Source organism: Levilactobacillus brevis, assembly GCA_021383565.1.
GTDB lineage: Bacteria > Bacillota > Bacilli > Lactobacillales > Lactobacillaceae > Levilactobacillus > Levilactobacillus brevis_B.
Genome location: CP079699.1, coordinates 1268775 through 1326445 on the forward strand (window position 1 = coordinate 1268775; position 57671 = coordinate 1326445).

Genomic DNA, 57671 nt, shown 5'->3' on the forward strand with positions numbered 1-57671 from the left:
TAACGCCGCGATCTGGTCGATGGGCGCGTCCTGCTGGGCCAAGAAGTCCTGCCGGCGCCCGGAGATTAACCAATCTCCCAAGCCTAAAACGGCGTCGGTTAGCTGCGTGTAGAAGGTCCGTTGAACCTGCCGAGCTTGGAATTCGCGCCGCCCGTTGACCGTCACGGACAATAGCGGCATCAGAACTACGATGACACCCAGCAGAACCAGCATGAGTAGCCCGAAGGCCCAGTTAAAGTAGCCAATGCCGATCACCACAAACAGGTAGAGTAACCAGCCAATGACCAGCGGAAAGACCGTTCGTAGATAGAGGTTTTCGATGTGGTCGATATCCTCGGCTAAGATGCTGAGAACATCCCCCGTCTGGTGCGTCTGGCGAATCGCCACCGCCTGCTTCTCGACGGCCTCGTACAGTCGCTTCCGAAAGTCCGAGACAATCCGTAAGACCCAGTTGTGGCTGGTCAGACGTTCCGCATAGCGAAAGGCTGGCCGCCCAATCCCGAAGGCCCGTGCCAATACGATGGGCACGTAGATCATCAGAATGTTGTAGGGATGCGTGGCCGCCCGACTAATCAGGTAACCGGAGTTAAACATCAGCGCCCCGCCACAGAAGAACGTCATGAATCCCAGAAACAGGACCAGTGCCAGTAGTTTCTTGTAGCGACGCAAATACGGCATGACCCAATGATCGTGCTTAAATGTTGCGAAGAATCCCTTCATTTGACCGTCGCTCCTTCCATTTCAGACCGTAACCGAACGTAAGCGCCGCCCTGTTGTTGAAGTTCGGCGGGCGTCCCCTGTTGGACAATCTCGCCGTGATCCATCACCAGAATGTAGTCCATCTCGTTCATCCAGTGTAACCGGTGTGTCGCAAAGAAGACCAGATGGTGGTCAAAGACCGGTAGCATCGTCTGCTTCAGCTCTACTTCGGTCTCGATGTCCAGATGCGCCGTGGGTTCATCGAATAAGAGAATCCGCCGCGAGTCATCCAGGAAGGCCCGCGCCAGCGCAATTCGTTGGGCCTGACCACCACTGACACCACGGGCCCCCTCGCCAATCGGCGTCTGCAGGCCATCCGGTAGCGTGGCAATCCAGTCGGTTAAGCCCGCCTTGGCCGCGGCGGCCGTAACCGCCTCGTCGCTAGCCGTGGGGGCGTAGAAGGCCAAGTTATCGCGTAGACTCGCGTGGAACAGGTATGGCGCCTGAGGAATGTAGACGAAGCTCCGCTGCCAAGCCCGCTGGTCCAGATGGGGCACGGCGGTATCCCGCACCATGATCTGACCGGTGTCGGGGCTCAGAAAGCCCCCTAGCGTGTTAATCAGCGTGGACTTCCCGGAACCCGAGGCCCCGATGATGCCCACCTTCTGAAAGCCCTGAACGGTGAAGTTGATGTCCTTTAACGTGGGCTTCTGCGCGTCACCATAGCTCACGTTGACGTGTTCCAGCTTAATTGCGTCGTGATCCTGCCAGACTGGGTCACGCATCTCGAGCAGATCCCGGTCGCTTGGTGTCGGCCGTTGTAAGATGTCCAGCACCGCCGTTAAGGCGTTCTTCCCGTTCAGCGTGGCGTGGTAGTCGTTGGCAAAGTTACGAATCGGCGCAAAATAATCCGGTGCCAGCGTCAGGATAATCAGCGCCGGTAACAGCTGAATCGTATTGTCCATCAACCCGAAGCCCAGGAAGACGGCGATAATCGCGATCGACAAGGTGGTGAAGAAGTCCAGCGCAAAGGTTGAGGTCATGGCAATCGTTAGCGTCGACATGGTCTTCTTGCGGTAGTCTTCACTCACCTGGTAGACATTGTTGGCGTAGGTCTTGTTCAATCCCAGCTGCTTCAACGTTGGCAGCCCCCGCAGTGTGTCCACGAAGTGATTGGACAACCGCTGATAGCCGGCGTACTGCCGATCGGCTTTGGCTTGGGCGGCCAGGCCCAGAATAATCATGAAGAAGATAATCAACGGATAGATGGCCAGGAGAAACAGGGCCTCCTTCCACTGAATCAGGGCTATGTAAATCAGGACAATCCACGGCGTCAGCGACAGGTCCAAGACCTTGCCGATGATTAGCATCAGATACGTCTGAATCTTATCGATCCCTTCCAGTCCCATGGTGACCACGTTCCCGGTCCCCTTCTGAGCGACGACGCTGGGCCCGAGGTCAAAGAGCTTGGCCATGAATTGCTTCCGTAGCGTCTTGGTCGTGGTCTCCACGAACGGATACAGGAGCCAGTTCTTCGATAAGGTCAGGAGATGCCGCGCCAGAAAGGTCACCGCAAATAAGGCCAGTGGCACGACGATCGTCCGCACTGATTTCAGCTGCCACAAGTTAACGATCGCAACCGATAGGTACTTCGCCTGAAAGATAATCATAAAGGCTTGGATAAACGTCAAGACCGCCATGATTGCCGCGGCCGGCTTGACGCCAGGAAATTTAAACACACGTTTATCAATCAAAGTAACGCCCCCTCTAAACAAGTAAGTCTTACTGCTATGATACAGCTTTCAGTGGTAATTTTCGAGCGCTTACATTCGCGATTCCGCGGGTGTTTTCCCGCTTACATCGCGGTTAATAAAAAGGATGCCGCCCGAAGACGACATCCCCGAAATCTAATTTTAATGGCTACGCGCTTTGCTTAGGTGATGCCAAGCGCTTGTAGAAGACCCAGTAGCTCCAGATGAAGTAGATCAACACGATTGGTAGGATGCTAAACGTGAGAATCGTCATCAGATGGAGCGTGTATGGCGAGTTCGACGAGTTCTTAATCAGTAGCGAGTTGGCCGGATTGTTGGCAATCATGACCCGTGGGAACAAACCGTTGAAGATTAGGACCACCACGCTAATGAGTGATAGACCACTGCCGACAAAGGAGAGCCATTCATGATTCCCCAGTACGCCCCAGTAAGCCAGGACGGTGAAGATGACCAGCGCCACGACAATCGCCGTGGTGGTCATTGGCTTCTTGTCGAAGAAGTCCGTGGAGAAGAACAGGAGTACCGCGAAGACCACTTCACCGGCGAAGAGCACCGGATAGAGAATCTTGTTCCAGGCCAAGGCCCGGTCGCGTAGGCTACCAGACGTCTTCAGCCGGATGAAGTTCAGCCCGTGAACCAGGCAGAGGACCGTGACAGCCACCCCACCGACGATGGAGAAGAGGTTGACGTAATCGCCGAAGTGGGCGGTCATGTCGCCGTTCTTGTCAATCGGCATCCCGGCAATCATGGCCGTGAACAACATCCCAAAGAGGAAGGCGGCACAGAAACTCCCGATGGTTGCGGCCCATTCCCAGAAGTTCCGCCAGGTATCCGTTTTCATATTTGCGCGAAATTCGAAGGATACACCCCGGAAAATCAGGGCGGCTAGAATCAGGAATAAGACCAAGTAGAAACCGGAGAATAAGGTGGCGTACCACATTGGGAAGGACGCGAACATCGCCCCACCGGCCGTGATCAGCCAGACTTCGTTACCGTCCCAGTGCGGGCCAATGGTCTTGATAACCACGTCCCGTTCATCACTGGTCTTGGCGAAACTCTTCACCAACATCCCGACACCGAAGTCGAACCCTTCAAGGAAGAAGAAACCACTGAACAACACACCAATCAGAATAAACCACAGAAATTGTAGGCTAGTCATGATTGAACGCCCCCTTCGAGTAAGGATCTAACTCTTTCGTATCACCAGCTGAGTAGCCATCCGTGTTCTCGGCGTCCGGACCAGCCTTTAACGTCCGGTGGCAGAGAATAATCATCACGAGCCCCATGATGGCAAACATGGCGAAGTAAACGATGTTGGTCGTCAGTAACGAGGCTACGGAAACATTTGGCGAAACGGCGTCGGCGATCGTCAGGAGACCGTAGACAATCCAAGGGTACCGCCCAAACTCAGTGACGAACCAGCCGGCCGTGTTGACCACGAATGGTAGCCACAGGCATAGCCCTAAGATGTACAGGAACCACCGTTGCTTCATAATCAGTTGTGACCGTTTACGGTTGAAGATTAAGCCCACGATAGCGAGTAAGGCGAACAGGGCCCCAGCACCTGCCATGATCCGGAAGCTCCAGAACAACGTCTTGGTTGGGACGTAGTAGTTCATGTCACTACCGAACTTCTTATCGTACTTCGCGTGCATGTCCTTGTTGACTTGATTCATGCCTTTAACCGTCCCGGTCGTCTTGTGATAGCTCAATAAGTTCAAAACGTACGGCACGTCGACGGACCAAGTCGTTTTGTGTTGCTTGGTATCGAAGCCGGAAACAGCTGCCCATTCACCCTTGTTGGTCGAGTTCTTGTAGAGCCCTTCCATGGCGGCGAACTTCATGGGTTGATTGTTGATCAGGTAACGGGTCTGTAAGTCCCCACTGGCGATGGAGCCCAGGGAGAAGATTAACCCGATGACCAGCGCAACATTCAAGGACTTGCGGTAGAAGCCCACGTGGTCCTTCTTCAGTAACCGCCAAGCAGAGCACCCGGCGATCACGAAGGCAGCGGTTACAAAAGCCCCGAAGATAACGTGTGGAAATTCATTCCACAGCTGCGGGTTACCGACCACCTTACCGAAGCTGACCATTTGAACGTGGCCCGTCTTCTGGTTGATGATGTACCCTAAAGGATTCTGCATGAAACTGTTGGCTGCCAAAATCCACAATGCGGATAGTGAAGACCCGAACATAACCAGCCAAATAAAGAGCGTGTGGACCCACTTGTTGAAGCGATCCCACGTGAACATCCACATCCCGATAAACGTGGATTCCAAGAAGAATGCGGCCAAGGCTTCGATGGCTAATGGTGCCCCGAAGATGTCCCCCATGAACCGCGAGTATTCGGACCAGTTCATCCCGAATTGGAATTCCTGAATAATACCGGTAACCACACCGACGGCGAAGCTGTACAGGAACATTTTGCCCCAGAACTGCGCCATCTTTTTGTAATCCTCATCACCTTTGATGGCGTACATGGTTTCCATGACGGCCACCACGAAGGCTAACCCGATTGAAAATGGAACGAAGAAGAAGTGAAAGACAGTGGTCATTCCAAATTGGAACCGCGCTAGGCCTAGGATATCCAGACCAAGATTTAGCATTTTTCTAACCTCCCCAAACGTTATTAGTGTAAATAAATAATTGCTGTCTTGAACTTATTATATCTAGTGATAAGTGAATTTTCAATGGTTGACTACCAATATCGCCAAAGTTAATGGAATATATTCGAAATTCGTGCGATCATTGTTCGTTGACTTTCGTAACACTTCTGAAAAAGTGTGTCAGACTGGTGAAAAATAATGCATGCGCTTTCAAATTAAACGCTAAAATTGCGTGGAGTCGTGCTAAAATAAAGATAAGTAATTGGTATGAGGAGGTTTTCAGCATGACAGAACGCGTACTTGCCCTACAACCCTTGACGACGGACCAACGCACCCGACTGGAACAAACCGGTGTGGAGATCGTGGATTCGACGGACTGGGAGAGTAAGGCCCCAATCACCATCATCTTCGGCTGGGATAAAGAGGTGGGCCCAGCGGCCTTGATGGCGCCGAACAATCAGGTGAAATGGATTCAAACGGTCAGCGCCGGGATTGACTACCTGCCGCTAGACTGGATTAAGGCCCACAACGTCCGGGTCACCAATGCCAGTGGCGTCTACTCACCGGCGATTGCGGAATCAACGATTGGCTACCTGCTGTACTTTATCCGTGGTTTTAACGAGGCCGTGAAGAACCAGGCCGGCCACTTCTGGCAGGTCCCGCAACGTGACGACTTGAGCTTGTTGGCGAGTCAAAAGGTCGTTATCTACGGCACCGGCAGTATCGGCCAGACGATTGCCAAGCTGTTAAATGGCTTCGGTAACCAGCCGTACGGTGTGAACCGCTCCGGTCATCCGGTAGATGGCTTCAAGGATACGGTCAGTCTCACCGACGACAGTACCCTCTTGAAAGACGCGGATGCGGTGATTAACGCCATGCCCGCAACCAGTGCGACCGTCCACTACTTCGATGACGCCTTCTTCAAGCAATTGGATGGGCTCAATATCTTCATCAATGTCGGTCGCGGCAAGTCGGTCGACCAGCAGGCGTTGATGAACGCCCTACTCTATCAAAACGTGTTGCACGCGGCACTGGACGTTTTCGAAGAAGAACCGCTGGATAAGAACTCGCGGCTGTGGGATTATCCCAACGTCTTGGTCACGCCCCACCAGACTGGCTTTGCGAAGGAAAATACTAAGCCGGTGTTAGATATCTTTGCGAAGAACCTGACGAGTTGGGTTGCCGACGAGAGTTTGCCGGTTAATTTGACGGATGTGGCGTTGGGGTACTAGGTATTAACGTTATATCTTTAGAAAGAACTCGCTACGGCGGGTTCTTTCTGTGTTAACACCAAATGAGGCTTTGCAGGTCGATTAAACCGTAAAGTTTCGTACCAAAATCTAAAGGTGAGATGACCCAACTTGTATAACAAAATAATTTCAAGCGTCTCCGAATATATCAAATCTATCAATTATTTGATTGATTACAGCGAAAAATATTACGCGGAAAATAACGATGATGAGGAGAATAATCGTAAATCCAAAAATGTAGCAGTATATTTTCGAGGACAAAGTAAGGAATACGGCAACACACTGCCCAGCCTACTTCAGAAACAGGAGTTTTACGAAAACGAAACCACTTTATTCAATGACTTTCTAGCAAGAGATCCCGAGCTTTTCGATGTCACACAGAATAATTTTGACCGGCTAGCACTGATGCAACACCATCAGTTACCAACTAGATTGCTAGATTTAACTACAAATCCTTTAGTTGCATTATACTTTGCGGTTGAAAAACACGATGACTCTGATGGTGAAGTATATTTATTTACTAACAGCTTCAAGATAGCAGAGCTTTCAAAAGCATTTCAAAAATCTACTTCCGGGCCATTTAACAAACGACTCTCTAACGAAATAATATACAATTATGGGCGGGGTAAATCCAAAATATCTAAAACACCGTTTAGTGATGAAATTGAGGTTGAAGCATCATTAACTCGGTTAAATAAAACAGACCGTTTAGCATTTATTACTGGGCTCGACAGTTTCTTTAAGTGCTTATCTTCAAAACACACTGTACTTAATAAGCCACTTTGGCCAATGATCTATAAAGGGGTTCCTATTAAGAAAACGGCTCATCCTTCTGGCGTACTAAACGATATAGCAAATAATTACTGTACTTTGATGAAAAGCGCTTGCTCAGAACGACTTTATCATGAGATACGAAAAGATATAGGCGACTTCACTTCAAAAATCAACCCATTAGAAATGTTACTGCCAAAAATTGTATCTCCAAGAATAATTGATGAACGCATCAGAAATCAACGGGGATTATTTATGTTTATTCCATTTATACCTGCACAACATTATAACTTTAAAACTGTGCAAGACGAATCTCAAAATCGAATTAATATCTTACGCGTAACCAACGACCAAGGTGGCCTCGTAAAGTTGAATATCCCTGCTGATCACAAATGTGCAATTCGTAAGGAACTCGCGAGAATTGGTATTACCCGAAATTTCATTTATCCAGAACATAAGTCAGTTGCTCTCGAAATTAAAAACAAGTTCACAGATAACCACTATCAAAAATAGTTATTGATATACACTAACCACATAGGATTAAATTCGACCGGCGCAAAAGAGAAAAAAATGTTCTATTGCAGGCTATACTCCGGAAGTGTTAAATTTTTTGTGTAATAGAAGACCTCTCCCATTAGTTAGCTATTCATGCACTGCATCTAATGTGTACTAAATTTGTTTGAATCCTCGCTGCGTTCGCTCAAAATTTCGGCTATTATAGTCACGAATGACTGTGCCCAAAACCCGTTCTAGCGTCGATTCATTGGAAAATTGTTTTTTCTTTTTGGTCTGACACTTAGTTTTTTTGTTGAACATCTCAATGAGATTGGTGCTATAGATACTGCTATGAACCACTGTCGGAAACGTAAAACCGATCAAAATTGACGATTGCCCTTTAGCTTATTTATCATCCGAAGATAAGACTTTTTACCACTTGCCTATTAAGTCGATCAACTTTTGTTTCGCATCAACCTTTTGGGAAGATTACCCGGACGTCCTGATTCCTTGCACCAAACCGGATTCGCGAAGGAAAACACCAAGCCCGTGCTGGACACCTTTGAGAAGAACTTGACCGGTTGGGTGGCCGATGGCAGTCTATCGGTTAATTTGACGGATGGGGCGTTGAGGTACTAAGTAACTTGTGAACAAGAAAAGATGTACTAGCTCAAAAAGAGCCGGTGCATCTTTTACTTTTGTAACTCTCTGAAATCTCGGAACAGCGAATATAAAAACGCCTCCGCAAGAACGAAAGCGTTACTAGTTTTCATTTAAAATAGTTAGTGAATTTGCGTAGTCATACGAAATCAGCTCGGCATTCTCATTATCAATCCAAGCCTCTTCCTTATGGGAGAAAGCAGCGATTGACTTGGCAGTCATACCTTTAAAGCGTTCCAACGTGGCATGCATAACTGCTAATTCTTCTTTTGAAAACAATGTCGCATTGAAGTCTGCGTTGGGCGCATAGTAACTCCAATCATATTGACCTGCACTAATTTCCTTCTCAACGATAAGATTAGCGCTCTCCATGGATCCATACAACAAACTATATTGATCCGGAACAGGGCCATGAGGGAGCCGCGCATAAGAAACCCCGCTTATTGAAACCGTGTTACGGGCAAAATGGGTAAAATCCGCGTAAAACAACAGTTTATTGAGTTTGGTTTTCGTCAGTTCTGGCACATTAATCACGAAGTATAAAACCATATTGGAAAACTTTTTTAAATCAAAGGCATTATATCCCGAAAATTCAGAGTAATTAATATCCGTAAACAATGCATTAATTCCCTTTTCAATGAATTTCTTCGATTGTTCTACTCCGGAAGTGCCAACGTTTTCTTCAAATGCCGCCTTACCACGCTCAGTCATTGCTTCCTTAGAGGTATCATACAACGGTTGCGCCACATCGGGATCTGTCTCTAAGGCCAGCAATATCTTGTTATTCGCTACTGAAGGCAATGAGCCCGTTTCATAAGTGGCAATGGTCGTCGCACTCCATCCTAATAGGGTAGCGAAGTCCCTTTGACTTAAACCAAACGAATGACGCACCCTTTTAATGCGTTCAGGAGAAATGATGCCGTGCTTCCCCCGGTATTCATCGAATGCACTTAAAATTGCTTGATTATCAAGCTTTTCATCGAATACTTGTTCACCACTGTCTACGTCAAAGCGGGCACTCGTCACAACATCTACCTTTTCTCCTCGGATAGTGTAGGTCTCATCTACCGACTTTACTTCTGTTTTCATTAGTATCGCCCCCCCCTTTAGTCGTAAATTGTTTCATGAAATGAAATGACCTTGGCATGTCCATTCATGAGTTTTAATTTTATGTATAAGCGCTTTTCAGTTTCACCATTTTTGTAGAAAACCCACAGGTATTCACCGGGTCTATCTCTATCTCGTTCTGGTCCCTTAACGTAATCACCAGGCGTAAGTTTCATGAGTACAATTTTAATTGATTCGGGCGTCATTTCGGTTACCTGAGCGTATGCCACTCTACGTTGGACAATTTCCCAGTTGCCGTGACTAAGGGCTTTTTTAAAGTCTTGCAAGAATCGTCGAATTGTCGCTTCGCTAGCTGAACCCATGGCTATCCTCCACATTTATGTCTACGGTTATCATATCATTGCTACAAATTTGTAGCAAGAATTACGAATCAACAAAATGTTTAAGTTTGGTTTCACGCAATAAACTGCGGTATACGGTCAATACTGGAACTAGCGATTCAATTCCAGTAAAGTTCATCTAAGCTGTTATCCATTTTTTAATCGGCTAAATTTTATTTTACGTGATCACAATGTTCTCTTCCATTTCGCTTCCCTAGCGTGTGATACCGCACCCATAAACACAATTATATTTCCATCTTTTTGCGGCTTTACAAAATTAATACAAAAAATCTACATCCCCGCTACATTCGTCTGATAATCTAATGGATGTCATAAAAAATTACTGATCCAATTAGGAGGAGTATCATCCATGCATCGATCAACTATTGTCAAATCACTAAGCCTCGCCGGCGTCATTCTCTCGCTCATGAGCGTCGGAGTTCCTAGCGCCAGTGCCGCTACCACCGCCCAAACCCCATTGACCACTGAAACGCGTGCCACGGGAAACCGGACGACCACTAGCCAGACCGACTTAGCCACAGCGGACCCCATCATTCAATCTCGCTTGAGCAAGGACGAAATGGCCGAACAGGTTGCCCTGTACGGCGACGTCAAGGATACCTTGGTCAAGTTGGCCGGAACCAAGAACACGCGCGATATCGGCGGCTATAAGACTGCCAATGGTAAATTCCAAATTCGCCCGAACCGCCTGCTACGGTCCGACAACCTGAACAAAGTGACCAACAAGGACAAACATATTCTCGCGGCCGACTATCACGTGACCTCCATCGTCGACTTCCGAACTGATGGCCAGATCAATAGTCTGCCCGACCAACATATCCCCGGGGTGGACAATACGAGCATCTCCATTCTGGGCGTCAAAGCCTTCTCAGATAGTGTCGCGCTGAACGAAGAATTTGCCGGTGATGGCGGCTTCTACGTTCAGCAGCTGGAGTTCGGCCAGTCGGCGGTTCAAGGTTACAGCCGCTTCCTGAATATGCTGCTACATAACAATTACGCCACCCTCTACCACTGCTCATCGGGTAAAGACCGCACGGGAATCGCCACGGTGCTGATCATGTCGATTCTGGGGATGGACGAGAAGACCATCACCAATGACTTCATGCAATCTTACCAAACGGGTCGAACGGTCAAGCCAGCATGGCTCAAGGAATACTTCCGCGAAATTAAGACTCGCTACGTGACAATGGACCGCTACATCGCAAACGTTCTCCACTTCTCGCGGGCCCAAAAAGAAAAATTGCGGTCCATGTACTTAGTGTCAACGGATGGCACCAACACCGCCTACCAAGAGGGCGACAAGGTTATGCCAGATCCAGTCCCAGCACCGGTCAAACCAGCACCGACGCCAGCACCAAGTCAACCGGCACCAAAACCGAACCCGGAGCCGGCTAAACCAACGCCAGCCCCCGCTCCAACTCCGGCGCCAACGCAACCGGCGCCGGCTCCAGTACCGAGTCCGCAACCCGCTCAACCAATGCCGGCACCTACACCGGCCCCAACGCCAATCACGCCGACACCTTTCCTGACGCCAGCGTTGACCGCTGCGGCTAAACCAACGTCCGTAAGCAAGCCGCATAAGCACAAGCAGGTTAAGAAGACCAAAGCCAAGATTGTCTCCAGTAAGAAGCTGAGCACCAAGTATACTTACCGGCTGAAAGCCCGTAAGCAGTTATTCAAAGACGCCCACCTGCAAAAATCGCTGGGCAAGACCACTAAGAAGCACCAGCGGACAACTTGGAAGTTAACGAACGTTGAACGCATCAAGATCAAGGGTAAGACCCACACTTACTACAAGGTTAAGGACCATGCCGGACATAAGGGCTGGATTCTGAAGGCTCATGTGGTTAAGGTTAAGTTGCACCAGATGAGTCATCGAGGTTAATTACGAGTTAGATTTATATTTTTAGTAACAGGGTGCTAATGGACTTCTCCATTAGCACCCTGTTATTCATGTGCGTCCAATTCTAATGCTGACAGCTATTAAAAGTCTACCCTGAGAGTTCACGTCAAATACTTATTTCAGACCTATCTTTTTAAATGGATAACTTCGATGTAAAAAGAACGATCGAACCACTGGGGTTTTTACAACTAAAAAGGTTGCTATTACAGGAATTAAGATTCGATAAACATTTATCATAGCTATCTGAAGCATCCCATTCCGTAATACTTGTTGATGGATTAACATATCGGGTATCCTTGAATAATTCAGATCAACTATATGAAAGCACAAAATAATTATAGAATTTCGACCAATAAAAGCTAAACCGTTTGAAATCCAGTTACCACGATCCAAAAATTGAGCTATTTTGAACACAACTAACGAGGCACCAACCGCACCTACTATTGCTAACAATGTATCTGGAAATGAAACTGAAACCAGAAGAAAAGTCTGTCCAAATGCATCCAGAACCCACACAAAGATTCCTAATGTAATTGCCATTGAACTGATATTCTTTAAATAATCTTCTTCCTTAAAGAGATAACCTATATACAAAAAAATCAATGAAAACAAGGCCGCATTTATTGAAAAAGGCAGCAACCAGTAAGAAGAAACCAACTTACCAATTAAAGCCAACACTAATAATAGAAATATACGATTAGCGCTTTTATACGTAGAATGTTCTGTCTTAGTTATAACCAGGTTGAAAATTTGTACAGCAATTGCCATTGCTGGTAAAAACCAAATGGCACCTATTGGAGCAACGTTTAAAGAAATTGGCATCGTAGGCTTAAGTCCTACACCATATAGCGATGCAACAAAAGTATCACGAAAACTTGATAAGTAAGGCTTCAGAAAGAATATCGATAACCTATTAGTAATCAGCTCTAACACTATCATCAATCCACATGTTGTTAAGTAAGGTAATATAAGGTTCCAAAGCGCTCCCTTAGCCTCTCTCGAGTAGCTTTTTTTTCTAAACAGATACCCACTAAGTATGAAAAAAATAGGCATATGAAATGCATATATCATACGCCCAAATAATTCAATGAACCCTTTAACTGACGCCGTTCCAGTGAACATCCCTTGCCCCATATCAACATATAATGAATGTCCAACAATAACACTTAGCATTGCCAATGCCCTTGCAATGTCTATCCATTGAATTCTTACTTTTCCCATTTTAATTCTATCCCTTCTTAAGTTCCCGAAATGGAGGTATACCAAGGTACGACACTCATACTGGTAAAAGCGATAAAACTTCATACTCATATGCTAAAAAATCATTTATACACATAAAATACTTAAAGAACACTCTCATAAATAACGATTGCCTCAGTTAACAGTTAAACCGTCAGTCCCTAGATTCAAGGCCAAAAAATTCAAATCAATTGACTTCAGTCCCAACCAAGCCATTCTTATAACCCATACAAAAAGCTAAGGGTAAGACTCCTTCAAATAAGAAGCTGCACACCAAGTATACCTACCGCCCGAAGTAAAACAAACAGCAATCTCAAGGGCACACACTCCCCCTTAAGCCATGCCAGCAAGAAACACACAAAACACGTAGAAGCTAACCAACGTTAAACGCATCAAAATTAAAGGCAAGACAAAAAGGTTAAGGGCTACGCTGGTCACAAGGATTGAATTCGGAAGTATAACATGCTTAAGATTAAGCTACCTCAGGTGTTAATCACAGATAAACTCAAAATGATTCCAAATTTAATCCTAAAATATCTGGCCCGATTTAAAATTGAAGTGCAACACCCCTTAAGACATTAAGGGGTGTTGCACTTCAATTTTAAATCGGGCGTTCGGATTATAAAAAGACACTGCCCATCAGCATTCGCCATGGACAGTGTCTCACCTAAATCTTTGTTACTGCTTAATAACCACCACCGGGACCACCGTTACTTCCACCAGCATCCCCCGTACTCCCCCCGTTTCCGGTGGTGTCTGTACTGGTCGTGGTTGTGCTGGTTGCACTCATATCAGCAATGGAACCGGTTTTCTTATGTGTCAATCCCAGGCCCTTTCTGATGTAATTTGTGACCCGTTGTAGTTCGGATTTCGAGGCAACTTCCATGCTCTGACCGTTGATGGTTTCACTCGTTCCCTGCAGGTGGGTCGTCTTAATATGCTTGGTGGCCGACAGGTAATTGGTGGCCAAAGCGGTCAGATCATTGAAGGTTAAATCGGTCTGCGTCTGCTTAGTCAGTGAGCTAATGAACGATTCATTGAGTAACGTTCTGACCGATCCCGACTTCGCCAACAGGGCCATGATGACCTTACGCTGCCGCGTTTGCCGGCCGTAGTCGCCCTTAGGGTCATCGTCTCGCATCCGCGCGTAGGCCAGGGCCTTCTTCCCATTCATATGGGTCTTAACGCCCTTCTTGAAGGTATAGCCGCCGTAACTAAAACTCAAGGTTGGTTTCACGGTCACGCCGCCGACCTCGTTTATAATTTTTTCCATCCCGCCCATATTAATAATGGCATAAAAATCAATCGGGATATTCAGCATCTGCTGAACCGTGGTGATGGCCGTCTTGGATTTCCCGTAGGCATAGGCCGCGTTAATCTTCGAGAGACCATAGTCCTCGTAGCCCGGGATATTCACCGCCGTATCCCGCGGAATACTGGTGATAGTGGTCTTATTGGTCTTAGGATTAATCGTGACCACCATCATACTATCCGTCCGGCCGGAGAAGGTCCGTCCCAGTGCACCGGTGTCGGTCCCCATCAACAGAATGGAGATGGGTTTCTTCCCGGACAACTGGGCGTTAACGTTACGCAGCTTCTTCACGCCGGACGCCTGATACGAGGTCTTGACGGTATTCTTCAGGCTCTGGTACTTATGCATGCCATAGGCCGTCCCTCCCGCTAAGAGGGCGAGAATCACCACAATAATGATATTGCGGAGCGGATGACGCCGTTTTCTTGGTCTGTGTCGTGGTTCCATCATGGTTTGTCTTAACCACCCTTCCAGCCACCCGTGAACTTACCGGGTGGTGCTAAATTTTTCTCTGCTTAACTGACTTGTCCATTATAGAGACCTTTCCTTAACACTTCCTGAGTCGATAATATTCTTAATAAAAAACAAAGCGTTGCCGTCTCTGCAGCAACGCTTCGATGTTTCCCTTACCTATTTCATTTTGGCTGGCTAGGCCGCCTCTCGCCGCACCCGGCTATGGTGATAGCCGTAGCTGACGTAGACGATCAGACCCAGTACCACCCAGATACCAAAGGCTTCCCAAGTAAAAGGTTGTAGCTGCGTCATCAGGTACACGCAGGCCAGAAAGGACGCAATCGGCAAGAACGGATACCACGGCACCTTAAACGAGGTGTCCATGCTCTTGAAGCGCTCATCGTGACGCAGGAAGACAATGCCCAGCGAGACCATCGCAAACGCCGACAACGTGCCGATATTCACCAGCTCGGCAATCTTATCAATCGGAATAAAGGCCGCGAAGATACTGGCCACAATCCCGAAAATCCAGGTATTGGCCACGGGCACGTGGGTCTTGGGATGGAGCTTCTTCAGTGACGCCGGCAACAGGCCGTCCCGACTGATGGCAAACAGCAGCCGCGTGCCCCCGTAGGACATGACAATCAGCACCGTGGTCATCCCCACGATGGCCCCAAAGGAAATGACGCCGGCCGCCCAGTCCTGATGAATCAGGTTCAGCGCAAAGGCCACCGGATCGGCCACGCCCAACTTCGTATAGTGGACAACCCCAACCAGCACGGCTGACAAGCCGATGTAGAGCACGGCGGCCACCAACAGTGATGAGATAATCCCAATTGGCATGTTGCGTTTGGGATTCTTCACTTCCTCACTAGCCGTGGACACGGCATCGAAACCGATGTAGGCGTAGAAGGCCACCGCGGCCCCCTTGAAGACACCGTGCGCACCGTACGGCATGAACGGCCGATAATTGGCCGGCTTCACGTAAAAGATAGCAATGGCAATGAAGAGCAGAATCACGAGAATCTTAACGATTACCATGATATTGTTGATCCGGGCCGACTCCCGAATCCCCTTGGACAGCAAGGCGGCCACTAACATCGTAATCAGTAGCGCGACGATATCGATGCCGCCACCCTTGACGCCCGCGGTTCCGGCCGCTGCCTGTAAGAACGGCGGTAATTTTACCCCGAAGCCCGCCATCAGGTTCTGGAAATACGAGGACCAGCTCACGGCCACCGAGGACACCGCGAAGAGATATTCCGAGATCAGCGCCCAGCCCAGAATCCAGGCCACGAATTCACCGAAGACGGCGTAGACATAGGTATACGCGCTCCCGGCCAACGGAATGGTCGAGGAAAATTCGGAATAACACAGGGCCGCCATGGCACAGACGACCACCGCAATCACGTAGGATAACATGACGCTGGGCCCGGTATAGTTGGCAGCGATCAGCCCCGGCGTAATAAAGATCCCGGAACCCACGATGGCGCCGATGCCCATGGTGGTCAGACTAAACGCCGTTAAGGTCTTCTCCAACCCTGTCTTCTTGTATAAATCGGTCTGCACCTGCTTCTTAATGAATAGTTGCAGTGGTTGTTTGCCCATTGCGACTCCTCCTTTCACCCATATAATGAGAATTCAGTAAGACTAATTATTATATTCTAATTTTGACTGGGTGAAATGTCAAGCTGCAAATGGCGCTGAAAGCGCATTCTGATGGGATTTTATCCGGTTGGTTGTCGACAGATCGACCATTCGCGCTAAGCGTGGGATTCGACTTAGCCCTACCGCGGCCGTTCTATTTGGCCGACTAATCATTGACGGCCAACTTCATATTTTTTCGGCTAGCTACGATGCCAGCACTACCGCGGTTTTTCCGCTGATCGGGTTGCCTAATTCTCGTGGGATTTTAATTTTCTTATTTACAAATTCAAAAAAGGTGCTAGGATTAAGGCCATAAGATAAAAAACGGAGGAAAGACGAGTACGTCTAGTCGGCCTGTCAGTGAGTTGGGACTTAGTGCAAACCCAATCAGTGTTCGACTTCTCGGAATAACACTTTCTTAGTTGCTTCCTGAAACGCCTTGCGCGGTAGGGTTAGCCGTCAACCGGTACGTTACCATCGGTAGAGTATGTTTGTACTCTAATTGAGCTGGCCCATTTCTAGAGTGGGCAACTTGGGTGGTACCGCGAAAGTTTTTTCGTCCCTTGATTACACGAGGGATGGAAAAACTTTTTTATTTTATCTCGAACCTAAAACCCAAAGGAGATCCGCTTATGCATTTAATTGTGCCCAAATCATACGATCCTAAATTATCCGTCAAAGAAACCCAAGAAGCTATTCGCTACATCCGCGAAACCTTCCAGGAAGAATTCGGTAAGCAACTGAACCTCTCCCGGCTCACAGCGCCCATGTTCGTGGAAAAGTCCACGGGGCTAAACGACAACTTGAACGGTGTTGAAAAGCCCGTCTCCTTCACCATGGCCGACATGGGCGATTCCACGATTGAAATCGTCCACTCCCTCGCCAAGTGGAAGCGCGTGGCCTTAAAGAAGAACGGCTTCAAGATGCACGAAGGCCTCTACACCAACATGAACGCCATTCGGAAGGACGAGGACTTGGACAACTTCCACTCCGCCTACGTCGACCAGTGGGACTGGGAAAAGGTCATCGCCAAGGACGAACGGACCGAAGAAACGTTGAAGGCCACCGTCCGGACCATCTTCAAGGTCATCAAGCACATGGAACACGAAGTTTGGTACAAGTTCCCCCAAGCCGTTCACCACTTACCCGACGAGATTCACTTCATCACGACTCAAGAATTGGAAGACATGTACCCCGAAATGACGCCCCGCGAACGCGAGAACGCCATCAGCAAGAAACTCGGCTGCGTCTTCCTCATGAAGATCGGCGGTGCCTTAAAGAGCGGCAAGCGGCATGACGGCCGGGCCCCTGACTACGATGACTGGGAATTAAACGGTGACATTATGTTCTGGTACGAACCTCTCCAACAGGCGATTGAAATCTCCAGCATGGGGGTTCGGGTCGATGCCGCTTCCATGAAGAAGCAATTGAAGATTGCCCACGCCGAAGATCGGCTGAAGCTGCCTTACCACCAAATGATTATGAACGAAGAGCTGCCTTACACCATTGGTGGCGGGATCGGCCAATCCCGGCTATGTATGTTATTACTGGGTAAGGCCCACGTGGGCGAAGTCCAAACGTCCATCTGGCCGAAAGCCATGATCGACCAATGCGAAGCGGCCAACATTCACTTACTGTAAGCTAATCAGTTAAATAGAAGCTAAAAGCGTCATTCGTTAGACTGGGGGAATTCCTCGGTACTGCGAATGGCGCTTCTTGGTGTCACTTGTTAAATTACTAATCCGTTTTAATGCGAGCAATGACTTTATCTTTAAAGTAGTCTTCCATGGCCGTCATCTCGATGACGTGACCGGGCAGCGTCTCCGCCCACGGCTGATCGCACTGGACCTGTTCCATGAGCTCGACGGCGGAGAGGTTGCCGAAAGTCTGCCAAACACACGCGAGAATCGCCTGAAACTGTTGAATCCCCGTCAGGTAATCGTAGTCCGCCTGGTCATCGGCACTGATCTGACCGACGATTCCCGTCTGTCCAGCATACCGGGCCTCGACCGCGGGAATCATGACGCCGCGTTCGCCGGCCACCAACTCATCAGAAAATGCCTGAATGCCATAGACCACGACACAGATGCCCTGCACGTAATACAGCAACTGTGTCACCTTGCTCCGACTAAGCTCATCCGCGTCCAAGTCCTGCATCTGCTGCAAGCTCTTGACCCGAAACCAATTGACTATTTGATCGATATCGTTGTTCATGTCGGACCTCCTTGGAAAGCCTTCCCATCAACTCCGTCTACTCGTCTTGCCTAGCCCCATGATAACAAGCGCGTACGCGAGACACAACCCAAATCATACGCACCCTATGAGCTATCTGGGGACTAAACGACTCGGACCTAAATGGATTCATTGACTAGGCTTCAAGGTAGCGTAGGTCATTCAATAGGCTGCTATGACACCGGTTCAACGTGAACGGCATCCACTACGGGATCATCGACGGTTGCCTGGGGAAATTCTACGATATCGGTCTGAAAGTAAGCCGTTAGTCGGTCTAAATCAATTGCCTGCCCCACCTTGGTCTCCTGACACGGTTTCTCCTGCAACATCTGCTGGCGAAGTTCAATCGTCGACATGTCCCCGTAGGCCAGCCAGACCGCGTGGAGCACATCCAATAGTTGGGGCTGATGGTCTTCGATATACATATCATCGGCCCAGGCCTTCTTGCCAATCTTACCCACAATCCGAATGCGATCGCGGTATTTGTGCTGGATTGCCGCCACGACCGGCCCGTTCTTTTCAATCACGATGGCGTCCTTAAAAGCCGGCACGCCGTACATCGCCAGATACGTGCCTTGAATGTAATAGAGTAAGGCCATCGCCTTCCATTGCGTGAGCTCTTCGGCGCCGTACATCCCCATCTGCGCCTCGCTTTGTACCCGTAACCAATTGACCATCCGTTTAACTTTCACGAGTTCCTCGTCCCCTTTTGTCAGTTAACTTCTAGTGGTCTAACCATACCAAGCCGACTCCGGAAATTCAATCACAATCGTACCCACCCTCTGAGAGGTTTAATGGGCAGACAAATAGAGCACCTATCTGTTCGACAGGTGCTCACTTTTGGCTTGTTTCTGCTTAGAAACGGCGTCAGATCAGCGTTTCAAAATTAGCAGGCTTTATTGATTGCAATCTCGAAAAATTTCGGTATAGTCGTGAACTAAGCCCTATTTCTTCAGCGCCTCGTCCAAGGCCTCCACGTGCTCAATGGGCCCGACCACCGTCAAGACGTCGTGTAGCTGGACCATGTCGGTCGGCTGCGGCGAGATGTTAATCTTCTGGCCGTGCTGAATGGCGATGATCGTTAGGTCGAAGCGTTTGCGCAGATTCAGGTCAATCAAATTCTGGTTGACGAAGGTCGGGTCGGTGATGACCACCTCGGCCAGTGTGTATTTATCACTCAAGTCAATAAAATTCAAAATATGGTTGGAGAGGAGCTTGCGGACAATACTATGCCCCATATCACGTTCGGGGAAGATCACCTGATCGGCACCCACGCGCTTAAGCACGCGGCCGTGGTCACTGGTTTCGGCCTTAGCGATCACCTTTTCGGCGCCCAGTTCCTTAGCCAACATGGTCGTCAGAATGCTGGCCTCCATGTTGTTCCCAATTCCCACAATCACGTAGTCAAAGGTATCGATGTTTAATTCCCGCAGAACCTCTTCGTCGCGCGTATCGGCCACCAATGTCTGGGTGGCGATCTCCGTCATTTCATTGACGGGCGCCTCCTGAACATCCACGGCAAGCACGTCTTGGTGGGTCTCAGCGATCGTTTCCACCACACTCTGTCCAAATCGGCCGAGGCCCAACACTGCAAAACTTTTTTTCATCTTTCAGACTCCTTAACCAATTAAGATATTTTCTTCCGGATAACGAATCAGGTTTTTCTTCACTTGGCGCCGCGACAGCGTGTAGAGCGTGGTGAAGATGCCGACCCGGCCGATGAACATTAATAGCATAATAACAATCTTGCCAATCACCGTCAGATGCGGCGTTAACCCCAGGCTTAACCCCACGGTGCCAAAGGCCGACAGCACTTCGAACACGATGTATTCCAGACCGAAGTTTTGCGGAATCTTTTCCGTCTGGGTCAGCACCAGCGTGGCCAAGGCAATCACGACACTCGCCATGAAGATGAGTAGCAGCGCCCGACTCACATTAGCCTGACTGAAGCGGCGGTGCGCAAACTCGGCGTCCTTCTTCCCCCGCAACTGCGCGATGCTCTGAATCATCAGCACGCCAAACGTCGTGGTCTTAATCCCCCCGGCGGTCGACCCCGGCGTCCCACCGATGAACATCAGAATCATAATCAGAAAAATACTGCCGGGATGTAACTCACTGGTCGGTAGCGAGACCAGCCCCGCCGTCCGCGGCGTCACACTCAGGAATAACGTGTTGATCGTCCGGTTGAACCAGGATGTCCCCTTAGGGAGTAGGCTCAAGTCGCGTTCCGTCACCAGCAGGATGACAAAGCCAATCACGAACAGCGACAGTGTAGTCACCAGCGTGAGCTTGGAGTTTAGCGTCAGGCGTTTACGCTCATGAAAAAGTAGCAGATCGCGCCAGACCAGGAAGCCTAGCCCCCCGGCCACAATCAGTAGCGTCGTCACCAGCAGCATGTAGGAGTCATCGCGGAAGCCCATGAGGCTATTGCCGAAGACATCGAAGCCCGCGTTACAAAACGACATGACGGAGTGGAACAGCGACACATAGATGCCCTGCGACCACCCGTAACGCGGGATAAAATCAAAGGAAAACAGAATCATCCCCGCCACCTGAAACAGCGCCGACAGGACAATGACGTAACGCATGACACTCTTGGTATCGTGCAGATGCTCCAGATTCAGCGATTCCTTGACCATCAGCTGCGTGGACAGGTTCAGGTGCCGCCGCATCACGTTAAACAGCAGTACCGCAAACGTCATGTATCCCAGCGCCCCAATCTCGGTCATGATCATGATGGCCACCTGGCCGAACGGCGTCCAGGTCTCCGCGGTGTTGACCACGGTCAGCCCAGTAATGCAGGTTGCCGAGGTCGCCGTAAACAAGGCATTAATAAAGGAAACGGGCGCATCGCGATAAGTGGCCACCGGCAAGCTTAACAGCAACGTCCCGACCGCAATAATCAAAATGAAGCCCATAACCATTTTTTTAGAGAGTGTATTTAAAAATAAATCATAAAACTTTGAATGTCGAATTTTATCCATGATTGTCCCTTGCCTCGTATCAGTATCCATTCCCCCAGTCTAAGACAACCTCTGGGGGAAAACAACACCTAATCCCGGGGAAAATTGAAAAACTCATAGCGGACCAGCCTAGTCGGAAAAGATTCTGACCGAGACGCCCGCTATGAGTTTCATCTTACGATTTAATCGGTTATCACACTTCTAAGTCTATGGCGTGGTTAAGCCGCCATCAACGACAAACTCTTGTCCGGTTGCGTAACTAGCTTCGTCGGAGGCCAAGAAGCTGACCATGTTGGCTAATTCGGCTGGCCGACCCACTCGACCCATTGGAATAGCCGATTCGGTAGCCTTTAAGGATTCTTCACTCGTCGTATCCAGAATCGGCGTCTTAATCACGCCAGGGTGAACCGAGTTAACCCGCACGCCATACTTAGTAAATTCGAGTGCAGCGCCCTTGCTCATTCCCCGAACAGCCCACTTGCTGGAAACGTAGCCACTCAAGTCAGCGAAGCCGGCCATCCCAGCAACTGAGGAAATGTTGATAATTGAGCCGTTACCATTTTTCTTAAGTGAAGGTAACGTGTACTTCATTCCGTAGAAGACACCGTATTGGTTAATCTTGACGACCTTGTCGTAATCGGCAACCGAAACGTCTTCAATTGAACTTTGGATCGCAATCCCAGCGTTATTGACCAAGATGTCAAACGATGTGGAAAAATGCTGTTCACCTTCACTAACCACCTTTGGCCAGGCCTCAGCGTCAGACACATCTTGTTTAATGAAGTAAGCATTCTCACCTAATTGGTCTTGGATCTTTTGACCGGCTTCCACGTTCCGGCCGGTGAAGACAACCTTAGCCCCATTGTTAATGAAGTTTTCGACGATTGCCGTTCCAATCCCACTTGTGCCACCGGTCACTAATGCTGTCTTACCTGATAAATCTGCCATTCGATTACCTCCACAAATCCTTATTTAGTCACAAATAAGCTAGTCAATCCATCATATTTATAAAGTGAATTTACTAACAAGCACAAGATTATTCTAGCACAACATTCATAAACTGACTGACGGAAATGACAATTTAAGCAGATTTGTCCACGATGAACAATGCCAAGTAGTTGGCAAAATCCTCTCCAAACAAAAAATCCCCACCGCAATGGTGAGGATTTCCCAATAGATAATATCGAAATATTAACGCTTGGAGAATTGTGAAGCCTTACGTGCCTTCTTGAGACCTGGCTTCTTCCGTTCTTTCATCCGGGCGTCACGAGTCAAGAGACCCGCACGCTTCAATGGGCCACGGAAATCTGGGTCAACTTCGAGCAATGCCCGAGCGATCCCATGACGAGTTGCGCCGGCTTGGCCGGAGAAACCGCCACCACGAACAGTAACTAATGCATCGTAGTTACCGAGCGTTTCCGTAACGTTGAATGGTTGTAAAACAACTTCACGAATACTTGCGAATGGAATGTAGTCTTCGATTGCCTTGTTGTTCATAACAATCTTACCTGAGCCGGGTACTAAACGTACACGTGCAGAGGAGTTTTTACGACGGCCAGTGCCGCGATATTGAACTTGTGCCAATTTGGTTTCCTCCTTAGATTAGGTTAGTAATGTCTAATACTTCTGGCTTTTGTGCTTCGTGCTTGTGGTCTGCACCAGCGTACACGTGAAGCTTCAATGCCATGTGGTGACCTAAGGAGTTCTTAGGGAGCATACCTTGAACAGAAGTTTCGATCAATTTTTCTGGGTTTTGATCCCGGAAGTTACCAGCAGTCCGTGACTTCAAGCCACCAGCGAAACCAGTGTGGTGGTAGTAAATCTTGTCGGCTGCCTTACGGCCAGTTAAAGCGACTTTTTCAGCGTTGATGACGATTACGTTATCACCAGTGTCCACGTTAGGGGTGAACGTTGGCTTGTTCTTACCACGTAATACAGAAGCAACGACTGAAGCAAGACGACCTAAGCTAACATCAGTTGCGTCGACGATGTACCATTTGCGGTCAACATCGTTGGGTTTTGCCATATAAGTTGTACGCACGTTAAATTCCTCCATAAATCTGTGTTTGTCTGACACCAAGTAAACTTTCCGGGGCTTATCGTGGGGCAAACAATACCAACAACCATAATACAAAGTTTTCACCATAAAGTCAATGATTGTTTGCCCCTTAACCAAAATTACCGCTGGTGTTGCGGCAATTTTGTCGGATGCGCCGGGTCCTCGCCTTGATAATAGACATGTTTCAAGTATAATCCCGCGGCTGGAACCGTTCGTCTGGCCTGCCGGCGGTCTTTCACTTCATATAGCCGTAAAATATCATGCACCGGCCGCGTCCCCGCGCCAATCTCGACGAGTACGCCGACCATGATCCGGACCTGATTGTACATGAAGCCATTACCGTAAAATTCGAAGACCAATTCGTTGTTGGTCTGGTCGATATGGCACGTGGCCTCGTAAATCGTCCGCACAAAGGTCCTGGTCTGAGCCCCAGAGGCCACGAAACTGGTAAAATCGTGTTCTCCGACCAGATCGCCCAGTGCCTGATTAATCTTACCTAAATCCACCGGAAACTTCCAGTGCCCCGTATAATTGCGTTTAAAGGGATTCCGAAATTCACCCAGATCCATCCGATACAGGTAGCGCTTGCCGGAAACATCGTACCGGGCGTGGAAGGTGCTGGCGACCTCCTCGACCTTCAAGACCTCCATATCCATCGGTAGCATGCTGTTTAAGCCCTTACGCATACTCTCCGCAGGAATGATGAAGGGAAAGTCGAAGTGGGCCACTTGCGCCAACGCATGGACGCCCGCATCGGTCCGCCCCGACCCGTAGATCACGATGGCTGGTTCGGGATTCTTCGCCATCTTATTGACGACCTGAGTCAGCACGCTCTCCACGGTCCGCTTATGGGGTTGCCGCTGAAAGCCGGCAAAGTTGGTACCATCATACATAAAAGTTACTTTATAACGTTGCATCTTTCCTCCTACCACCGACGAGTTGCTAATATGGCGGCCAATACCGCCACGAAAATCAGCCAAGTCACCGTATCTCGCCGTTGCCAAGTTAAGATTCGATACTGGCTACGGTGCTCGCTGTCTTGATAGCCGCGTGCTTCCATCGCCGTCGACAGCTCCTCGGCTCGGTTGAAGGCGCTCATGAATAGCGGCACCATCAAGGGAATCAGCGATTTAGCCTGCTTTAACAAGCCACCTTCGCCAAAGTCCACGCCCCGAGCACGCTGGGCATTCATAATCTTAGTGGCCTCATCCATCAGCGTCGGTACGAACCGCAAGGCAATCGACAGCATCATCGCCAGCGTATCCACCGGCACGCGAACCCACCGCAAGGGCTTCATCAGCGACGCCAACCCAGTGGCGATATCCAGTGGCTGCGTCGACAACGTCAGTAGCGTCGACATCATGATGATTAACAGGAAACGAATGAAGATGTAGCCGGAGTTAATCAGGCCAAACTGGGTGATATTGATAAACGCCCAGTGGAAGTACACGTGGCCCCCGACCGGACTGAACAGCAGCTGCAGGACCACGGTGAAGATAATCAGCCACAGCAACGGCCGTATCCCCCGCAGAAAGAAGCCCAGACTGATCTTCGACGCCAGAATAGCGCCCACCGTAAAGGCGATGATCAGCAGGTAACTCACCGGGTTATTGGCCATGAAGACCAACACGATATAGCAGAAGCTCAACATGAGTTTATTTCGCGGGTCCAGGTGGTGAACCACCGAGTCCAGGGGCAGATAGCGCCCAAAGATAAACTTAGACATGGGCGTCCCCCTCTCCCGGCCAACGTGCCGCCAAGTCATCGGCCAATTGCTCGGCGGTCAACGGCAGGCGATCAAAGGATACCCCCCGGTCGGCCAATCGCTGGGCGAACTGCGCCGCTCGCGGCATGTCCAGCTGGTTGGCCTGTAGCCACGCAGCATCACTGAAGACGTCTTGGGGCGTGCCGAATTTAACCAGCTTCCCCGCACGCATCACGGCGACCTGTTCGGCGTATTGGGCCACGTCTTCCATCTGGTGAGTCACCAGCACGATGCTCAGCCCCTGCTCCCGGTGCAAGCGAGCGAAGAGGTTCATCATCTCCTGACGGCCTTGCGGGTCCAAACCGGCCGTGGGCTCATCCAGGACCAACACCTGCGGCCGCATCGCCAAGACGCCGGCGATGGCCACCCGGCGCATCTGCCCCCCGGACAGTTCAAACGGTGAACGCTCGGCATAACTACTGTCGAGGCCGACCGTCTGCAGCATGGCATCGGCTAATTTATTCGCGTCGGCCGCACCCATCCCGAAGTTACGCGGGCCAAAGGCGATATCCTGCCGAATTGTTTCCTCAAAGAGCTGGCTCTCGGGGAACTGAAAGACCATGCCGACGTGTTGCCGGAGTGGCTTGAGGTCGGCGTTGGTGGTCTTCGGCGTAATCGTGAAGTCATCCACCGTGATCTGGCCGCTCGTGGGTTTCAACAGGGCATTGATCTGCTGAATCAGCGTGGACTTCCCACTACCGGTGTGCCCGACAATCGCCAGGTAGCTATGGTCCGGCACGTGGAAGGACACGTCGTCAACGGCAGAAGTCGCCATGGGCGTGCCCGCCTGGTAGGTATAGCTTACGTGTTCGAAAGTGATTGCCACAGCCATTCCTCCATTTCCGCCGCGGTCTGGTACGCCGCCGGAGGCTCGATGCCCCGGCGTTTTAGTGCGGCCTTTAACTTCGCGGTGAAGGGCAGATCCAAACCCAACTTCACCAGCTGTTCGCCTTGCGCAAAGATAGTAGCCGGATCGGCCTCATCGACCAAACGACCATCGTCAATCACCAGGATGCGATCGGCCCCGGCCGCCTCGTCAATATCATGGGTAATCGAGATCACCGTCAAATGCCGGTCGGCTCGTAACTGCCGGACCAACGACAACATCTCGCGGCGCCCCTGGGGATCGAGCATGCTGGTAGCCTCGTCTAGGATCAGAACGTCCGGTGCAATCGCCACGATACCAGCCAACGCTACCCGCTGCTTCTGCCCGCCAGATAAGGAGCTGGGCTCGCGGTGGGCAAAGGCCGTCATCCCGACCTGCTCAATGGCCGTCGCCACCCGCGGCACCATCTCGGCGCGCGGAATCTGCCGGTTCTCCAGTCCAAACGCCACGTCATCGGCGACGGTGGCCCCGACGAATTGGTTATCGGGATTCTGGAAAATCATTCCGATCTTCTCGCGCACCTGCCAGACGGTCGCCGGCGTCAGCTGTATGCCACCCACGGTCACGTCACCGGTCGTAAACGGCAACAGGCCATCCAACGACTTGGCGAGGGTGGATTTGCCACTCCCGTTGTGGCCGACAATCGCCAGCCATTCACCGGCGTGGACGTTAAAGCTCACGTCATCTAGGGCTGGTCGCGCATCGTCTTCCTGGTAACGATAGCTCAAATGTTTAACTTCAATAATATTTGCCATCCGCGCGCTACTCTCCTTTGAAAAAGTCACCGCTAATTATACCAAAAAAACGGTCGTGACCGAAGTGTTGTCCGTTGATTTACGGAAATTTGGTGATTGTCCGGCATCACCGTAAAAAAGGGTATAAAAAAATCACTAACAAACCAGCGGCGCTGAGGCGTTAGCCCCCATTCAAGCTAGACTCGGAAAGATTTCCCCATCATCGTAGCGCTCTATACCACATGGTTCTAGTGATTAATTTAAAACATATTGGTCTCCCGTTTACGGTCGAGAGGACACCGTGAACCGCGAACTAAATAATTAGTCAACGAATTCCAGAACTGCCATAGCGGCACCATCACCGCGACGAGGCATCGTCTTTAAGATACGCGTGTAACCACCGTTACGGTCGGCGTACTTAGGTGCTAATTCGCTGAATACCTTTTGCAATGCGCTGGTAACGACAACATCATCGCCGTCTTCCTTAACATCAGCAACCACGTTACGGATGAACGCAGCAGCCTGACGCCGGGCGTGCAAGTCGCCTTGCTTACCCAAGGTAATCATTTGGTCAGCCGTCTTCCGAACTTCTTTAGCGCGTGCTTCAGTCGTTTCGATGCGGCCGTTTAAAATTAAACTGGTAGTCAAATCGCGTAACAAGGCACGACGTTGAGAACTAGTCCGTTGTAATTTACGGTAACTCATAACCAGAAACCCTCCTTTGAGTGTCTAAAATTAGTCTTCCTTCCGAAGTGACAAACCTAAGTCAGCTAACTTAGCCTTAACTTCTTCAAGGGACTTGCGACCCAAGTTACGAACCTTCATCATATCTGCTTCAGTCTTGTTAGTCAGTTCCTGAACCGTGTTGATACCAGCACGCTTCAAGCAGTTGTAAGAACGAACGGATAAGTCGAGCTCTTCGATGGTCATCTCAAGCATCTTTTCCTTATGCGTTTCTTCTTTTTCAACCATGATTTCCGCATTCTTAGCTTCGTCAGTCAGGTCGACAAACATAGCCAGATGTTCGGTCAAGATCTTGGCAGCCAATGAAATGGCTTCGCTTGGATTAATTGAACCGTTTGTCCAAACATCCAGGGTCAATTTATCGTAGTCAGCCCGTTGGCCAACCCGTGCATTCTCTACTTGGTAGTTAACCCGTTCGATTGGGGTGTAAATGGAATCAACAGCTAAAACGCCAATTGGCATTTCCGTGTTCTGAGCTTTGTGCTCGTCAGCAGAAACATAGCCACGGCCCTTATCCGCAGTCATCCGCATATGGAACGTTGCCCCATCGGCAACCGTAGCAATGTACAGATCTGGGTTCAAGACATCAACGTCGGCACCCGCCACAATATCACCGGCAGTGATTTGCGCTGGTCCCTTAACATTGATCTCCATGGATTCTTCCTGATCGTCGGAACCGTTCAGCTTCAGCGCGATCTTCTTAACATTTAAGATAATCTGCGTGACGTCTTCAACGACCCCTTCAACCGTAGAAAATTCATGTAAAACCCCGTCGATTTGAATGCTGGTAACAGCTGCACCAGGTAATGATGAAAGCAAGATCCGCCGTAAGGAGTTCCCAAGCGTTGTCCCGTAACCACGTTCCAACGGCTCAACAACAAACTTACCGTAGTTGCTACTCTCATCAATTTTATGAATGTTAGGCTTTTCAAATTCAATCATTCTTATCGTTTACCCCTTTCAAACCGCGTTGAGCTCCTATAAGTCAATCCCATCATGAAGGTTGCCCTCATTAATGAAACGCTCACGTTAAACCCGACGGCGCTTTGGAGGACGAGTCCCATTATGAGGCACTGGCGTAACGTCACGAATAGCCGTAACTTCGATACCAGCAGCTTGGATGGCCCGGATAGCAGCTTCACGTCCTGAACCAGGACCCTTGACAGCAACTTCAACGGACTTAACACCGTGTTCTTGTGATGCCTTGGCAGCGGCTTCAGCAGCCATTTGTGCAGCAAATGGTGTTGATTTCCGACTACCCTTGAACCCTAAAGCACCAGCAGATGACCAGGCAATGGCGTTCCCTTGAACGTCCGTGATCATGACCAATGTGTTGTTAAACGTAGCATGAATGTGTGCAACACCGGATTCAATGTTCTTTTTGACCCGACGCTTGCGACTAGTTTTTCTAGTAGCCATAAAGTGTTGACCCTCCTTTACTTCTTCTTACCGGCAATCGAAACGGCTTTACCCTTCCGAGTGCGGGCGTTGTTTTTGGTGTGTTGGCCGCGAACAGGCAAACCGCGACGGTGACGCATCCCACGGTAAGAACCGATTTCTTGCAAGTTCTTGATGTTCAGGCTAACTTCACGACGTAAGTCACCTTCGACCTTGTACTTGTCAACTTCGGCACGAACCTTGTCTTCTTGATCAGGTGTCAAATCGCGAACCCGAACGTCTTCTGCGACACCAGCATCCGCAACAATCTTGTGTGCGGTGTTGATACCAATACCAAAAATGTAAGTCAAACCATAAGCGATTTTCTTATCACGTGGTAAATCCACTCCAGCAATACGTGGCATTAAATGTGCACCTCCTATAAATTGAATTACTTACCCTGGCGTTGTTTGTGCTTAGGGTTGGCTGAGCAAATAACCATTACTCGACCCTTACGCTTGATAACCTTGCAGTGTTCGCACATTGGCTTAACTGATGGTCTTACTTTCATGAATATCCCTCCTACATCTGTCCAGGCGGTTACTTGAAACGATAAGTAATCCGGCCTTTAGACAAGTCATACGGTGACATTTCAACAGTTACTCGATCACCAGGCAGAATCCGGATGTAATGCATCCGAATCTTACCGGAGACGTGAGCGAGAATCTCATGACCGTTTTCTAATTCGACCCGAAACATTGCGTTAGGTAATGTTTCGGTAACTTTACCTTCGACTTCGATGACATCGCTTTTCGCCACGAAAGTACCTCCCTTTTAATTGCGTGTAAAATACACGTAAAAGCAGCAGGAGCAAGGATGTTGCTCCCACCTAGCACCTGTGAATTGCGACAGCGCGCCATTTACAGGCTAAACCTGAATAAGTCTACCATAATTCCCACAACTTAGCAAGAACTTAGTAAAACCTACAGATTCTTCAAGATCTTTTCAATGTCGACGTAGACATCATCGATAGCCCGGTCACCATCTACCGTGAAGAGCAAGCCCTTCTTGGTGTAGTAATCAACGAGTGGCGTGTTCGCCTTAAGGTTAACCGCCAGACGATTCTTCACCGTTTCCGGCTTGTCGTCTTCACGTTGATAGAAATCATGGCCGCCACAGACATCACAAGTGCCCTCAACCTTAGGATTGTGGTAAAGCTTGTGATACGTTGCGCCACAAGTCCGGCAGATGTACCGACCGGAAAGGCGTTCAACCAAGACATCGGGTTCAACGTGAATGTTAATCACGGCGTTGATGGTCCGATCCAGTTCTGGGCCAAAGCTATCTAAGGCTTCGGCTTGAACTAAGGAACGGGGGAACCCATCCAACATGAAACCAACCTTGGTATCATCTTGAGCTAAGCGATCCCGAACGATGCCATTCGTGACTTCATCCGGTACCAGTTCACCTTTGTCGATGAACTTCTTAGCGGCCAAACCCATTTCGGTTTCGTTCTTCATCGCTTCACGGAAGATGTCTCCCGTAGAAATATGCGGCAAGTGGAACTCATCGATAATCTTTTGGGCTTGGGTCCCTTTACCGGCACCTGGTAGGCCCATGAGGATTAAATTCATTGCTGTCATGTTCGTTCTCCTTATTTCAAAATTATTAGCCTGAAATACACAAGCAGGTGTGCCAATTAGATCAACACACCCGCTGGAAACTCATTAAGCTGGTTCTGGACCTTGCGGATCATTTGGTGATCCTTGAATAAAGCCGACGTATTCGCGCTTCATCATCAATCCGTCAACCTGACGCATGGTTTCGATAGCCACACCAACGACGATTAAGAGGCTGGTACCACCTAAACCAATAGACTCATCTAAGTCCCAAAGATTTTGGGCTAACAACGGAATTAAGGAAATGAATCCAAGGAAGAGTGACCCAACAGTGCTGAGTCGCATCAACAAACTGGAAACGTATGACTGCGTTTCGTGACCAGGCCAAACACCAGGAATGTAGCTCCCCTGCTTTTGCAGGTTCTCAGACAACTTTTCTGGGTTGACTTGAACGAACGCATAGAAGAACGTGAACACAATGATCAGAACGGTGTACAGAATGGCACCATCGAAGGTTTGCATGTTAAACAGGTTCGTCATGGTCTGATACCAGGCATCCTGCGAATGCGTGTTTTGGAACGCCATCAGAATCGTCTGGGGCGTGGCAATAAACGAACTTGCGAAGATAACTGGAATAACACCGGCAACGTTAACCTTTAATGGGAGGTAGCTGCTATCTGGCGAACCAGATACCCGCCGCGTATACTGCATTGGTACCCGCCGTTCGGCCTGTTGAACCCACGTCGTAAACGTGATGATCACCAGAACCAAGACGACCAAGCCTAATACGAAGAGTACGCTCTTCCACATGTCCCCCGTCGCAATGTCAACGAAGTAATCTTTGTAGAGTTTGTAGACGGCAGTTGGCGTCCGGGCAATGATACCCGCGAAGATAATCATTGAAATCCCGTTACCTAAACCACGATCGGTGATCATATCACCCATCCAAGTGGTCAACATGGTCCCACCGGTCAGGATTAACCCAATCGACAGATACGTGGCAACACTCGGATTTTGCACCAGTTTCATTGAGCTTAACGCACTGAAACCAGCGGTGATCCCAATCGACTGAACGAAAGCCAAAGCAATCGCTAAGTAACGCGTCGCTTGGTTTAACTTCCGCCGTCCAACGTCCCCTTGCTTACTCCATTCAACGAAGCGCGGAACGATGTCCATTTGTAGCAATTGAATAACGATTTGTGCAGTGATGTAAGGTGAAACCCCCATCGCGAAGATGGAATAGTTGGTCAACCCACCACCACTGAAGGTATCTAAAATACTAACTAACCCAGAAGACGCAACGCTTTGAAGTGCCTTCGCGTTAATGCCGGGGACAGTAATATAGGTACCCAACCGAAAGACAATCAAAACCAGAAGAGTAAAGAGAATCTTTTTACGAATATCTTTAATCTTAAACGCGTTTTTTAAGCTTGAGAGCATTAAATCACCTCAGTCTTACCACCAGCAGCTTCGATAGCTTCGGCAGCTGACTTGGAGAACTTAGCGGCTTTAACCGTTAACTTCTTCGTTACTTCGCCGTTACCTAAAATCTTGATACCGGCTTTTTCGTTCTTCACGATACCGGCTTCGACTAAGGCAGCTGGTGTAACTTCAGCACCATCATCAAAGACGTTCAAAGCAGATAAGTTTACGACAGCAAATTCCTTGCGGTTAATGTTGGTAAACCCACGCTTTGGAATCCGACGGTACAGTGGCATTTGGCCACCTTCAAAACCCAAACGAGTCTTGCTACGAGCCTTTTGACCCTTTTGGCCACGACCAGCAGTCTTACCGTTACCAGATGAATCACCACGGCCAACCCGGTTACGAACCTTCCGTGAGCCTTCAGCAGGTTTTAGTTCATTCAACTTCATGCTATTGCGCACCTCCTTATAAAATGAAATTAGGACTACTTAACTTCTTCAACTTTAATTAAATGTGCGATTTGGAAAAGCGCACCGCGAGTGGCTTCGTTGTCTGGTTGAACCACCGTGCTGTTGACACGGTTTAAACCAAGAGCTTCCACAATCTTCCGCTGTTTAGGGAGGCGGTGAGCGACACTATGAATTAAAGTAACTTTTAATTGAGCCATTTTAATACCCCTCCTTATTCAGCTAAGTGTTGAAGAGAGACACCACGGAGAGCGGCAACTTCTTCAGCACGCTTTAACTCAGCAAGGCCAGCAAAAGTGGCACGAACTGCGTTAACTGGCGTGTTAGAGCCAAGACGCTTAGAAGTAACGTCAGCAACACCGGCTAATTCCATGACGGAACGAACGGCACCACCGGCAGTAACTCCAGAACCTTCAGCAGCGGGCTTGAGTAAGATCTTACCCCCACCATAAAGACCGAGTGCTTCGTGAGGAATGGTCGTTCCCACGATTGGAACTTCGATCAAGTTCTTACGAGCGGCTTCAACAGCCTTACGGATAGCTTCTGGGACTTCTTGTGCTTTACCAGTACCAAAGCCAACGTGACCGTTCTTATCGCCGACAATTACAAGTGCTGAGAACCGAAGACGACGGCCACCTTTAACAACTTTGGTGATCCGGTTGATAGCAACAACGTTATCTTCAAGTTCTAACTTGTCGGGATCAATAAATTTTGCCATGTGTGGTTATTCCTCCTTACTGTTAAAATTCCAGCCCGTTTTCACGAGCAGCTTCTGCCAATGCTTGGACACGGCCATGGTACAAGTACCCGCCACGATCAAACACGACGTTGCTAATCTTCTTTTCGACAGCGCGCTTAGCAACTAAAACACCAACAGCCTTAGCTTGGTCAGTCTTGTTGTCGCCACTGACTTCGCTATCTAACGTTGAGGCACTAACAAGCGTGACACCCGCTACGTCATCAATGACTTGAGCGTAGATGTTTTTGTTAGAGCGGAAAACGTTTAAGCGTGGGCGTTCTGCAGTTCCAGAAATTTTGTTCCGGACACGCGTATGACGCTTTTGACGTGTCTTGTTCTTATCTGGTTTTGTAATCAAAATAGTCACCTCTTTGTAGAATTATCAGCAATTAAGCTGCGTTACTGTTACTTACCAGTCTTACCTTCACGAATCCGAACGTATTCGTTTTCGTAACGGATACCCTTACCCTTGTAAGGTTCTGGTGAACGAACGGCACGAACTTCGGCAGCAAAGTCACCGACTTCTTGCTTGCTGATACCAGAAATGTTGATGGTCGTGTTATCAGGAACCTTAACTTCCAAGGTTTCTGGAATAGCCATTTCAACAGGGTTGGAGTAACCAACACTCAAGATCAAGGTCTTACCCTTGGCTTGAACACGGTAACCAACACCGACCAGCTTCAAGGTCTTAGCGAAACCATTAACAACACCTTGGACCATGTTGTTTAAGTTAGCACGCTGAGTACCGTGAAGAGCACGGGTCTTGTTGTTGTTGTCTGGACGGTCGAAATCAACCGCACCGTCACTAATCTTCATGGTGATGATGTCAGAGAAAGTCCGGGTTAAAGAACCTTTAGGACCCTTGACAGTTACTTGATCACCATCGCGTTTAACCTCGACGCCAGCTGGGACATCGACAGTTTTATAACCAATACGACTCACTGTAAGGCACCTCCTATCTTCTTAAAAGTTTTACCAAACGTAGGCGAGAACTTCGCCACCGATTTTCTTGGCACGCGCTTCTTTATCAGTAACTACCCCTTCAGAGGTGGAGATAATAGCGATACCTAAACCGTTCAGAACCTTTGGCACAGCGTCGGCCTTAACGTATGAACGTAAGCCGGGCTTTGAAATACGCTTTAAACCACTGATGACACGTTGGTTATCCTTACCGTACTTCAGGAATACGCGGATGATGCCTTGCTTGTCATCATCGATGTATTCAACATTACGGATGAAACCTTCGCGCTTCAGGATCTCAGCGATGTCGCGTTTAATTTTAGATGCAGGTACTTCGAGTGATTCGTGACGCACCATGTTGGCGTTACGGATCCGCGTCAAGAAGTCTGCAATAGGATCAGTCATGGACATTAACGTTTACCCTCCCTTTGTTTAAAATTCGTTTTACCAGCTAGCCTTCTTCATACCAGGAATTTGACCCTTGTGGGCAAGTTCGCGTAGGCAGATACGGCAAAGGTGGAACTTTTGATAAACAGAGTGTGGACGTCCACAACGTTCGCAACGAGTATATTCTTGAGTAGAGAACTTCGCAGGACGCTTGTTCTTAGCAATTTGTGATTTCTTAGCCAATTTGTGTGAACCTCCTTAATTAGTGTGCAAACGGCATACCGAATTGAGTCAACATTTCGCGTGACTCTTCATCAGTGTTAGCCGTCGTAACGATAACGATGTCCAAACCACGAACACGGTTAACGTTATCAAAGTTAATTTCTGGGAAAATCAATTGTTCCTTGATCCCCAAAGTGTAGTTCCCACGGCCATCAAAGGCACGGGCGCTAACACCATGGAAGTCACGAACACGTGGCAATGACACGTTGATCAATTTGTCCAGGAATTCGTACATCCGGTCACCGCGGAGGGTAACCTTAGCACCGATTGACATGCCTTCACGAAGACGGAAGGTTGCGATTGACTTCTTGGCCTTAGTAACCAATGGCTTTTGACCAGAAATCAACCCAAGTTCTTCAACGGCTTCGTCGAGGTTCTTAGCGTTGGAAACAGCATCACCAACACCCATGTTCAATACGATCTTTTCGATCTTCGGCGTTTGCATAACAGAACTGTAGCTAAATTTTTCCACCAATGATGGGGTAATTTCATTAACGTACTTTTCTTTTAAACGAGCTGACATGAAATTATGTTCCTCCTTTCAATGATTATTTGTCGATGGTTTCGCCGGACTTCTTAGCGAACCGGACTTTGTGACCATCTTCAACACGAACGCCAAGCCGGGTTGGTTCGTTGTTCGAAGGATCAATAAGCATAACGTTGGATGCGTGAATTGGTGCTTCAATATCAATAATTCCGCCTTGGGGATTAGTTTGAGAAGCTTTTTGGTGCTTCTTAATCATATTGACGCCTTTTACGATCACGCGGTTCTTGGCATTGAAGACTTTGGAAATAGTACCTTCCTTGCCTTTATCCTTGCCAGCGATCACGCGGACCTTGTCACCAGTTTTAATAAGCATTCCTGTGGGCACCTCCTTGTTTAACGCGAGTCTTAATTACAGTACTTCGGGTGCTAATGAGATAATCTTCATGAAGTCGTTGTCACGTAATTCACGTGCAACTGGTCCAAAGATCCGAGTCCCTTGTGGGCTCTTGTCGTCTTTAATCAGCACAGCAGCATTTTCATCAAAACCGATGTAAGAACCGTCATTACGACGTACACGAGACTTCGTACGAACAACGACAGCCTTGACTACATCACCTTTTTTGACAACGCCACCTGGTGTTGCTTGTTTGACAGTAGCAACGATGATATCACCGATTCCGGCGTAGCGACGTTTTGAGCCACCCAGAACCTTGATAGTCAGGATTTCCCGGGCGCCGGAGTTATCGGCAACCTTTAAGCGACTTTCTTGTTGGATCACAGCTAGTGTCCTCCCTTCAGATCTAGTTCAGAATACGATAAAAACGACACCTAAATGATTACTGCTTTTTCAACAATGTCGACTAAGCGGAACCGCTTGGTAGCAGATAATGGACGAGTTTCCATGATTTCAACAATGTCGCCGGTTTGGGCTTCATTCTTTTCGTCATGTGCCTTGTACTTCTTGGAGTACTTGACACGCTTACCATATCTTGCATCCGTCTTCGTCGTTTCTACAACGACAGTGATCGTCTTGTCCATCTTGTCGGACACGACACGACCACGGTAAACCTTGCGGTTATTACGTGCATCACTCATGTATTAGTGACCTCCTTCTTATCGTATTCTATTTGTTCAGTTCTTGTTGACGAAGAGCGGTCTTAATCCGCGCAATGTTCTTGCGAACCTGCTTCAACCGTGCGGTGTTTTCCAATTGACCAGTAGCTAATTGGAAACGCAAGTTGAATAATTCGTCCTTGTAGCTCTTTTCTTTATCGAGCATTTCAGCAGTGGTTAATTCATTGATTTCTTTAGTCTTCATTAGATTCGCCACCTACTTCCTCTCGAGATAAGACCTTAGTACGAACGGGAAGCTTCATGGCTGCAAGCCGTAATGCTTCGCGTGCCGTTTCTTCAGAAACGCCACCGACTTCGAACATTACCTTGCCACGCTTGACTGGGGCTACCCAGCCATCAGGCGTACCTTTACCATTACCCATCCGGACCCCAACACCTTTACTGGTGTAGGATTTGTGAGGGAAAATCTTAATCCAAACTTTCCCACCACGCTTCATATAACGCGTAATTGCAACACGGGCTGCTTCGATTTGACGGTTGGTAATCCACTTGGAATCCAACGCTTGCAAACCGTAATCACCGAAAGCCACGCTCTTGCCACCCTTGGATTCGCCACGAAGCTTTCCACGGTGGACACGACGGAACTTTACTCGCTTAGGTACCAGCATGCTATTTCCCTCCTTGTCCGTTAGATTGTTTCTTTTCAGGCAGAATTTCGCCACGGTAGATCCAGGTCTTAACACCCAGAGAACCATAAGTGGTGTGAGCTTCTACCCAAGCGTAATCAATATCAGCACGTAACGTGTGCAGAGGAACCGTACCTTCAGCATAGCTTTCGACACGGGACATGTCAGCACCGTTCAAACGGCCTGATACTTGCGTCTTGATACCCTTGGCACCAGAACGCATGGTCCGTTGCATCGTTCCACGCATAGCGCGACGGAATGCAACCCGACCTTCCAATTGACGGGCGATGTTTTCGCCAACCAATTTGGCGTCCAGATCTGGCTTCTTGATTTCCACGATGTTGATGTGGACACGCTTGCCAGTTAAGTCGTTCAATTCCTTACGGAGATTTTCGACTTCTGAACCACCCTTACCAATAACCATTCCTGGCTTGGCAGTGTGAATTGAGATGTTGACGCGGTTTGCAGCCCGTTCAATCTCAACAGTTGATACAGATGCGTCAACGAGACGCTTTTCGATAAATTTACGGATTTGAAGGTCTTCCTTCAGGTAAGCAGCGAAATCCTTTTCAGCATACCACTTTGCTTCCCAGTCGCGAATGATACCGACCCGTAATCCAGTTGGATTTACTTTTTGACCCACGCGTTATCCCTCCTCTTTTTCAGATACAACAACCGTAATGTGACTCGTACGTTTGTTGATTGGTGAAGCAGAGCCTTTGGCACGAGGACGGAACCGCTTAAGGGTTGGTCCTTCGTTCACATAGGCTTCGCTAACAACTAAATCTTGACGATCTAAGTCAAAATTGTTTTCTGCGTTAGCAATTGCTGAGTTCAATACCTTTGCCACAACCGGTGATGCTCCACGCGGTGTGAACTTTAAAATAGCGATCGCTTCAGCGACGCTCTTGCCGCGGATAAGATCGATGACAAGGCGGACTTTGCGAGCAGCAATCCGAACCGTCTTAGCAGTCGCTTGCGCTGATGTAACTTGTTCAGCCATTAGTTAATCCTCCTTATCAACGAGTTGTTTTATCGTCGCCACCATGACCACGGAAAGTCCGGGTTGGTACGAATTCGCCAAGCTTGTGGCCTACCATATCTTCTTGAATGTAAACTGGGACATGCTTCCGTCCATCATATACAGCAATGGTAAAACCAATAAAGCTAGGGAAAATAGTAGACCGGCGGGACCAGGTCTTGATGACAGCTTTCTTGTCTTGATCCTTCTGCGCATCAATCTTCTTTAATAAGTGCGCATCGGCGAAAGGTCCTTTTTTCAAACTACGACCCATTATGAAACCTCCTCTACTTGTGGCGCATCGCTAAATGCGATGATCACCAGGTCTCTTGACATCCGGATAACCGGATTATTACATCTTGGAACCTTTACGACGACGTACGATGAACTTGTTGCTCTTGTTCTTCTTAGAACGCGTCTTCTTACCAACAGTCTTCTTACCCCATGGAGAAAGAGGAGATGGTAAACCAACAGGTGCCTTACCTTCACCACCACCATGTGGGTGATCGTTAGGGTTCATAACTGAACCACGAACGTGAGGACGTTGACCAGCCCAACGAGTCCGGCCGGCTTTACCAACGTTAACCAATTCATGTTCTTCGTTACCTACGGCACCGATCGTTGCACGGTTAACCTTCAGAACCATCCGAACTTCACCAGATGATAACCGAACTAACACGTACTTGTCATCGTTAGCTTTACCTAACGATTGTGCTGAAGTCCCAGCAGAACGTACCAATTGGCCACCCTTACCTGGCTTCAATTCGATGTTGTGAATAACAGTACCGAATGGAATGTTAGCTAATGGTAATGCGTTACCCGTCTTGATATCAGCTTCTGGACCAGATTGAACCTTGTCGCCAACCTTTAAGCCCTTAGGCGCAATAATGTAAGACTTAACACCGTCAGCGTAAACTAATAAGGCAATGTTAGCAGTCCGGTTAGGATCGTATTCGATCGCCTTAACCGTTGCTGGGACATCATCCTTGATACGCTTGAAGTCGATGATCCGGTATTGACGCTTGTTACCACCGCCACGATGACGGACAGTCATCTTACCAGCGTTGTTACGGCCGGCAGTGTGACTTTGTGAATCAAGCAATGACTTTTCAGGAGTCGTCTTAGTGATGACGTCTTTGTAAACCAAGCTCGTCATGTTACGACGACCATTGCTTGTTGGTTTGTATTTCTTAATCGCCACGTTATTTCCCTCCTATATCTGAGATTTTATTCTTCGTTGAATAACTTGATTTCTTTTGAGTCGGCAGATAAGCTGACAATGGCCTTACGACGCTTCTTAGTGTAGCCTTCGTAACGTCCTTGACGCTTCTTCTTACCCTTTAAGTTCATGATGTTGACCTTAACAACCTTAACGTCAAAGATGTCTTCAATGGCATGCTTGACTTGAGTCTTAGTTGCTCGTACATCAACGTCGAACGTGTAACGCTTGTCGTCCATAGTTGCCATTGAGGCTTCAGTAACAACTGGGCGTAAAATAATGTCACGTGCTTCCATTATGCGAGCACCTCCTCTACTTGAGAAAGAGCTGGTTGCGTGATCACTAACTTATCAGCATCAGCAATGTCGAGGACATTCAAGCTCTTGGCAGGAATAACCTTAACGTTGGCTAAGTTGCGGGCTGCTAAAGCAGCAGTAACGTTGTCATCTTCAAGGACAACCAACGTCTTAGTCGTGACATTCAAACCAGCAAGCACTGAAGCAAATTCTTTCGTCTTAGGTGCATCGAATGCTAAACCGTCAACAAGGACGAAGTTATCATCGAGAACCTTTTGAGAAAGAACGGACTTTAATGCTAAACGGCTAACCTTCTTAGGAAGGCGGTAACTGTAAGAGCGAGGGGTAGGGCCAAAGACCACACCACCACCAACCCATTGTGGTGAACGGATTGAACCTTGACGTGCCCGACCAGTACCCTTTTGACGCCATGGCTTCTTACCACCACCACGAACGGCACTCCGGTTCTTAACGGCGTGAGTTCCTTGGCGCATGGATGCCCGTTGCATCAGGATTGTGTCGAATACGACGCTTTCGTTAGGTTCAACACCGAAGATATCGGCGTTCAACGTAACGTCGCCGTTTTGGCTACCATCTTGTTTGTATAATGCTACGCTTGTCATTTAATTATCCTCCCTTCCTAATTAGTTTTCTGAATGCTTAGGACGTGGTGGGCGAACAGCACTCTTAACAGTAACGAGTGACTTGTTGGCACCAGGCACATTGCCCTTAATCAACAGAACGTTGTTATCCACGTCAGCCTTAACGATCACAAGGTTTTGGATAGTAACTTGCTTGTTACCCATCCGACCTGGAAGCTTCATGCCAGGGAATACCCGGTTGATGATAGCACCCAGAGAACCTGGACGACGGTGGTAACGAGAACCATGGGCCATAGGGCCACGGCTTTGACCATCTTTATGAATGTTACCTTGGTATCCATGACCTTTAGTGACACCAGTGACATCAACGATGTCTCCTGCTTGGAAGGTATCAACTTTAACTTCGTCTGCTACCTTGTAATCTCCCAGCTCAACATCTCTGAATTCACGAATGAAGCGCTTAGGAGTCGTGTTTGCTTTTGCTACATGACCTTGTTCGGGCTTGTTGCTGAGTACTTCACGCTTGTCTTGGTAACCAAGTTGAATGGCATCGTAACCGTCGTTTTCCATCGTCTTAACTTGCAACACTACGTTTGGGGTTGCTTCGACAACAGTAACGGGGATTAATTCGCCAGCATCAGTGAAGACTTGCGTCATCCCGACCTTTTTCCCTAAGATTCCTTTTGTGGTCATGAGTACACCTCCGATTATATTGTATTTATTTTGAAAAATTATAACTTGATTTCGATGTCCACACCACTAGGCAAGTCGAGCTTCATTAATGAGTCAACTGTCTTTGGCGTTGGGTTAACGATATCGATCAAACGCTTGTGCGTCCGCATTTCGAATTGTTCACGTGAGTCCTTAAACTTATGTGGTGAACGTAATACGGTGTAGATCGTCCGTTCAGTTGGTAATGGAATTGGACCAGAGATAGTGGCACCAGTTCTCTTAGCAGTTTCAACGATCTTGTCCGCTGATTGGTCGAGGATACGATGTTCGTATGCCTTCAACCGAATCCGAATTTTTTGTTTTGCCATTGTGTTCCCTCCTTCGTCTATTTTAAAAATAAGACTAACTCCGTGGAAATTCCCGCCACACCCTCATGGCAAAGCGGCCGGGTGTGTCGCAATCTCCCACATCATCGCTTAAACTTTTGAGCTTACCCCGGGGTGTTCGAAAACACCGTCAGAATTTTAGCACTTGACTATCATACTAAATAAAACGCCGGCTGGCAAGGGTTTTCGCACAATTAATCGAATTTTCTTGTGAAATCGCTGACCAATTTGATATCAGTCAACTCATCGTAAACGAAATTATCAAGGCGGTGGCCCACAATGGGGCTTTTAAACCGTCTCACCGACAACCGCACGACCGCCTTACGCGCTCAGAGGCTGAACCGACTTAGTTAACCCAAATTAATCCAGCTTCTTCCTATTAAATAGGATCTTCGCCAAGAGCCAACCCATCAAGCAGGTAATCACATCGGAAGCCGGCTGAGCCCAAATGACCCCATGATACCCTAGCACGTGCGCACCGAGTACAATCATCACGTAGAAGACCACGCCTTGCCGGGCAATCGACATGATAAAGGCCCCACTCGCCTTCCCCGTACTCTGGAAAACAGTTGTGTAGACCAGTACAGCACCAACAAACGGCGTCGTCACCAGGAAGACCCGGAGCATATATGTCCCGGCGGTAATCACAGCTTGATTATGTAGGAACAACCCAATAATCTGGGGGGCAAAGACCATCAAGACTATGGCCAAGATCAAGGCATACCCCACTTCCACCAGCAGATCAAAGTGCAGAATCTTCTTGAACCGTGCCATGTTCTTCGCACCAAAGGTATAGCCAATCAGCGGCTGCGCACCAAAGGCAAAACCGACCATCACCAACATGATAATCATGTAGACCTTCAGGACAATCCCCATGGCGGCCACACGGGTCGGCCCGTAGTCCACCAAATAGCGGTTCAACACAGCCGTCCCAAACGCCTGCATCAGGTTGGTAATCGACCCCGGAATCCCGATGAACAGGACCTGACGAATCAACTGACTGTCGATCCGACTGATCTTAGGGTCAATCGAGATGACCTGACAATAGCGTTTCGTCAGATAGACCAGCAGAATCGCCGAAATCGTGTAGCCAATCACGGTGGCTAACGCGGCCCCAGCGGCGCCCATGCCGAGTGGGAAGATTAACAGTGGGTCTAAGATGATGGTAATCACCGTTCCCACCATCGTCCCGACCATCGACTGGGTGGCAAAGCCTTCCGTTCTGATCAGGTTACCGGGCACAATCGACACGATGATTGGCATCGCGCCAATCGCCATGATGCGGTAGAACTGAGACGCGTAGGTGTAGGTTGCCGGCGTTGCGCCCAACAGGTGCAGAATCGGCCGGGTAAAAGCCAGCAGAAACACCGTGGTTACGAAGCCTAATCCAACTGCCCCGTACAGGCAAAAGCTACTGACACGGCTCCCCGTCGCGTAGGCCTTCTCTCCCAGCAAGCGGGAGATTAACGAACTCCCCCCTAAGCCGAAGATGTCGCCAATCGCAATCAGGAAGGAAAACAACGGCGTACACAGCGCCACCCCGGCGACCAGGTTGGTGGTCTGCGTTTGCGAAACGAAAAATGTATCGGCCAGATTGTAAATCATGCTGGCCACCATACTTAACACAACGGGTAGCGCCAGCTTGAAATACGCTCGCGGAATCGGTGCCCGTTCAAACAGTTCCTCCATAACTCACTCTCCAATACCAATGTAGACGCACGAGGATTATTATAACGCAAAGCACCACACGCTGTCAGGTACGGATTGCTTGGTTACTATCGTCTCGGCTAGAACTCCACCTCTGCTTGGCCCATGTTGAGCGGGCGTCAGCCGCAATGAACACCAGCTAATCACCCCTTTTCCCCGCTCAACCCACAAAAAAACGCCCCACCATAAAGGTAGGACGTTTCATTTCAGAGAATCACGCGACCCTAGTCTTCGACTGGAGTACCGCCATTCTTCTTGATAATATCAGCTTGAACACTCTTAGGCGTTGGTTCGTAGTGGTCAAACGTCATGGTAAAGGTACCACGACCTTGAGAAGCAGAACGTAACGTCGTCGCGTAACCGAACATTTCGGCTAACGGAACGAAGGAGTGAATCATTTGTGCGTTCCCACGAGCTTCCATACCATCAACCTTACCACGACGTGCGGTAACTTGGCCCATGATATCACCCATGTATTCTTCTGGTACCAGGATATCAACCTTCATGATTGGTTCCAGGATAACGGGACCAGCAGACTTAACGGCATTCCGTAAAGCCAAGGAAGCGGCAACCTTGAAGGCTGCTTCACTAGAATCGACTTCATGGTAACTACCATCGTATAACTTGGCCTTAACATCAACCAGTGGGTAACCGGCTAAGACACCGTTTGCCATGGCTTCTTGCAGACCTTGGTCAACTGAAGGGATAAATTCACGAGGAACAACCCCACCAACGATAGCGTCTTCGAATTCGTAACCCTTACCACGTTCGTTAGGGGTGAATTCGATCCAAACGTCACCATATTGACCTTTACCACCGGATTGACGAACGAACTTACCTTGGACCTTAGTTGACTTCGTGAAGGCTTCACGGTAGGCAACTTGAGGTGCACCAATGTTCGCTTCAACCTTGAATTCACGCTTCATCCGGTCGATGATGATATCCAAGTGAAGTTCACCCATTCCGGCGATCAGCGTTTCACCAGTTTCAGGGTTAGTTTCAGCCTTGAAAGTAGGATCTTCTTCAGAAAGCTTTTGCAGAGCGTTGTTCATCTTGTCTTGGTCAGCCTTCGTCTTAGGTTCAACGGCAACCTGGATCACAGGATCAGGGAAGTTCATTGATTCCAAGTGTAATGGGTGATCAGGGTCAGTCAAAGAGTCACCAGTCGTGGTGTTCTTCAAACCAATGGCCCCGGCAATATCACCGGAGAAGACTTCTGGAATTTCTTGACGGTGGTTTGAGTGCATTTGCAGCAAACGACCAACACGTTCACGCTTGTCCTTCGTGGAGTTCAGCACGTAAGAACCAGCTTCCAGAGTACCGGAGTAAACCCGGATGTAAGTCAAACGACCAACGAATGGATCGGTGGCAACCTTGAAAGCCAAGGCAGCGAAAGGATCGTCATCGTTCGCACGTAACGTAACGGCTTCATCAGTATCAGGAACCGTGGCGTTGTATGGCTTAACGTCCAATGGTGATGGCAAGTAGTCGATAACGGCATCCATCAACATCTGAACACCCTTATCCTTGAAGGCAGAACCAGCAAAGACAGGGAACATGTCCAAACGTAACGTTGCCCGACGGATAGCAGCCTTCAATTCCTCTTTGGTGATTTCTTCACCTTCGAGGTACTTTTCCATGATTTCATCGTCAACGTCAGCAACGCTTTCGATGATACCTTCATGGCGCTTTTGGGCTTCTTCCTTCATGTCATCAGGAATTTCAACCGTATCCCATGAAGAACCTAACTTATCCTTGTCGTAAACGTAGGCCTTCATTTCGATTAAGTCAACAACACCGGCGAAGTCATCTTCGGCACCGATAGCCATTTGCAAAGCAACGGCATTGGCTTGCAGACGTTCGTGGAGGGAGTTCACTGAGAAGTCGAAGTCGGCACCCAGCTTATCCATCTTGTTAACGAAAACGATACGGGGAACATCGAAGTCAGAAGCTTGACGCCAAACCGTTTCGGTCTGAGGTTCAACCCCGGCTTGACCATCTAAGACAGCGATGGCACCATCAAGGACCCGCAAGGAACGTTCAACTTCAACAGTGAAGTCCACGTGTCCTGGAGTATCGATGATGTTGATCCGGTGTTCTTTCCATTCCGCAGTCGTCGCAGCGGAAGTAATCGTAATACCCCGTTCTTGTTCTTGTTCCATCCAGTCCATTTGTGAAGCCCCATCATGGGTTTCACCAATCTTGTGGATCTTACCAGTATAATACAGGATACGCTCAGTAGTCGTCGTTTTACCGGCATCAATATGAGCCATGATACCAATGTTACGCGTCTTCTCAAGCGGAAATTCACGAGTATTAGCCATGATTAATGTGTAACTCCTCTCAATTTGATCATAGGTTGTGATTGTGCCAAAAGGTGGCTACTATCATCACACTGATTAAGTAGCCACCTCTCGATTAAAGGAATAATCCCTTAAGCCAGAGACGAAAGTGTTAAAAACACTCCGCTCCAACATTTTATCACACTGTTGGCAATGCAGTGCGATAGCTGCTTTTTACCAACGGTAGTGTGCGAAGGCACGGTTAGCATCAGCCATCTGGTGCGTATCTTCACGCTTCTTAACAGCTGCACCCGTGTTGTTGGCAGCATCCATGATTTCACGTGCAAGACGTTCAACCATCGTGTGTTCGCCACGAAGACGGGAGTACTGAACCATCCACCGAAGACCTAAAGTGGTCCGGCGATCTGGACGTACTTCGATTGGAACTTGGTAGTTTGACCCACCAACACGCCGAGCCTTAACTTCCAAGACTGGCATAACGTTCTTCATTGCTTCTTCGAAAACTTCAACTGGATCGTTACCAGTTTCGTTCTTGATGATGTCGAAGGCACCATAAATAATTTTAGTAGAAGTCCCGCGTTTCCCATCCATCATCGTGTGGTTAATCAAACGAGTAACCAACTTTGAGTTGTAAATTGGATCAGGAAGGACTTCACGCTTTTGTACGTTTCCTTTTCTAGGCATTGTTAATATCCTCCTCGAATGTTGTTTCAGACTGCTTGACGGCAACCGTGCAAGTCAGTCTTATAGTACGTCTTAGCCCTTAGGCTTCTTAGTCCCATACTTGGAACGACCTTGACGACGGTCAGTCACACCGGCAGTATCGAGCGCACCACGGATGATGTGGTAACGAACCCCAGGTAAATCCTTTACCCGGCCACCACGGATTAAGACAACACTATGTTCTTGAAGGTTATGACCGATACCAGGAATGTAAGCAGTCACTTCAATTAAGTTGGACAACCGCACACGTGCATATTTCCGTAAAGCTGAGTTAGGCTTCTTTGGTGTCATGGTACCGACACGCGTAGCAACCCCACGCTTTTGTGGAGCTGGATTCTTAACTTGAGCTTTTTTGAAACTGTTATACCCGTAGTTTAAAGCTGGGGCATCTGATTTAGAACTTTTAGATTTACGACCTTTACGCACCAATTGGTTGATAGTAGGCATCTAAATAGTCCTCCTTTCTTATTCTTGAGTTTAGTCCACACATCCAGGTGGTTCATTTTTCGTTAAAGAAAAAAACCACTCAGACGCGGGTTCAATTGAAGTGTCCCTCCCGCCGTCAGTCAGCATGTCTGGTAGTGAATACCCGAGACCTGTCTGCGAAAAGCACCTTTAATAGAATACCACGCCTGAAAACCCATGTCAATAAAGGTTTTCGGTATTTGTTCCAAACATTTCACCTATTTTTACGGAGTTAAGCATTAGAGGTGATAGTTATGTTACTCCCAATTCTCTTTATTTACGGGGCCTGCTGCGGCTCTTTACTGGTCGCGCTGGCCAGCCGCTATGCCCGGGGGACGTCCTACTTCTTTCCACGGTCGCACTGCGACACCTGTCAGACCCCCTTGGCCTACTGGCAGCTGGTTCCGGTGGCCAGTTACCTATTGGTGCGGGGAAAATGTCAGACTTGCGCGGCCATCATTCCGCCGATCACCTTTCTTCTGGAGGTCGGTGCTGGGCTAATCGCCACGACGGTCGCCACTCCCTTCAGTCTCCGGGTTGTCCTGTGGCTAGGGCTCTGGACCTTCGCCGCGCTGTGCGATGCGCAGTGCCAGACGTTCCCCGGCTGGGTGAGTTGGCTGGCCATGGGACTGGTGCTGATGACCCACCCACTTTCCGTCTGGCTAGTGGGTGGTAGCCTCTTTGCCCTCATCCGGTGGCTGTGGCCGCGCTGGTCGCAGCCGACGATTGGCGATGGCGACTTGGATATGTTTCTCAGCTATACCCTACTGTGGGGACTCAATGCCACCGCCCACTGGCTATTACTCGCCTGCGGACTGGCGTTGAGTCGGGCACGGTGCGGCGAACGGCTAGCTTTTCTTCCCTATCTTGTGGTGAGCGCCGTGGCCTGGTGGCTGATCCGATGACGGACGATGACTTGCCATTTGGAGCGGCTGAGATTACTTATTTTGAAAAATACTTCGTATATTCTGAAATCTGGGACACCTCCCTAAAATTTAGATAGTCGAAACGTGCGCTAAGAGGTAGCCGATTCCGTTTAAGGCTCACCGACTAACCGCCTTTTGGTCCACTCTTTCTTTTTGTCGTAAACAAAAAGGACCCACCATCTCTGATGAGTCCCCGACTAACGGACTTAGCGTGAACTAAGCTTGAGAGTCTTCTTGCATTTGCTTTTCCAAATCGCTGATGGAGTAGACGCCTTCGGTTGACGAACCGCCAACTTCCTTGGGCTTGATCTGACGGTAATCTGGCATCCCAGTCCCGGCAGGAATAATCTTCCCAATAATAACGTTTTCCTTCAAACCAACTAATGGGTCGTTCTTGCCCCGAATAGCGGCATCGGTCAAGACCCGAGTCGTTTCCTGGAAGGAAGCGGCTGACAAGAAACTGTTGGTTTCCAGGGCAGCCTTGGTAATCCCCAAGATAACTGGACGGGCAGTGGCCGCGATCCCACCAGAGATTAATGTCTGGTAGTTGGCGCGACGGAAGTCTTGGATATCCATCAAGGTACCAGGCAGAACATCGGTATCGCCCGGATCCATGATCCGAACCTTCCGTAACATCTGGCGAACCATGATTTCAACGTGCTTATCACTGATAGCCACACCTTGCATCCGGTAAACCCGTTGCACTTCACCCAAGATGTAGGTTTCAGTTGACAAGACATCGCGAACCCGCAGCAATTCCTTCGGATCGACAGACCCATAGTTCAAAGCACCACCACGGTGAATGAAGTCCCCTTCGCTGACCCGCATGCGGGCAGTGATTGGTAATTCATAACTCCGAGTATCGGCTTCACCCTTAATGGTGACCGTCTTCGTCCGGTTAGCTGGGTCTTCTTCGATGGATTCAACCGTCCCAGTAACTTCCGTAATCTCAGCTTTACCTTTAGGGTTCCGGGATTCAAACAATTCTTGAACACGAGGAAGCCCTTGAGTAATATCTTCGTTACCAGCCACACCACCGGTATGGAAGTTCCGCATGGTCAGCTGCGTACCTGGTTCACCGATAGATTGCGCGGCAACAGTACCAACAGCTTCACCAACTTCAACTTCGTCACCAGTAGCCATGTTCCGGCCATAACAATGTTCACAAACACCATGTTCAGTGTTGCAAGTAAAGGCGGAACGGATGGTAACTTCTTCAACACCAGCATCCACAATCTTCTGTGCGGTGTCTTCAACGATCATTTGGTTCTTAGGAACGATAACGTCCCCAGTCTTTGGATCGTAGACGGTCTTTTGGGTGTAACGCCCTAAGATCCGGTCGTACAATGGTTCGATCATTTCGTTGCCATCAGTGATAGCGCGAATCTTCAAACCACGGTCGGTACCACAATCCTTTTCCCGAATGATAACGTCTTGCGCAACATCGACCAACCGCCGAGTCAGGTAACCTGAGTTGGCAGTCTTGAGGGCCGTATCGGTCATCCCTTTACGAGCACCGTGGGTCGAAATGAACATTTCCATCACTGACAGGCCTTCACGGAAGTTAGACGTGATTGGCAGCTCCATGATGTCCCCACTAGGAGCGGCCATCAAGCCCCGCATACCGGCAAGCTGCGTAAAGTTAGAAATGTTACCACGCGCACCAGAATCACTCATCATAAAGATAGGGTTCTGCTGGTCGAAACTGTGAATCAAGGCGTTTTGAATTTCGTCCTTGGCATCGTTCCAGATTCCAATGACCCGTTCGTAACGTTCGTGGTCGGTAATCAACCCACGACGGAATTGCTTCGTTACCGTTGACACCTGTTTGTGGGCAGCATCGATAATCTCTGGCTTTTCCTTCAGGTCGGTAACATCGACCATCCCAACCGTTAACCCAGACTTAGTGGATTCGTCGTAACCCAAATCCTTAATCCGGTCCAACAACTTGGAGGTTTCAGTCACCTTGTATTGTTGGTAAACGGCCGCGATAATGTCGGACAAGAAGCCCTTCTTAAATGGTCCAATTAATTCAGCATTTTGCAGGTAATCGTGAATGTCTTCGCCCGGTGCCAAGAAGTACTTGTCAGGGACAGAGCCGTTCAGGTTCGTGCTGGTTGGTTCGTTCAAGTATGGGAACGACTTTGGCAGGATGTTGTTAAAGATCAACTTCCCAACGGTCGTGACCATGACCTTACCGCGTTGTTCGTCGGTAAATGGCTTGTCAGGCATTGAGGCGACTTGCACCCCAACCCGACTGTGCCAGTGAACTAAACCGTTCCGGTAAGCCAAAACAGCTTCGTTGAGGTCGGTAAAGATCATACCTTCCCCTTCACGGTTATCTTCTTCCATGGTCAGGTAGTAGTTCCCGATAACCATATCTTGAGAAGGCGCAACGACTGGCTTACCACTGGCAGGGGCCAGAATATGGTGAGCAGCCAGCATCAGCAGACGGGCTTCAGCCTGGGCTTCGTCAGATAATGGCACGTGGATGGCCATTTGGTCCCCATCGAAATCGGCGTTGTAAGCTTCACAAGCCAATGGGTGAAGACGCATCGCTTTACCACTAACCAAGACGGGTTCGAACGCTTGAATCCCTAAACGGTGAAGCGTAGGGGCCCGGTTCAACAGAACTGGGTGTTCCTTGATAACATCTTCAAGCACGTTGAAGACATCGTCATCTTCCCGGTCAATTTGGCGCTTGGCATTCTTAATGTTAGAAGCTAAGCCCCGGGCAACCAATTCCTTCATGATGAATGGCCGGAATAATTCCAAAGCCATCGGAACTGGCAGACCCATTTGGTTGAACTTGAGGGAAGGACCAACATCGATAACGGAACGACCAGAGTAGTCAACCCGCTTCCCTAACAAGTTCTGACGGAACCGCCCTTGCTTCCCTTTCAACATGTGTGAAAGAGACTTCAATGGACGGTTACCTGGACCAGCAACTGGACGGCCACGACGACCGTTATCGATCAAGGCGTCAACGGCTTCTTGTAGCATCCGCTTTTCGTTTTGAACGATGATCCCAGGTGCATTTAAGTCCAACAAACGCTTCAACCGGCTGTTCCGGTTGATCACCCGCCGGTACAAGTCGTTCAAGTCAGACGTTGCGAAACGTCCACCTTCGAGTTGTACCATTGGCCGCAAGTCAGGCGGAATAACCGGAATCGCATCCATGACCATCCACTCCGGACGGTTACCCGATGTGACGAAGGCTTCCAAGATGTCCAAACGACGAACGGCACGCGTCCGCTTCTGGCCAGTGGCTTCCTTCAATTCTTCCTTTAATTCCTTAACTTCTTTATCTAGGTCTACGGCCATCAACAACTTCTTGATGGCTTCGGCACCCATTTCAGCCTTAAAGGCCTTGCTCCCGTATTCTACGAGCTTGTCCCGGTAGTCCCGTTCGGAAAGGAGTTGTTTCTTTTCCAATGGGGTGTTACCTGGATCTAAAACCACGTAGGATGCGAAGTAGATGATTTCTTCAAGTGCCCGAGGGCTCATGTCGAGGACCAAGCCCATCCGACTTGGGATCCCCTTGAAGTACCAGATGTGGGTAACAGGTGCAGCCAATTCGATATGGCCCATCCGTTCACGACGTACCTTAGAACGGGTAACTTCGACACCACAACGGTCACAAACGACACCCTTGTAACGGATCCGCTTGTACTTACCACAGGCACATTCCCAGTCCTTCGTAGGACCGAAAATCCGCTCGTCGAATAGCCCGTCTTTTTCAGGCTTTAACGTCCGGTAGTTGATGGTTTCAGGCTTCTTAACTTCCCCGTAAGACCAGCTACGGATCTTATCAGGTGAAGCCAGCCCGATCTGCATGCTTTCGAACTTATTGACATCGACCAAAGAAGCGACCTCCCTTATTAATTAGTCTTGTGTGTTCGGTTGACTTTCATTTTTCGTAGTTTCTGGTGTGGTCTTGGCACTGTCGGCCTGAGCTTGCGCCTTGCGCTGCTCTTCTTGCTGTTGGGCGTACTTGCTCAACGCATCAACGTTCACAACATCATCGTCATCGTCGTCCATATCGCGGAGTTCGATTTCTTCGTTGTTCCCGTTTAAGACCTTCATGTCCAGCCCTAAGGATTGGAGTTCCTTGACCAGAACACGGAATGATTCAGGGACACCCGGCTTTGGAATCGGATCGCCCTTAACGATGGCTTCGTAGGTCTTAACCCGACCAACCACGTCATCGGACTTGTACGTCAAGATTTCTTGTAACGTATAAGCGGCACCGTAAGCTTCCAAGGCCCAAACTTCCATTTCACCAAACCGCTGGCCACCAAATTGTGCTTTCCCACCAAGGGGTTGTTGGGTAACCAATGAGTAAGGTCCAATGGAACGGGCGTGCATCTTGTCGTCGACCATGTGGGCCAACTTCAGGTAGTTCATGACACCAACGGCAACCCGCTTATCGAATGGTTCACCGGTCCGGCCATCGTATAAGACGGTCTTGGCATCCTTCGCCATCCCCGCTTCCTTCAAGGCATCCGCGATATCAGTATCCCGGGCACCATCGAAGACAGGCGTTGCGACGTGAATCCCTAACTTCCGAGCAGCCATCCCTAAATGCAATTCGAGCACTTGCCCGATGTTCATCCGGGAAGGCACACCCATGGGACTCAGCATGATGTCGATTGGCGTACCATCTGGCATGTATGGCATGTCTTCTTGTGGGATAACAACGGAAACCGTCCCCTTGTTCCCATGACGACCAGACATCTTGTCACCAACTTGGATCTTCCGCTTTTGGGCGATGTAGACCCGAACCATCATGTTGACACCAGGTGATAATTCATCCCCATTTTCACGGGTAAAGATCTTAACGTCCTGGATAATCCCGCCACCACCATGCGGTACCTTCAATGAAGTATCCCGAACTTCACGGGCCTTTTCACCAAAGATGGCATGGAGCAAACGTTCTTCGGCTGATAATTCCGTAACTCCCTTAGGCGTTACCTTACCAACCAAGATGTCACCGTCTTGAACTTCGGCACCAATCCGGATAATACCGTCTTCGTCCAAGTTCTTCAGGGCATCTTCCCCGACGTTAGGAATTTCACGGGTCATTTCTTCAGGTCCCAGCTTCGTATCACGTGCTTCTGATTCGTATTCTTCAATATGAATCGACGTGTAAACGTCATCGCGAACCAACCGCTCGTTGATCCCGATGGCATCTTCGAAGTTGTACCCTTGCCAAGTCATGAAGGCCACTAATGGGTTTTGCCCTAAAGCGAGTTCCCCATTTTCCATGGAAGGACCATCAGCCAAGATTTCATCGTCATCGACGTGATCGCCGACCTTAACGATTGGCCGTTGGTTGTAGTTCTTACCACCGTTTGACCGGCGGAACTTCATCAGCTTGTATGTGTCTAACGCATCATCGTCACGCCGTACCCGGATTTCACGAGCATCAACGTATTCAACGGTCCCGGCGTGTTGGCTAATTAAAGCAACCCCGGAGTCATGCGCAGCCTTGTATTCGATACCCGTCCCAACTAATGGGGCGTGAGGGTCCAGCAATGGCACAGCTTGCCGTTGCATGTTGGCCCCCATCAGGGCACGGTTAGAGTCATCGTTTTCCAAGAAAGGAATACATGCCGTGGCCACGGCAACAACTTGCTTAGGCGAAACGTCCATGTAGTCAATCTTGTCAGCCGTGGTTTCGATGTTGTTATCTTCATCACGGGCCATGATGGTATCCGTGGCGAAGGAACCGTCATCGTTCAACGGCGTGTTAGCTTGGGCAACGACGTAGTTATCTTCTTCGTCGGCAGTCAGGTAATCGATCTTGTCGGTAACCATGTGCGTGTCCCAAGAAACACGACGGTATGGTGTTTCGATGAACCCATACTTGTTAACCCGGGCGTAACTGGACAGACTGTTAATCAGTCCGATGTTAGGACCTTCAGGCGTTTCAATTGGGCACATCCGACCGTAGTGGGTGTAGTGCACGTCCCGGACTTCATAACCGGCACGGTCACGCGTCAACCCACCAGGTCCCAGGGCAGACAACCGACGCTTATGGGTTAATTCACCCAAGGGGTTAGTCTGGTCCATGAATTGTGACAGTTGAGAAGAACCGAAGAATTCCTTAATGGAAGCAACCACTGGCCGAATGTTGATCAATTGTTGTGGCGTAACCGTAGCGGCGTCTTGAATCGACATCCGTTCACGAACCACCCGTTCCATCCGGGATAACCCGATCCGGAATTGGTTTTGCAACAATTCACCCACGGAACGAATCCGCCGGTTACCCAAGTGGTCAATATCATCGGTACTGCCAATCCCGATTTGCAGATCGAAGAAGTAGTTCATGGAAGCGATGATGTCGGCTGGGCGAATGTGCTTCAGCTTGATATCAATGTTGCCATTCCCAATAACGGGAACTTCTTGTTCTGGGTCTTCTGGGGATTGGACCTTGATGATTTGTAACTTCAGGGGTTCCGTTACAACGGCTTCGTCTGAAGGTTGGAACGTCACCATCTTGAAGTCGTCTTGGTCCAGGTATGGAGCCAAGGTCTTCATAACATCCTTGTCAACAACCGTTCCCTTTTGCGCGATAACTTCACCAGTATCTGGGTCAGCTAACGTTTCAGCTAAGGTTAAGCCGAGCAAACGGGTCTTCAGGCTGAGCTTCTTGTTGGTCTTGTAACGCCCAACAGGTGCCATGTCGTAACGCTTAGGATCAAAAAACCGCGCCGTTAACAGGCTCCGTGAAGAGTCGGCCGTCTTAGGTTCACCTGGACGTAGACGTTCGTAGATGTCCTTTAAGGACTCTTCGACACGTGAATCGTCGGTGTTCTTGTGGATATCCTTTTCCAACGTGTTGGATAGGCTTTCGTTGTCGCCCAAGATATCCAAGATTTCATCGTCGGAACCGAAACCTAATGCCCGAACCAATTCAGTCATTGGAATCTTCCGCGTCCGGTCAATCCGCACGTAGGAGATGTTCTTAGCATCCGTTTCAAATTCGAGCCAAGCTCCCCGGTTAGGGATGACCGTGGCACCGAAGACGGTCCGACCGTTCTTATCCGTATCTTCATTGAAGTAAACGCCTGGTGACCGGACTAATTGAGAAACAATAACCCGTTCTGCCCCGTTAATGATAAAGGTCCCTTGGGCCGTCATTAATGGGAAGTCACCGAAGAAGACGTCTTGCGATTTGATTTCGCCCGTTTCATGGTTGGTTAAGCGTAAGGTCACGTGCAGTGGTGCTGAGAAATTGGCATCGTGCTCCCGTGCTTCATCGACCGTATATTTGGGTTCCAGTAATTGATAATCAACAAACTCTAACGAAAGGTTCCCTTGAAAATCTTCGATTGGCATGATGTCGTCGAACATATCCCGTAAACCTTCATCGAGGAACCAGTTGTAGGAATTGGTCTGAATCTCGATTAAGTTAGGGAGATCAAGGACTTCCTTGATCCGCGAATAGCTACGGCGAGTACGGTGTTTCCCGTATTTCACTAAGTGTCCTGCCAAGTTGTTCACCTCTCCTATTTATTCTGTGGACTGGTCAAAAACCAAATATTACATTTTGATTACATTTGCATAATCAGCCGGTTTTTTGGCAAAAAAAATCCAAAAACAAACCCGCAGTTTGCTTTTGGCTTCTTATAATGGACGCTACCGGACAATAGATCGGTGCGCTCAATTTCAGTTCACAGTTGCATACAAATGATATAGTACTAGTATTTTGGGTAATTGTCAATAATGAAGTCTTACTTCTTCAGGGCAACGCCAAATAAAATTAACCGCACCAGCGCCAGCGTCTGCTCGTGCTGGGAGGCGTCGGCCGGACCCACGTGGTGGAAGGTATTAAACAGCGGGCTCAGACTGGTCAGATAGAAGGACGCGGCATCCTGGGCCTGGACGCCCGCTTGTAAGCTCACGACACCGGTCTCAAAGAAGCTGGTCAAGGGCATCAGGTAGTCTTGCATGAAGACCATCCCCAATTGCCGCTTATTCTCCGGCTTGAGGAACTTAAAGCTCCCGTGAATCACCGTAAACACGTCTCGGGGATGGGCCGCGGTCAACACCTCGGTAACGGCCGTCAGGGCATCCACGGGGTCGGCATCCGGCTGGATTTGACTCACGACAGTGGTAATCCCCGCCTTAATCTCGGCCCCCACCGTCTTAATGACTTCGAGGAAGATGACCTCCTTATCACTAAAATGATGATACAACGCCGGCTGCGTGATGCCGACTTGCTTGGCAATTTCACGAGTCGAAGTGGCTTGATATCCCTGCGCCAGGAACTGTTCCCGTGCGGCTTTTAAGATCGCCGCATGCGTCTGGGTCAACTGTTCTTCTCTCTTCATGAGCGGGCCTGCTTCCTTTCTGTGGTTATTTATTGCTGGACACTGGTTATAGCTTACCGGTTAAACATTCAGCCTAACCAATATACCATAATTTTATTCAAGGGTTGCGCATTAATCGTGCTGACGGCAAAGGTCGCTTCACTCCTAGCTGATAATGACAGTACAATCGTCATTTTAGCCCGTTATCCCAGCCACGCTGTGTCACCAGCAGAATTTCATAGTCGCCGTCACAGCGCCCAATATCAACCCTCTTATAACGCTACATAAAGTGTACCACAGTCATTTATCACCAGCTAGGTCAATGCACTTAAATAATGGTTAAGTTCACGACCCGTCAAAAATAGCGGTGCCTCCCCGTTAGGAGAAACACCGCTACGCTTAATCTCTTTTAGTGGCTCGCGACCGCCGTTGGCTTCTTGGTCTTCGTCGGCGTCTTCACGTTTACCGTGATTTCACCGTGCGTCGCCCCAATCGTCACTTGATCGTGTGGCTTAACCTCGCCGTTTAGCAAGGACTCACTCAGCTTATCTTCAACCTGCGTCTGCAATGCCCGCCGAATTGGCCGAGCACCGTACTCAGGGTCAAAGCCCGCCTTTGCCACCACTTCAATTGCGGCCGGCGTAATCTTCAACTTGATATTCTGCTCAGCCACCCGGTCGACGATGTGCTTAGCCATCAACTTCACGATTTCGTGGAGTTCATCCTTCTTCAAGGAGTGGAAGATGACCGTTTCATCAATCCGGTTCAGAAATTCTGGCCGGAAGGATTGCTTCAAGGTCTCCCGAATCGTCTGTGACATCGCTTGGTAACTGTTGGCTAAGTCTTCGGCACCGAACCCAACGGTCTTTTCATCCCGCAGTTTCGTTGCCCCCAGGTTAGAGGTCATGATCAGAATGGTATTTCTGAAGTCAACCTTCCGTCCCTTGGAATCCGTCAGGTAACCATCGTCTAAAACCTGCAGCAAAATGTTAAAGACATCTGGATGGGCCTTTTCAACTTCATCGAAGAGGACCACGGAGTATGGCTTCTGCCGAACCTTTTCGGTCAACTGGCCACCCTCGTCGTACCCGACGTAGCCTGGTGCAGACCCGATCAATCGGCTAGTGGAGTATTTTTCCATGTACTCACTCATGTCGACACGGATCATGTTGTCTTCGGACCCAAACATCGCTTCGGCCAAGGCCTTAGCTAATTCGGTCTTCCCGACACCGGTTGGTCCCAAGAACATGAAGGAGCCAATTGGTCGGTTCGGATCTTTCAGACCCGACCGCGCCCGCCGGATGGCCCGAGCGACCGCCGAAACGGCTTCCTTCTGGCCAATGACCCGCTTGTGCAGGATCTTCTCCAGGTTAACCAGCCGTTCGGCATCGGTCTGCTTCAGTTGGGTAACGGGAACGCCCGTCCACTCAGCAACCACATCGGCCACATCTTCACCGGTAACGTCGGTCGTGTATTGACGCTCTGGCGTTGCCGCAGCGGCCGCCTTGGCTTCACGCGCCTCGACCTTCTGCCGCAAGGCCATTTCCTTTGTCCGCAGCTTAGCGGCCTGTTCGAAGTCCTGCTGTTCAATGGCCGCTTCCTTCTCGTCGGCTAAGTCGGACAATTCCTTGGCCTGCTTGCTGGCTGGCGTTGGCTTGTCCATTTGGTCGATCCGAACCTTCGCCGCCGCTTCATCCATCAGGTCAATCGCCTTATCCGGCAAGAACCGGTCGCTGATGTAACGCGTGGACAACTTAACGGCTTGTTCTAGCGCATCATCTGTGATGTTGACGTGGTGGTGGTCTTCATAGCGTGACCGCAAGCCCTTCAGGATTTCCAAGGCTTCCGCACTCGTCGGTTCATCGACTTGG

Annotated in this window: 63 protein-coding genes (2 of these 63 cut by a window edge); 5 read left to right on the top strand and 58 right to left on the bottom strand. The window is 49.1% G+C overall.

The features are described from left to right. The 4 genes from cydC to KB236_05930 all read right to left on the bottom strand — a co-directional run. Positions 1 to 720, bottom strand: the 5' portion of a protein-coding gene (gene cydC, locus KB236_05915) for a thiol reductant ABC exporter subunit CydC (GenBank protein UIF30231.1). It extends 1017 nt beyond the left edge of the window; 720 of the gene's 1737 nt are visible here — the first part of the coding sequence; the start codon lies at positions 718 to 720; its stop codon lies beyond the left edge, outside the window. After that, on the bottom strand, positions 717 to 2453 hold the full coding sequence (gene cydD / locus KB236_05920; GenBank protein ID UIF30232.1) for a thiol reductant ABC exporter subunit CydD: 1737 nt from the start codon (positions 2451 to 2453) through the stop codon (positions 717 to 719). The genes cydC and cydD overlap by 4 nt, the downstream gene beginning before the upstream one ends. 166 nt (positions 2454 to 2619) lie before the next feature. Beyond that, positions 2620 to 3630 (bottom strand): cytochrome d ubiquinol oxidase subunit II, encoded by a 1011-nt coding sequence (gene cydB / locus KB236_05925; GenBank protein UIF30233.1) that lies wholly within the window; start codon positions 3628 to 3630, stop codon positions 2620 to 2622. Beyond that, the gene (locus tag KB236_05930; protein ID UIF30234.1) at positions 3623 to 5077 is read right to left on the bottom strand and encodes a cytochrome ubiquinol oxidase subunit I; all 1455 of its coding nucleotides are present in this window, start codon (positions 5075 to 5077) and stop codon (positions 3623 to 3625) included. Before KB236_05930 ends, cydB begins: the two co-directional genes overlap by 8 nt. 284 nt (positions 5078 to 5361) lie before the next feature. Between KB236_05930 and KB236_05935 the strand changes: the two genes are divergently transcribed. Continuing rightward, entirely contained in the window at positions 5362 to 6309 is a 948-nt protein-coding gene (locus KB236_05935) for a phosphoglycerate dehydrogenase (GenBank protein UIF30235.1), read from the top strand. Between the two features lie 129 nt (positions 6310 to 6438). After that, on the top strand, positions 6439 to 7611 hold the full coding sequence (locus KB236_05940) for an FRG domain-containing protein (GenBank protein UIF30236.1): 1173 nt from the start codon (positions 6439 to 6441) through the stop codon (positions 7609 to 7611). 156 nt (positions 7612 to 7767) lie between these two features. Here the strand turns inward: KB236_05940 and KB236_05945 are convergent, their stop codons facing one another. The 3 genes from KB236_05945 to KB236_05955 all read right to left on the bottom strand — a co-directional run bounded on the left by KB236_05945 (position 7768) and on the right by KB236_05955 (position 9683). Further along, entirely contained in the window at positions 7768 to 7977 is a 210-nt protein-coding gene (locus KB236_05945) for a transposase (GenBank protein UIF30237.1), read from the bottom strand. Between the two features lie 378 nt (positions 7978 to 8355). Then, on the bottom strand, positions 8356 to 9342 hold the full coding sequence (locus KB236_05950) for a DUF4065 domain-containing protein (GenBank protein ID UIF30238.1): 987 nt from the start codon (positions 9340 to 9342) through the stop codon (positions 8356 to 8358). Between the two features lie 17 nt (positions 9343 to 9359). Further along, positions 9360 to 9683, bottom strand: coding sequence for a type II toxin-antitoxin system MqsR family toxin (locus tag KB236_05955; GenBank protein ID UIF30239.1), 324 nt, complete (start codon positions 9681 to 9683; stop codon positions 9360 to 9362). Positions 9684 to 10071: 388 nt separating this feature from the next. Here KB236_05955 and KB236_05960 point away from each other — a divergent pair, with 388 nt between their 5' ends. Then, positions 10072 to 11607: a tyrosine-protein phosphatase gene (locus tag KB236_05960; protein ID UIF30240.1), complete on the top strand. Its 1536-nt coding sequence runs from the start codon at positions 10072 to 10074 to the stop codon at positions 11605 to 11607. A 132-nt stretch (positions 11608 to 11739) separates the two neighbouring features. On the opposite strand, the gene KB236_05965 is transcribed toward KB236_05960, so the two are convergent. The 3 genes from KB236_05965 to KB236_05975 form a co-directional block, all read right to left on the bottom strand. Beyond that, on the bottom strand, positions 11740 to 12846 hold the full coding sequence (locus KB236_05965) for an acyltransferase family protein (GenBank protein UIF30241.1): 1107 nt from the start codon (positions 12844 to 12846) through the stop codon (positions 11740 to 11742). 703 nt (positions 12847 to 13549) lie between these two features. Next, positions 13550 to 14623: an LCP family protein gene (locus tag KB236_05970; GenBank protein ID UIF30307.1), complete on the bottom strand. Its 1074-nt coding sequence runs from the start codon at positions 14621 to 14623 to the stop codon at positions 13550 to 13552. A gap of 201 nt (positions 14624 to 14824) precedes the next feature. Beyond that, positions 14825 to 16237: an amino acid permease gene (locus tag KB236_05975; GenBank protein ID UIF30242.1), complete on the bottom strand. Its 1413-nt coding sequence runs from the start codon at positions 16235 to 16237 to the stop codon at positions 14825 to 14827. 671 nt (positions 16238 to 16908) lie between these two features. Here KB236_05975 and asnA point away from each other — a divergent pair. Continuing rightward, positions 16909 to 17916, top strand: a complete 1008-nt coding sequence (gene asnA / locus KB236_05980; protein ID UIF30243.1) for an aspartate--ammonia ligase — start codon at positions 16909 to 16911, stop codon at positions 17914 to 17916. 97 nt (positions 17917 to 18013) lie between these two features. Here asnA and KB236_05985 read toward each other — a convergent pair whose 3' ends face one another. From KB236_05985 to rpsL, 44 genes are all read right to left on the bottom strand, one after another. Next, positions 18014 to 18490 carry a Cro/Cl family transcriptional regulator gene (locus KB236_05985; protein ID UIF30244.1) on the bottom strand — a complete coding sequence of 159 codons (477 nt, stop codon included), beginning with the start codon at positions 18488 to 18490 and terminating at the stop codon, positions 18014 to 18016. A gap of 191 nt (positions 18491 to 18681) precedes the next feature. Further along, complete coding sequence (locus KB236_05990) at positions 18682 to 19200, bottom strand: DUF4065 domain-containing protein (protein UIF28117.1); 519 nt, start codon at positions 19198 to 19200, stop codon at positions 18682 to 18684. 252 nt (positions 19201 to 19452) lie between these two features. Further along, positions 19453 to 20115, bottom strand: coding sequence for a TrkA family potassium uptake protein (locus tag KB236_05995; protein UIF28118.1), 663 nt, complete (start codon positions 20113 to 20115; stop codon positions 19453 to 19455). 12 nt (positions 20116 to 20127) lie between these two features. Further along, positions 20128 to 21492, bottom strand: coding sequence for a TrkH family potassium uptake protein (locus KB236_06000; GenBank protein ID UIF28119.1), 1365 nt, complete (start codon positions 21490 to 21492; stop codon positions 20128 to 20130). Between the two features lie 186 nt (positions 21493 to 21678). Next, complete coding sequence (locus KB236_06005; protein UIF28120.1) at positions 21679 to 22419, bottom strand: glucose 1-dehydrogenase; 741 nt, start codon at positions 22417 to 22419, stop codon at positions 21679 to 21681. 243 nt (positions 22420 to 22662) lie between these two features. Beyond that, entirely contained in the window at positions 22663 to 23055 is a 393-nt protein-coding gene (rpsI, locus tag KB236_06010) for a 30S ribosomal protein S9 (GenBank protein ID UIF28121.1), read from the bottom strand. Between the two features lie 13 nt (positions 23056 to 23068). Further along, a complete protein-coding gene (rplM, locus tag KB236_06015; GenBank protein ID UIF28122.1) occupies positions 23069 to 23512 on the bottom strand; it encodes a 50S ribosomal protein L13 in 444 nt (147 codons plus the stop codon). A gap of 137 nt (positions 23513 to 23649) precedes the next feature. Further along, positions 23650 to 24447 carry a tRNA pseudouridine(38-40) synthase TruA gene (gene truA / locus KB236_06020; GenBank protein UIF28123.1) on the bottom strand — a complete coding sequence of 266 codons (798 nt, stop codon included), beginning with the start codon at positions 24445 to 24447 and terminating at the stop codon, positions 23650 to 23652. 8 nt (positions 24448 to 24455) lie between these two features. After that, positions 24456 to 25256, bottom strand: coding sequence for an energy-coupling factor transporter transmembrane protein EcfT (locus KB236_06025; GenBank protein ID UIF28124.1), 801 nt, complete (start codon positions 25254 to 25256; stop codon positions 24456 to 24458). Further along, positions 25249 to 26121 carry an energy-coupling factor ABC transporter ATP-binding protein gene (locus KB236_06030; GenBank protein UIF28125.1) on the bottom strand — a complete coding sequence of 291 codons (873 nt, stop codon included), beginning with the start codon at positions 26119 to 26121 and terminating at the stop codon, positions 25249 to 25251. The genes KB236_06025 and KB236_06030 overlap by 8 nt, the downstream gene beginning before the upstream one ends. After that, complete coding sequence (locus tag KB236_06035; protein ID UIF28126.1) at positions 26097 to 26936, bottom strand: energy-coupling factor ABC transporter ATP-binding protein; 840 nt, start codon at positions 26934 to 26936, stop codon at positions 26097 to 26099. Before KB236_06035 ends, KB236_06030 begins: the two co-directional genes overlap by 25 nt. 300 nt (positions 26937 to 27236) lie before the next feature. Continuing rightward, positions 27237 to 27620: a 50S ribosomal protein L17 gene (rplQ, locus tag KB236_06040; protein ID UIF28127.1), complete on the bottom strand. Its 384-nt coding sequence runs from the start codon at positions 27618 to 27620 to the stop codon at positions 27237 to 27239. Between the two features lie 30 nt (positions 27621 to 27650). Further along, entirely contained in the window at positions 27651 to 28601 is a 951-nt protein-coding gene (locus KB236_06045) for a DNA-directed RNA polymerase subunit alpha (protein ID UIF28128.1), read from the bottom strand. Between the two features lie 87 nt (positions 28602 to 28688). Beyond that, on the bottom strand, positions 28689 to 29078 hold the full coding sequence (rpsK, locus tag KB236_06050; GenBank protein UIF28129.1) for a 30S ribosomal protein S11: 390 nt from the start codon (positions 29076 to 29078) through the stop codon (positions 28689 to 28691). A 17-nt stretch (positions 29079 to 29095) separates the two neighbouring features. Further along, positions 29096 to 29461 carry a 30S ribosomal protein S13 gene (gene rpsM, locus KB236_06055; GenBank protein ID UIF28130.1) on the bottom strand — a complete coding sequence of 122 codons (366 nt, stop codon included), beginning with the start codon at positions 29459 to 29461 and terminating at the stop codon, positions 29096 to 29098. Positions 29462 to 29487: 26 nt separating this feature from the next. Next, positions 29488 to 29607: a 50S ribosomal protein L36 gene (rpmJ, locus tag KB236_06060; protein UIF28131.1), complete on the bottom strand. Its 120-nt coding sequence runs from the start codon at positions 29605 to 29607 to the stop codon at positions 29488 to 29490. Between the two features lie 29 nt (positions 29608 to 29636). Further along, positions 29637 to 29855, bottom strand: coding sequence for a translation initiation factor IF-1 (gene infA, locus KB236_06065; protein ID UIF28132.1), 219 nt, complete (start codon positions 29853 to 29855; stop codon positions 29637 to 29639). Between the two features lie 164 nt (positions 29856 to 30019). Further along, positions 30020 to 30679 carry an adenylate kinase gene (locus tag KB236_06070; protein ID UIF28133.1) on the bottom strand — a complete coding sequence of 220 codons (660 nt, stop codon included), beginning with the start codon at positions 30677 to 30679 and terminating at the stop codon, positions 30020 to 30022. Between the two features lie 84 nt (positions 30680 to 30763). After that, positions 30764 to 32095 carry a preprotein translocase subunit SecY gene (secY, locus tag KB236_06075; GenBank protein UIF28134.1) on the bottom strand — a complete coding sequence of 444 codons (1332 nt, stop codon included), beginning with the start codon at positions 32093 to 32095 and terminating at the stop codon, positions 30764 to 30766. Further along, positions 32095 to 32529: a 50S ribosomal protein L15 gene (gene rplO / locus KB236_06080; GenBank protein UIF28135.1), complete on the bottom strand. Its 435-nt coding sequence runs from the start codon at positions 32527 to 32529 to the stop codon at positions 32095 to 32097. Before rplO ends, secY begins: the two co-directional genes overlap by 1 nt. Before the next feature lie 35 nt (positions 32530 to 32564). Further along, positions 32565 to 32747 carry a 50S ribosomal protein L30 gene (gene rpmD / locus KB236_06085; GenBank protein UIF28136.1) on the bottom strand — a complete coding sequence of 61 codons (183 nt, stop codon included), beginning with the start codon at positions 32745 to 32747 and terminating at the stop codon, positions 32565 to 32567. Positions 32748 to 32761: 14 nt separating this feature from the next. After that, positions 32762 to 33265 carry a 30S ribosomal protein S5 gene (gene rpsE, locus KB236_06090; GenBank protein ID UIF28137.1) on the bottom strand — a complete coding sequence of 168 codons (504 nt, stop codon included), beginning with the start codon at positions 33263 to 33265 and terminating at the stop codon, positions 32762 to 32764. Positions 33266 to 33287: 22 nt separating this feature from the next. Further along, positions 33288 to 33644, bottom strand: coding sequence for a 50S ribosomal protein L18 (gene rplR, locus KB236_06095; GenBank protein UIF28138.1), 357 nt, complete (start codon positions 33642 to 33644; stop codon positions 33288 to 33290). Between the two features lie 47 nt (positions 33645 to 33691). After that, positions 33692 to 34228 carry a 50S ribosomal protein L6 gene (gene rplF, locus KB236_06100; protein ID UIF28139.1) on the bottom strand — a complete coding sequence of 179 codons (537 nt, stop codon included), beginning with the start codon at positions 34226 to 34228 and terminating at the stop codon, positions 33692 to 33694. Positions 34229 to 34258: 30 nt separating this feature from the next. Further along, a complete protein-coding gene (gene rpsH, locus KB236_06105) occupies positions 34259 to 34657 on the bottom strand; it encodes a 30S ribosomal protein S8 (GenBank protein ID UIF28140.1) in 399 nt (132 codons plus the stop codon). A 33-nt stretch (positions 34658 to 34690) separates the two neighbouring features. Then, positions 34691 to 34876 (bottom strand): type Z 30S ribosomal protein S14, encoded by a 186-nt coding sequence (locus KB236_06110; GenBank protein ID UIF28141.1) that lies wholly within the window; start codon positions 34874 to 34876, stop codon positions 34691 to 34693. A 19-nt stretch (positions 34877 to 34895) separates the two neighbouring features. Continuing rightward, positions 34896 to 35438: a 50S ribosomal protein L5 gene (rplE, locus tag KB236_06115; protein UIF28142.1), complete on the bottom strand. Its 543-nt coding sequence runs from the start codon at positions 35436 to 35438 to the stop codon at positions 34896 to 34898. Between the two features lie 25 nt (positions 35439 to 35463). Beyond that, on the bottom strand, positions 35464 to 35775 hold the full coding sequence (gene rplX / locus KB236_06120; protein ID UIF28143.1) for a 50S ribosomal protein L24: 312 nt from the start codon (positions 35773 to 35775) through the stop codon (positions 35464 to 35466). A 36-nt stretch (positions 35776 to 35811) separates the two neighbouring features. Continuing rightward, entirely contained in the window at positions 35812 to 36180 is a 369-nt protein-coding gene (rplN, locus tag KB236_06125; protein UIF28144.1) for a 50S ribosomal protein L14, read from the bottom strand. A 50-nt stretch (positions 36181 to 36230) separates the two neighbouring features. After that, entirely contained in the window at positions 36231 to 36497 is a 267-nt protein-coding gene (rpsQ, locus tag KB236_06130; protein ID UIF28145.1) for a 30S ribosomal protein S17, read from the bottom strand. 28 nt (positions 36498 to 36525) lie between these two features. Continuing rightward, positions 36526 to 36720: a 50S ribosomal protein L29 gene (rpmC, locus tag KB236_06135; protein UIF28146.1), complete on the bottom strand. Its 195-nt coding sequence runs from the start codon at positions 36718 to 36720 to the stop codon at positions 36526 to 36528. Further along, positions 36710 to 37144 (bottom strand): 50S ribosomal protein L16, encoded by a 435-nt coding sequence (rplP, locus tag KB236_06140; GenBank protein ID UIF28147.1) that lies wholly within the window; start codon positions 37142 to 37144, stop codon positions 36710 to 36712. The genes rpmC and rplP overlap by 11 nt, the downstream gene beginning before the upstream one ends. A 1-nt stretch (position 37145) precedes the next feature. Next, positions 37146 to 37805: a 30S ribosomal protein S3 gene (gene rpsC, locus KB236_06145; GenBank protein UIF28148.1), complete on the bottom strand. Its 660-nt coding sequence runs from the start codon at positions 37803 to 37805 to the stop codon at positions 37146 to 37148. Between the two features lie 3 nt (positions 37806 to 37808). Beyond that, complete coding sequence (gene rplV, locus KB236_06150) at positions 37809 to 38165, bottom strand: 50S ribosomal protein L22 (GenBank protein ID UIF28149.1); 357 nt, start codon at positions 38163 to 38165, stop codon at positions 37809 to 37811. Between the two features lie 16 nt (positions 38166 to 38181). Continuing rightward, positions 38182 to 38457, bottom strand: coding sequence for a 30S ribosomal protein S19 (gene rpsS / locus KB236_06155; protein UIF28150.1), 276 nt, complete (start codon positions 38455 to 38457; stop codon positions 38182 to 38184). A gap of 78 nt (positions 38458 to 38535) precedes the next feature. After that, positions 38536 to 39384: a 50S ribosomal protein L2 gene (gene rplB, locus KB236_06160; protein UIF28151.1), complete on the bottom strand. Its 849-nt coding sequence runs from the start codon at positions 39382 to 39384 to the stop codon at positions 38536 to 38538. Positions 39385 to 39410: 26 nt separating this feature from the next. Next, the gene (gene rplW, locus KB236_06165) at positions 39411 to 39698 is read right to left on the bottom strand and encodes a 50S ribosomal protein L23 (GenBank protein UIF28152.1); all 288 of its coding nucleotides are present in this window, start codon (positions 39696 to 39698) and stop codon (positions 39411 to 39413) included. Beyond that, positions 39698 to 40321: a 50S ribosomal protein L4 gene (gene rplD / locus KB236_06170; GenBank protein ID UIF28153.1), complete on the bottom strand. Its 624-nt coding sequence runs from the start codon at positions 40319 to 40321 to the stop codon at positions 39698 to 39700. The genes rplW and rplD overlap by 1 nt, the downstream gene beginning before the upstream one ends. Before the next feature lie 21 nt (positions 40322 to 40342). Beyond that, complete coding sequence (rplC, locus tag KB236_06175) at positions 40343 to 40993, bottom strand: 50S ribosomal protein L3 (GenBank protein UIF28154.1); 651 nt, start codon at positions 40991 to 40993, stop codon at positions 40343 to 40345. 38 nt (positions 40994 to 41031) lie between these two features. After that, positions 41032 to 41340 carry a 30S ribosomal protein S10 gene (gene rpsJ / locus KB236_06180; protein ID UIF28155.1) on the bottom strand — a complete coding sequence of 103 codons (309 nt, stop codon included), beginning with the start codon at positions 41338 to 41340 and terminating at the stop codon, positions 41032 to 41034. A 378-nt stretch (positions 41341 to 41718) separates the two neighbouring features. Further along, complete coding sequence (locus tag KB236_06185; GenBank protein UIF28156.1) at positions 41719 to 43047, bottom strand: MATE family efflux transporter; 1329 nt, start codon at positions 43045 to 43047, stop codon at positions 41719 to 41721. A gap of 242 nt (positions 43048 to 43289) precedes the next feature. Next, the gene (fusA, locus tag KB236_06190) at positions 43290 to 45389 is read right to left on the bottom strand and encodes an elongation factor G (GenBank protein UIF28157.1); all 2100 of its coding nucleotides are present in this window, start codon (positions 45387 to 45389) and stop codon (positions 43290 to 43292) included. 192 nt (positions 45390 to 45581) lie between these two features. After that, positions 45582 to 46052, bottom strand: coding sequence for a 30S ribosomal protein S7 (gene rpsG, locus KB236_06195; GenBank protein UIF28158.1), 471 nt, complete (start codon positions 46050 to 46052; stop codon positions 45582 to 45584). A gap of 72 nt (positions 46053 to 46124) precedes the next feature. Continuing rightward, a complete protein-coding gene (rpsL, locus tag KB236_06200) occupies positions 46125 to 46538 on the bottom strand; it encodes a 30S ribosomal protein S12 (protein ID UIF28159.1) in 414 nt (137 codons plus the stop codon). A gap of 272 nt (positions 46539 to 46810) precedes the next feature. On the opposite strand from rpsL, the gene KB236_06205 reads away from it, so the two are divergent. Beyond that, positions 46811 to 47461 carry a prepilin peptidase gene (locus KB236_06205; protein ID UIF30308.1) on the top strand — a complete coding sequence of 217 codons (651 nt, stop codon included), beginning with the start codon at positions 46811 to 46813 and terminating at the stop codon, positions 47459 to 47461. Positions 47462 to 47698: 237 nt separating this feature from the next. Here KB236_06205 and rpoC read toward each other — a convergent pair whose 3' ends face one another. The 4 genes from rpoC to KB236_06225 all read right to left on the bottom strand — a co-directional run. Continuing rightward, a complete protein-coding gene (gene rpoC, locus KB236_06210; protein UIF28160.1) occupies positions 47699 to 51346 on the bottom strand; it encodes a DNA-directed RNA polymerase subunit beta' in 3648 nt (1215 codons plus the stop codon). Between the two features lie 21 nt (positions 51347 to 51367). After that, positions 51368 to 54982, bottom strand: a complete 3615-nt coding sequence (locus tag KB236_06215; protein ID UIF28161.1) for a DNA-directed RNA polymerase subunit beta — start codon at positions 54980 to 54982, stop codon at positions 51368 to 51370. A gap of 239 nt (positions 54983 to 55221) precedes the next feature. Continuing rightward, positions 55222 to 55821 carry a TetR/AcrR family transcriptional regulator gene (locus KB236_06220; GenBank protein ID UIF28162.1) on the bottom strand — a complete coding sequence of 200 codons (600 nt, stop codon included), beginning with the start codon at positions 55819 to 55821 and terminating at the stop codon, positions 55222 to 55224. Positions 55822 to 56209: 388 nt separating this feature from the next. Next, positions 56210 to 57671 carry the 3' portion of an ATP-dependent Clp protease ATP-binding subunit gene (locus tag KB236_06225; protein ID UIF28163.1) on the bottom strand. The gene runs 1031 nt beyond the window's last position, so 1462 of the gene's 2493 nt are visible here — the last part of the coding sequence; its start codon lies off the right edge, out of view; its stop codon occupies positions 56210 to 56212.

What these genes read in the sequence shown, in the direction of transcription:
- cydB (UIF30233.1), bottom strand. Translation starts at nt 3,630, where the DNA reads ATGACTAGCCTACAATTTCTGTGGTTTATTCTGATTGGTGTGTTGTTC.
- KB236_05930 (UIF30234.1), bottom strand. Translation starts at nt 5,077, where the DNA reads ATGCTAAATCTTGGTCTGGATATCCTAGGCCTAGCGCGGTTCCAATTT.
- KB236_05935 (UIF30235.1), top strand. Translation starts at nt 5,362, where the DNA reads ATGACAGAACGCGTACTTGCCCTACAACCCTTGACGACGGACCAACGC.
- KB236_05950 (UIF30238.1), bottom strand. Translation starts at nt 9,342, where the DNA reads ATGAAAACAGAAGTAAAGTCGGTAGATGAGACCTACACTATCCGAGGA.
- KB236_05955 (UIF30239.1), bottom strand. Translation starts at nt 9,683, where the DNA reads ATGGGTTCAGCTAGCGAAGCGACAATTCGACGATTCTTGCAAGACTTT.
- KB236_05960 (UIF30240.1), top strand. Translation starts at nt 10,072, where the DNA reads ATGCATCGATCAACTATTGTCAAATCACTAAGCCTCGCCGGCGTCATT.
- KB236_05965 (UIF30241.1), bottom strand. Translation starts at nt 12,846, where the DNA reads ATGGGAAAAGTAAGAATTCAATGGATAGACATTGCAAGGGCATTGGCA.
- KB236_05970 (UIF30307.1), bottom strand. Translation starts at nt 14,623, where the DNA reads ATGGAACCACGACACAGACCAAGAAAACGGCGTCATCCGCTCCGCAAT.
- KB236_05975 (UIF30242.1), bottom strand. Translation starts at nt 16,237, where the DNA reads ATGGGCAAACAACCACTGCAACTATTCATTAAGAAGCAGGTGCAGACC.
- asnA (UIF30243.1), top strand. Translation starts at nt 16,909, where the DNA reads ATGCATTTAATTGTGCCCAAATCATACGATCCTAAATTATCCGTCAAA.
- KB236_05985 (UIF30244.1), bottom strand. Translation starts at nt 18,490, where the DNA reads ATGAACAACGATATCGATCAAATAGTCAATTGGTTTCGGGTCAAGAGC.
- KB236_05995 (UIF28118.1), bottom strand. Translation starts at nt 20,115, where the DNA reads ATGAAAAAAAGTTTTGCAGTGTTGGGCCTCGGCCGATTTGGACAGAGT.
- KB236_06000 (UIF28119.1), bottom strand. Translation starts at nt 21,492, where the DNA reads ATGGATAAAATTCGACATTCAAAGTTTTATGATTTATTTTTAAATACA.
- KB236_06005 (UIF28120.1), bottom strand. Translation starts at nt 22,419, where the DNA reads ATGGCAGATTTATCAGGTAAGACAGCATTAGTGACCGGTGGCACAAGT.
- truA (UIF28123.1), bottom strand. Translation starts at nt 24,447, where the DNA reads ATGCAACGTTATAAAGTAACTTTTATGTATGATGGTACCAACTTTGCC.
- KB236_06025 (UIF28124.1), bottom strand. Translation starts at nt 25,256, where the DNA reads ATGTCTAAGTTTATCTTTGGGCGCTATCTGCCCCTGGACTCGGTGGTT.
- KB236_06035 (UIF28126.1), bottom strand. Translation starts at nt 26,936, where the DNA reads ATGGCAAATATTATTGAAGTTAAACATTTGAGCTATCGTTACCAGGAA.
- rplQ (UIF28127.1), bottom strand. Translation starts at nt 27,620, where the DNA reads ATGAGTTACCGTAAATTACAACGGACTAGTTCTCAACGTCGTGCCTTG.
- KB236_06045 (UIF28128.1), bottom strand. Translation starts at nt 28,601, where the DNA reads ATGATTGAATTTGAAAAGCCTAACATTCATAAAATTGATGAGAGTAGC.
- rpsK (UIF28129.1), bottom strand. Translation starts at nt 29,078, where the DNA reads ATGGCTACTAGAAAAACTAGTCGCAAGCGTCGGGTCAAAAAGAACATT.
- rpsM (UIF28130.1), bottom strand. Translation starts at nt 29,461, where the DNA reads ATGCCACGTATTGCTGGAGTGGATTTACCACGTGATAAGAAAATCGCT.
- rpmJ (UIF28131.1), bottom strand. Translation starts at nt 29,607, where the DNA reads ATGAAAGTAAGACCATCAGTTAAGCCAATGTGCGAACACTGCAAGGTT.
- KB236_06070 (UIF28133.1), bottom strand. Translation starts at nt 30,679, where the DNA reads ATGACAGCAATGAATTTAATCCTCATGGGCCTACCAGGTGCCGGTAAA.
- secY (UIF28134.1), bottom strand. Translation starts at nt 32,095, where the DNA reads ATGCTCTCAAGCTTAAAAAACGCGTTTAAGATTAAAGATATTCGTAAA.
- rplO (UIF28135.1), bottom strand. Translation starts at nt 32,529, where the DNA reads ATGAAGTTGAATGAACTAAAACCTGCTGAAGGCTCACGGAAGGTTCGT.
- rpmD (UIF28136.1), bottom strand. Translation starts at nt 32,747, where the DNA reads ATGGCTCAATTAAAAGTTACTTTAATTCATAGTGTCGCTCACCGCCTC.
- rpsE (UIF28137.1), bottom strand. Translation starts at nt 33,265, where the DNA reads ATGGCAAAATTTATTGATCCCGACAAGTTAGAACTTGAAGATAACGTT.
- rpsH (UIF28140.1), bottom strand. Translation starts at nt 34,657, where the DNA reads ATGTCCATGACTGATCCTATTGCAGACTTCTTGACGCGGATCCGTAAC.
- rplE (UIF28142.1), bottom strand. Translation starts at nt 35,438, where the DNA reads ATGTCAGCTCGTTTAAAAGAAAAGTACGTTAATGAAATTACCCCATCA.
- rplX (UIF28143.1), bottom strand. Translation starts at nt 35,775, where the DNA reads ATGCTTATTAAAACTGGTGACAAGGTCCGCGTGATCGCTGGCAAGGAT.
- rpsQ (UIF28145.1), bottom strand. Translation starts at nt 36,497, where the DNA reads ATGAGTGATGCACGTAATAACCGCAAGGTTTACCGTGGTCGTGTCGTG.
- rpmC (UIF28146.1), bottom strand. Translation starts at nt 36,720, where the DNA reads ATGAAGACTAAAGAAATCAATGAATTAACCACTGCTGAAATGCTCGAT.
- rplP (UIF28147.1), bottom strand. Translation starts at nt 37,144, where the DNA reads ATGCTGGTACCTAAGCGAGTAAAGTTCCGTCGTGTCCACCGTGGAAAG.
- rplV (UIF28149.1), bottom strand. Translation starts at nt 38,165, where the DNA reads ATGGCTGAACAAGTTACATCAGCGCAAGCGACTGCTAAGACGGTTCGG.
- rpsS (UIF28150.1), bottom strand. Translation starts at nt 38,457, where the DNA reads ATGGGTCGTAGTTTGAAAAAAGGACCTTTCGCCGATGCGCACTTATTA.
- rplW (UIF28152.1), bottom strand. Translation starts at nt 39,698, where the DNA reads ATGGAAGCACGTGACATTATTTTACGCCCAGTTGTTACTGAAGCCTCA.
- rplD (UIF28153.1), bottom strand. Translation starts at nt 40,321, where the DNA reads ATGACAAGCGTAGCATTATACAAACAAGATGGTAGCCAAAACGGCGAC.
- rplC (UIF28154.1), bottom strand. Translation starts at nt 40,993, where the DNA reads ATGACCACAAAAGGAATCTTAGGGAAAAAGGTCGGGATGACGCAAGTC.
- rpsJ (UIF28155.1), bottom strand. Translation starts at nt 41,340, where the DNA reads ATGGCAAAACAAAAAATTCGGATTCGGTTGAAGGCATACGAACATCGT.
- KB236_06185 (UIF28156.1), bottom strand. Translation starts at nt 43,047, where the DNA reads ATGGAGGAACTGTTTGAACGGGCACCGATTCCGCGAGCGTATTTCAAG.
- fusA (UIF28157.1), bottom strand. Translation starts at nt 45,389, where the DNA reads ATGGCTAATACTCGTGAATTTCCGCTTGAGAAGACGCGTAACATTGGT.
- rpsG (UIF28158.1), bottom strand. Translation starts at nt 46,052, where the DNA reads ATGCCTAGAAAAGGAAACGTACAAAAGCGTGAAGTCCTTCCTGATCCA.
- rpsL (UIF28159.1), bottom strand. Translation starts at nt 46,538, where the DNA reads ATGCCTACTATCAACCAATTGGTGCGTAAAGGTCGTAAATCTAAAAGT.
- KB236_06205 (UIF30308.1), top strand. Translation starts at nt 46,811, where the DNA reads ATGTTACTCCCAATTCTCTTTATTTACGGGGCCTGCTGCGGCTCTTTA.
- KB236_06220 (UIF28162.1), bottom strand. Translation starts at nt 55,821, where the DNA reads ATGAAGAGAGAAGAACAGTTGACCCAGACGCATGCGGCGATCTTAAAA.